The following is a 57,671-nucleotide window of genomic DNA, read 5'->3' as shown; positions in this document are numbered from 1 at the left end:
GCCGTTACGGTCGATTAAATACTTATAGAAATTCCATTTTGGCGTGGTGTTAGTTGCTTTGATGAGTTGTGCATAAAATGGATTAACATCGTCACCGCGTACTGAAGATTTCGCAAACATAGGAAACTTTACGCCGTAAGTATTAAAGCAGAAATCCGCAATTTCTTTACTCGTTCCGGGTTCTTGTTTGCCGAAATCATTCGATGGAAAGCCAAGCACAACCAACCCACGAGATTGGTATTTGGCATACAGAGCTTCTAATCCCTCGTATTGCTTAGTAAAACCGCAGTAGCTGGCAGTATTAACAACCAATGCAACTTTCCCTTTGAACTGGCACAAATTTTGTGGCGCATCGTCTTGCAAGCGATTGAAGCTATGTTGCAAAATCTCTGGACAGCTATCTGTTTGTGCCTGAGCGAGGCCAGACATACTAAAAAATAATGCACCGATGAGGACTAGCTTGGATGTGATAGACATAGAGGCTCCTAAAATGTAATTTTGGTATTCTTAATTGGGGTATGTGTTTGCGTCACAGCATGGTAAATCACGTGTACCAATCTCAATTTGATGGAGCATCTTAACGCAATTTTTTTTGTTCTGCTGACAGCGGTAGTTCGCCGTAAAAAGTGGCGCTTCGTTGCCAAGAGTTGCTAATAGTTGCGGAGAGTTGCCGAGAATGGTGCAGCCAGTTACAGTGTGAACAATTTTTATTGATCCAATTTCGTGTTTCTTAAAGAAGCACCTCTAAAATGGTTTTGACCTAACCAACAAGAATTAAATCACTATGCCAAGTTTTGAAAATAAAATATGCGAGGTTTCGCAGTTAGTCAGTAGAGTGCAGCAATTGCCTCATCCGGTGGTCATGACAAATGGGGTTTTTGATTTATTGCATCGTGGCCATGTCACTTATTTGGCGCAAGCAAGAGCGATGGGCGCATCGTTGATTGTGGCAGTGAACACTGATGCCTCGGTAAAGCGTTTGGGCAAAGGTGATGATCGGCCTATCAACACTTGCGAAGATAGAATGGCGGTACTGGCAGCGCTCGCGTCGGTTGATTTAGTGGTCGCTTTTGATGGTGATACGGCACTTGAAGCGGTCACACTTGTGCATCCCGACATTTATGTGAAGGGTGGCGACTACGATATGCATTCAATCCCTGAAGGTAAGGCAGTGATAGCTTATGGTGGTCAAGTGGCGGCAATTCAATTTGAACATGACAGATCGACGACCAAGACTTTGCAAAAGATGCGGAGTCAAACTTAAGCTCGAGCGTTTTTTCACTCGACTTCTAGGAAAGTTAATTCCAAGAAGTCTACTTTTTCCCGTAGGTTTCAATTAGGCCAGCTATTGCGTCAAGCGCCACGACTTTGTCGACCGCTCCCAGTTTTACTGCCTCTTTCGGCATACCATAGACGATACAGGTCTTCTCATCTTGCGCGATTGTTTCAGCACCTGCATCGTGCATATCTCGCATACCTAATGCGCCATCGTCACCCATGCCAGTCATGATAATCCCCAGTGCATTTTTGCCTGCACATTTAGCGACGGAGCGAAACAAGACATCGACCGAAGGACGGTGACGGTTCACTGGTGGCGCATCGATAATTTCAACATGATACTGTGCACCGCTGCGTTTGACTTGCATGTGACGACCACCTGGCGCGACCAGCGCGCGACCTGGGATAACACGATCCCCATTTTTGGCTTCCAACACTTCCATTGCGCATAGTTTATTGAGACGATCGGCAAATGCTTCGGTAAATTTCTCTGGCATATGCTGAACGATCACGATGCCAGGTGCGGTTCTTGATAATTTTCTTAATACTGTTTCCAGTGCTTGCGTGCCACCAGTCGAAGTACCAATCGCCACCAATTTATCCGTTGTAACCGCCATTGCGCTAGTTAAGCTTGCGTTTAGTGCTGGCATCACTTCGTCAATTTTGATTTTTGCTGGTGGGATAGATGCGGTGTTGGTGGATGCTAAATTGAGATTGCGAAAAGGGCGTAGATTCGCTCCAGCAGCAGCTTTAACCGCTTGCACGATGTCTCCAGCATCCATTTCTAAAAAGTTTTTTAGACCTGCTTTTGGCTTCGTGACAATCGCTACTGCTCCCGCTGCAAGCGCTTGTACCGATGTTGCTGCGCCCTTCTCAGTGAGTGTCGAGCAAATGATCACTGGTGTTGGACGTACCGTCATAATTTGTTTGAGAAAGGTAATGCCATCCATTCTTGGCATCTCCACATCAAGTACAACGACGTCGGGCCAATTGGAGTTCATTTTATCCATCGCAAAGATAGGATCGGGAGCTGAAGCAATTACCTCGATACTGCCATCTTTTGTGAGTAGGGCAGATAAAACTTGTCGCACAACGGCTGAATCATCGACCAGCATCACTTTAATTTTGGGTTTCATTATTCCATTGTCTTATCAACATGTTTGACCCAGACGTCTCCTGACCACAAGTCAAAAATAATATTTCTATGTCCGACACCGCCAAGGTGCTCGGACTTAATCTTAAAACCGTATTCTTGCAATAATTGGCGACCAATTTTCACATTTTGTTCAGATACGGAAAATACCCGCTGATCTTGTGCTGGAAATTGATCTCCACCGCCAAAAATCTTTACTTCATAGTCGTGTACAGATGTTTTCGATGCTTTGATTTGTTGTAGAAACAAGCGCATGACATCTTCTGCATATTTGCCATCGAGTCCGATATTGTGAGGATTGCGTTTATTTTTGGGGAGCATGTAGTGACACATACCGCCGATTCGTTTAATGGGGTGCCACATGGTAATCGATACACATGAGCCCAAAATGGTGCGGATTCTGGTTTCGTGATCACCGAAATAAAATTCTCCAGGCTGCAAAAATATGTCGATATAAAAGCTCGGTTCATTCATACAGTATAGATAAGTGTCAATAACAGGCAAAAACTGTTTAGCCTTAGAACGTCTTCTGATAGATTGAAGGAGCAATTAACTTAAGTGGAGAATCCAAACCATTGAGGGATTCAGAATGACTGACAATAAAATAACCTCCAGTCCGTAGTTTCGTAGTAATTTTTTCGACTAAGCGTTTTTTTGTATCTTTATCAAAATAGATCATGACATTACGCAAAAATATTACATCAAACATCCCTAGTTCGGGTAGAGGTTCGATTAAATTGGCGATGCTAAAACGAACACGTTGACGAATGCTTGAATCAAGCAAAAAGAAATCTTCAAATTCGTCACGTCCCTTCAAACAGTATTTCTTTAGTAATGTTTTTGGAATTTTGTCGGCGGCTAACATCGGGTAAAGTCCGCGTTGTGCCTTCTCCAGCATGCGCGTTGAGATATCGGTTCCTATCACTTCCCAATCATCACCTTGAAAGTATTCAGCTAGTGTCATGGCGATCGTGTATGCCTCTTCGCCGCTGGAACTTGCGGCGCTCCAAATTCGTATTTGTTTTTGTCGCTGATATTGTGGAAAAGCGATGTTTTTTAGAAAATCAAAGTGTTTGGGCTCACGAAAAAAATATGTTTCATTGGTAGTTAGTAAATCAATCGCAACTGTAGTCTCATCTTCATAACCCGGGCGTCCCAATAAGGCAAAATACTCGCTATAGGATAGTAAATTTCGTTTACGCAAACGCTTATCCAAGCGCCCCATCACTAATGCTTGTTTTCCGTCATTTAAAGCAATGCCAGTACGTTCATATAAGAAGCGAGAGATCCATTCAAACTCGTTCTTTTTTAGAGCAACTGGCGCCGCATAATGAATCGACTTATTGTTCATGCTCCGTCTCTGCAGCATTCTGTGATGAGGTGTCTATTGAGTTCCCGAGCGCTAGCATTTCATCTACCGAGAGCACTTGATCTAAATTGAGAACGATGATGAAGCGTCCGTCTTTTTTTGCCATGCCGCTGATAAAGTCGGGGCGAATTTTTGCGCCAAAAGACGGTGGTGGTTCGATATCTCCGCTGGCAATTTCAATCACCTCATTGACCGCATCAACCACAATCCCGATACTTTGAGTTTCCGATTGATCACTCTGTACCATCTCGATAATGATAATGCTAGTGCGGCGCGAGATGCTGGTTGTGCCGCGATTAAATCGGGCGGTTAAATCCACTACTGGCACGACGCGCCCACGTAGATTAATGACGCCGCGGATAAAGTTCGGCATCATCGGGACTTCTGTTAAATCACCGTACTGAATAATTTCTTTAATGTTTAGAATGCCGAGCGCGAAGACTTCGCCTCCTAACACGAAGGTAAGAAATTGCCCCGATTCTGAGGATGGTTTATCTGCGACATTTGCGAGAGCGCCGTTGTTCACTTTGCTGATTGCATTCATAGCGATCTCCTAAAACCTTTCAAACTTCGCTTCGTCCACGCTGGAACTACCGAAGTGAGGGCGTGCCCGCTTAGGTGTAGAGCGAACAACACTACGTTCGTTGTTGGAGACTGGTCCTGCAGATTTTTGCGCTTGTCCAACGTGGAAGAAACTCACCAAATCAATTAATTGCTCCGCTTGACTAGTCATCTCTTCCGCGGTTGCCGCTAACTCTTCACTGGACGAAGCATTTTGTTGCGTGATCTGGTTCATCTGATTCATTGCAGTATTAATTTGACCGACGCCCGCAGATTGTTCCTGCGAGGCAGCTGCAATTTCCTGCACCAGATCGGAAGTGCGTCCAATACCTGGGACAATTTCATCAATCAAATCGCCAGCACGTTCCGCCGTTTTGACACTACCACTGGCTAAATCACCAATTTCTTTTGCGGCAATTTGGCTGCGTTCTGCCAATTTTCGTACTTCAGCAGCAACTACGGCAAAGCCCTTGCCGTGCTCACCAGCACGCGCTGCTTCAATTGCAGCATTCAGCGCAAGCATATTGGTTTGGTAAGCAATATCATCGATGATACCGATCTTTGAGGCGATTTCTTTCATCGCTGAGACAGTTTGTTTAACTGCATCTCCTCCTTCAATGGCTTCTTTCGATGCCTTACCTGCGATGCCATCAGTTACTTTCGCATTTTCGGCGTTTTGGTTAATACCTGCCGCCATTTGCTCTATGCTTGCACTAGTTTCTTCGACGCTGGCTGCTTGCTCGCTGGCTGCTTGTGATAAGGCTTGAGAAGTAGCGCTAACTTGTTCAGATGCATTTGATAATGCATCGGTCGCATTGCGTACTTCGCCGACGATGGTGGCTAGTTTTTCACAAGCCATATTCGCATCTTCCTTAACTTGGTTGAACATACCGGGGGCATCGCGCGTGATACGTTGACCGAGTTCACCACTGGCGAGACCACCAAAAATGCGGGCGATGTCTTCGATCGTTTGTGTTAGTTTTTCACTTGCAGAGTTTGCATTTCTCTTAACATCGTCAAACATGCCTGAATAATCACGATCAATGCGTTGTGATAAATCGCCTTCGGCAAATGCCTCTAACACGCGGCTGACATCGTCGAAAATAACCGACGTGGTTTCCATTAAGGAGTTAACTCCAGAACACAGCGATAAAATGGGGCCAGATTTTCCATCTAATGGGATGCGTTGGCTCAGATCACCATCCTTAGCAGCAGAAGTGACTTGCTGTGCTTGTTCAACCGCTTCTTTCAACATGTTTGCTGCATTAATTTGATCGGTCACGTCGGTCGCAATTTTGACGATCTTAAATATGCGCCCCATTTCATCTTTAACTGGCGCATAAACTGCTTGTATCCAGACTTCTTTACGTGATTTGGTAATCCGTTTGAAGATATTTTTCTGCGGCTTGCCTGCATTGAGATCTAACCAAAATTGGGTATATTCTGGCAAATTCGCTTGTGCAGAGTCCATAAAAGTCCGATGGTGTCTACCTTTGATTTCTTCTAACTGATATTCCATCAAAGACAGAAAATTTTTGTTTGCCTGAAGTACGTTACCGCCAAGATCAAATTCGATATAGCCATAAGATTCGTCAATCGCATCAAATACGCCTTTGGCATTTTGACGTTCGAGTTCTTGTGCCGTGATGTCATAGCGTACGCCAAGATATTTTGTCGGCTTACCGTTTTCACCTAAAAACGGTGCGATCACCGCATCGACATAGTAGGGCGTGCCATCTTTAGCGCGATTTTTAATCACACCGCGAAATGTGCCACCACGACCAATTGTCGACCAAACTTGTTTGAAAGTTTCTTTCGGCATGTCGGGATGACGTGTGGTGTTATGTGGTCTTCCGATGAGTTCGGAGCGACTATATTTAGATACTTCCGTGAATTTTTCGTTGACGGTAAGGATATCGCCTTTGAGGTCGGCAAATGACACGATACTGGTGAGATCCATAATATCGGATCGTACTTTTAACTCTTGCGCCATTTCGGCCATTTGTTTTCGTAACGCAGCGAGCTCCGCTGCCTGTGCTTCTAATTGCGTGCCACTAACCAGCTTTGAAATCCAAGATGTCTTGACTTGACTCATTTCATTTCCCCTTATTGGTTTGAGCGTTTCTCACGAAATTCGATTTGGGTGTACTACTAATATTCGGAAAATCTAATTAGCGAAGACCAGTGTCAATGGATGTAAAGTGAAGAAGATGCCTTACAAGAATTGGCTGGTCTGTTTACTATCTGTTGCTATTGTTTGGCATTGCAAGCAAGCGTTTTTGTTCCATTCTTGAGTAGTGCTGCGTCATACTAGCCACACTGAGAATCAGTGCGACTTCACCACTACCTAAGATGGTTGAGCCGCCTATTCCTTGCAAATGTCCAAACAGTTTGCCTAAGGGCTTAATCACAGTTTGAAACTCACCCATCAGACGATCCACTACGAGGCCGGTTTTATTGGTGCCAGAGCTGATCACCACTACATTTTGACGACGTGGCTCGGCACCATCAATTTCAAACATTTTGCGTAAGCGAATAAATGGCAAAACTTCACCACGCAAATCCATGTAATCTTGGTCTTCGCATTCTTTCGGTAATTCCACACATTCGACCACTTGATCGAGAGGAATAACAAAAGAGGACTTACCGACGCCCACCAAAAAGCCGTCAATAATTGCTAAGGTTAAGGGCATGCGGATGCGCATGGTTGCCCCAATTCCAGCTTCGCTGTCGATCTCAATACTGCCGCGTAAGGAGGTCACGTTGCGTTTGACGACGTCCATGCCGACACCACGGCCTGAGAGGTTAGAAACCTGATCCGCAGTGGAAAATCCAGGTTCAAAAATCAGTGCATAAATTTCTTTATCGCTTAATCCAGTACCGTCAGCGATCAAGCCTTTTTCGATCGCTTTTGCCAGAATTTTGTCGCGATTTAAACCGCCGCCATCATCGCTTACTTCAATCACGATACTGCCAGATTCATGATACGCGTTGAGTCGTAAAGTACCTTGCGCGGGTTTGCCGCGTGCAACCCTGATGGCAGCCGATTCGATTCCATGATCCATCGAATTGCGCACCAAATGCATTAGTGGATCACCGATCTTATCAACGACTGATTTATCGACTTCGGTATCACCACCAGAAATCTCTAATATGATGTCTTTCCCGAGCTCAATACTGACGTCGCGAACAACCCGTTGAAAACGACTAAATGTAGTGCCAATCGGCACCATACGTAATTGCAAGGCACTATCACGCACCTCTTCGACCAAGCGCATGACTTCATTTGTTGCCTCAGATAAGGCGATGTCATTTGCTTTGCTTGCGCGTAAATTTGCGCCAGCGCCAGCGATGACTAGCTCACCGACTAAATCAATCAGTTTGTCTAGACGTTCTGCATCGACACGAATATTTTGTTTTTCTTTTGCTTTGGTATCTTTAACTTTTTGTTGCTTGTGCAATGCCGCATTTAAGATCGGCTCTTGTAGCATTTCTTGTTTGACGAGAATTTCACCAATCGGCGCTTCGGGAGTGTCGCTACGCGTCAGCTTTTGACGTTTCTTTTGCAAGCTCAAACACTCGTCCAATTCATGTTTTGTTAGAACACCGCTCTTGATCAAAATTTCGCCGAGCAATTCATCATCGTCAGGAAGATTGTTAATAACGTCGATATATTCGTCGATTTTGCTGCGTGGTGGGACTATGCGAATAACACTATCATCGCGCACAAATTCAAAAACATTTTCAATCGCTTCTTTTGAAGCATTGCTTTTTAGTACAATTTCAAAGCCAAGGTAACAACTCTCAGCATCCATTTGTTCAAGATGTGGAATATTGTCGGTGATAGTAATCAGATTGATGACATCGCCTAAGGTACTGAGATAGCGGATAAAGGATAGCGGGTCCATGCCGTTACGCAGGCAGTCTTGTCCAAAACGTAGCGATAGATACCAATTACCGGAATCGACCACACCTCCACCAGAAGTGTGTGGATGGCGGTCGTCTTGATGTGTAATGACTTCCGAGCTCGAGTCCGGTGGCGTGCCATTAATAAATTGTCGCAACTGTTCGTGTAGTATTTTTCCCGTATCGCGTTGTTCGTCAGTTTCTTCCATCTGTCCAGCAGCGATACCATCAATCAAATTACTGATGTGATCACGACATGGCAATAGTACGGCGATTAGGGCGGAGGAGACGGCCAGTTCTTCGTCGCGTAGCATGTCGAGTAAGCTCTCAACTACGTGGGTGAAATGAACTATGTGATCTAATCCGAATAGTCCAGCCGAGCCTTTGATGGTATGCGCTGCGCGAAAAATCGCACCAATCGCATCTTGCGGATTATCGTCGTGCTCTAAACCTAATAAGCCATCTTCCATGTCTTGGAGCAATTCGCGGCTTTCTACGACAAAGGTATCAAGCGCCGCCTTCATTTCATCTTCAAAACTCATACGGAATCTCCTGCTATTTAGCTAGGTAAGAATGACTTGATCACCAAAACTTGCGGTTAAGTTACACATTTCAAGAATCTCTAATACCGCTTTGCTGTGCATGGTGTAGTGCAACTTCTTGTTACGTCGCAGCGCTTCTTGCTTCATTAAAATCAGAATCTGCAATCCTGCGCTATCTAGTTCGGAAACCTGCGACAAATTCAGTTCTAATTCATCGTCAGATTCAAGAAAATTTTGCAGTTGCAATTTTTCAGTGGCGGCAGTGTAGATCGTTAGCTCGCCAGAAATGGCATGAGAATTCACAGGACACCTTTTACGGTAAGATCAACTTGGAAACTGCCGCCAGCATTTGCGCTGGTTGAAATGGTTTGACCACCCAAGCCTTAGCACCAGCCGCTTGTCCTTGGAGTTTCTTACCTTCTTGAGATTCTGTGGTGAGCATTATGATGGGAGTGAACTTATACATAGGAAGTTTTTTCACTTCCTGAACAAAAGTGATGCCATCCATATTTGGCATATTGACGTCAGAAATGATTAAATGCACTTTCTGACCTTTGAGTTTACTTAAGGCGTCTTTGCCGTCGATACCTTCAATCACTTCGTAACCAGCGCCGCGCAATGCTAAGCCAACCACTTGTCTGACGGATGCGGAATCATCAACGACCATCACTGTTTTTGCCATGTTATCCCTCGATTATTAATTGTTTGCAGAATTAGCTAGTGAACTTGTAACGACATCGGTACCGAAAATTGTTTTATGTGCTGAAGGCAGACAATTGCAGTGTTGATGCTGTTAAGCACAGACGCGATAATGCCTTGCAGATGTGTGATGTAAGTGTTGGAACAATCTCGGTCATCGCATTAGATCCTCAGGGCAACTATCACAAAGAGGAAATCAACTATCCTAGTTTAAGCAATCTTTGACGCTGGATTTGTCTTGCTAAATCATAGAATAAAGCAAGCCGTTAAAACTGCTACATTCTTTACCAAATTTGATTAAGTAAAATGCTTTTTGTTGCTTTGTAGATATAGCTTAGCATGCTTCAATATGAACTTGTAGCCTTTGTCATCACTTATCTAGCTGTTTTTTTCTGGCAAAGTTTTAAATATCTTTAAATCCTTGTTTGACATGTATTTTTATGCGTATAAAAACGCTCAAAAACACATGACTTGAGGCGACGCAAATGCTTGTTTGGCACTGGTAAGAGAGTGCAATTGAGGTGGGGCGAATGATTCGTTTGCGTTGCGGTGCTTGACTAATGTGGATGTGATTGCCAGAGACTTTACATGTAAAGTTTCTGGCAATATGGATTGATGTGAATCAAATCAAGCTGTTGTATTCACGCTATAAGAAATGAAGATGCCTGATTTTTGTATCAAGTGCCGCCAATAAATCCATTTTGGCGCCAAGCCTCGTACACAACAATGGCGACGGTGTTTGATAAATTGAGACTGCGATTATCTGGGCGCATCGGCAATCTGATTCTTTGTGTCGTCGGAAAAGACTCGCGCAGTTCTTTGGCTAATCCGCGCGTTTCTGCGCCAAATACAAAATAATCACCTGCTTGAAAAGCGAGCGTGGAAAAAGTCGATGATCCATGGGTGGTCATGGCAAACATACGATCGCTTGCTGGATGTTCGCTCGCAATAAACGCATCCCAGTTTTTATGGACTTTCATTTGCGCGTATTCGTGATAATCCAAACCAGCACGTTTCAATTTGCTGTCTTCTAATGGAAAACCAAGCGGTTCAATTAAATGCAGTTGTACTCCTGCATTTGCACACAAGCGAATAATATTCCCCGTATTTGGTGGAATTTCTGGTTCGACTAATACGACATTAAACAAAACATTTCCTTTAATTTATACGATATCTAATACGACAAAACTGTGCGCACATGTCTCCGTATAGCACATATATGAGATCGATTTATGCGACCGGAATCTCCGATCTAAATCTGCGACAAAATTATATTGCGCATGATAGCGCAAACTAGTGCTAAAAGAGCCGGCTTGTTCTTTCCCGATTTGAACTTATCGCTCAGTCGCGATTGGTTCGAGCAAAAACATAATTTGAAACCCGTGCCGCGCCATAGCGTTTGAGCAATTTTGCTATCTCGTTCAAGGTCGTTCCGGTCGTCATCACATCATCAATTAGTCCAAAGTGCTGTCCTTCAATCAAATGCATTAGTCGCGGATTGATGGCAAAAGCGTGTTGAACATTTTGATAGCGCTCATCCGGGTGTAAGCGACTTTGCTGTTGGGTGTCTTTAATTCGCCAAAGAAGTTGTGCTTGAAGTGGAATCGCTAACTGTTTGCTAAGAGGGCGTGCAATTTCTAAGGCTTGATTAAAGCCGCGCGTGCGTAATCTTTGTGGACTGAGCGGTACAGGGCAAATGATGGCGGCGAGATTATTTTGTGAATTGAGCTGATGTTTGATTCTGTCCTGGAGTTGCTGCGCGATGATGCTGGCGTAAGATAAATTGCCTGCAAATTTTAAGCCGAGAACGATGCTGTCTATCGGCGCGTGATAATCCGTGCAGGTAATAGTTGTGTCAAAGTGGGGTGGACTTTTAAGGCAGCGGCCACAGATTTTCGCTTTTTGATCGACTATTGGTATTGCGCAGATACTGCAGCGATGTTGTTGGTCGTTGATGAAGTCTTCTTGACACGCAGAGCATATCCCAATTTTTGATGCATTTTTGCAAAGTGCACAGTATGTTGGCAAAAAATAATGGAGATAGTTTTGCATCGATAGTCCTTACTTATCTCAGTCAGATTTTGTTTGAGCGGTTAAACTGCTGGAATTGATCAATTACTATAGTCCCATCATCAAGTTGCGTGTTAACTTGTTATGCTATTTTAAAAATTATGCTTAGTGCCCCTATCGATCTATCCGAAGTTCGCCGTTTGTTTTCAAAGCCAAAGTTGCTTCAAGATTCTGTCTTTTTGCTCAGAGAAGTCGCACAAAGAATGCATGAAAAGCTTGATTTAATAAAAATTGAGCCCAAACGTGTGCTAGACGCTGGTTGTGGTGAAGGGATGGATTTGCCAATGCTGAGCCAACGCTTTCAGCAGGCGCAGTCGATTCTCGGTGTTGATGCTTCTTGGCAGATGCTGAGTGAATCAGAATTCGCAAATAGTGATGCCGCGGGTGGTTTTAAAAAAATGTTTGGCCGTTTGTTTTCTAGCAAACAAGGTCAATATGCCCAGCCTCTACTTGCCAGTAGCGATTTTGCAAACTTGGCTTTGCAGAGCGCTAGTATCGATGTTTTGTGGTCGAACCTAGCGATCCATTGGCATCCACAACCGGACTTGGTGCTAAAGGAATGGTTTCGTGTTTTAGCGCGTAACGGAATCGTCATTTTTTCTAGCTTTGGTCCTGATACTTTTGTCGAATTGAAGCAAGCCTTTGCCGAGGTCGATGACTATCCACATACGCTTCCATTCGTCGACATGCATGATTTCGGTGACATGTTGGTTGCAGCAGGATTTGCTACCCCTGTGATGGATGTCGAACGTATTACATTGCGCTATCAAGATGTGCAAAAAATGTTAAGCGATGTGCGTGCTCTTGGCGGGAATCCCTTGTCGAATCGTCGTCGGGGTCTAATGAGTCAATCAGCGATGGCATCGCTGCGTTCTGCGTTGGAAAAAAAGCGCGGAAGTGATGGCCGCATACCACTGACAATCGAAGTGGTGTTTGGTCACGCCTTTAAACCTGTTCCCACTAAGCTGGCTAGTGGCGAATCGATTATTCGCTTTGATGCCTTAAAAAAGTAAAAGTATTTCAGCAAGTTTTATTGCCAATGAAAAAGATTGGCCTACGAGATTTCCTAGTAAAAATCAAGATTGTCAATATGATTTTGCGCAGCTGAACCATGATTTCTTCTTGATATAGCTCAGCTTTACGCTTTATACTCTCGCAGTTGTGGAAGTTGTCAGTATTTTCCTTTGGCAATTTCTGTTGAAAATTCTAATAGGTTTTTGGGGAAATCATGAAACATGCTATGCGATTAAAGTCGAGAACGCTTGGCGCCTCCTTGGTGCTCGGTGCTTCGCTTTTGGCTGCTGGGATGCCAGCTTGGGCCGTTAAAGATAGCCCAGGTGGTCCTGCCGTCAAGCAGTTGAATCTGGCAACACCCGTGACACAAATCGCGGAGCAGATCTATTCCATCCATAACCTCATGCTCTACATCTGCTTGGCAATTTTTGTCGCAGTGTTTGGTGTGATGTTTTATTCCATTCTGAAACATCGTAAGTCTTTGGGTCACAAGCCAGCGACTTTCCATGAAAGTACGACTGTTGAAATTTTGTGGACTATCGTGCCATTTTTCATTGTTATCGGGATGGCATTGCCAGCAACAAAAACAGTGGTGGCAATGAAAGATACGTCGAATGCAGATTTGACGATCAAAGCAACCGGTATGCAATGGAAATGGGGTTACGACTACCTCAAAGGTGAAGGCGAAGGGATTTCTTTCTTGTCTACCTTGGCTACTCCACGCACGCAAGTCGGTGCTCCAGGTTTAGCTCCTACAGAGGCTCGTGGCGTTAATTATTTGTTGGAAGTCGATAACGAAGTCGTTGTTCCAGTGAATAAGAAGATTCGTATTATCACGACCGCAAACGATGTGATTCACGGCTGGACAATTCCTGCTTTCGGCGTTAAGCAAGATGCGATTCCAGGTTTCGTTCGTGACACTTGGTTTAAAGCAGAAAAAATTGGCGTGTATCGCGGTCAATGCGTTGAATTGTGCGGTAAAGAACACGCTTTCATGCCTATCGTCGTGCGCGTTGTATCTGATGCAGATTACACCGCTTGGGTTGATGCTAAGAAAAAAGAAATGGCTGCGAAAGCAGATGATCCAAGCAAAGTTTGGACTGTAGATGAATTGAAACAACGCGGTGAAAGCGTTTACACAGCAAACTGTGTGGCTTGCCATCAAGCGAATGGTAAAGGTGTTCCAGGTGCATTCGCCGCTTTGGATGGTTCTGCGATGGTAAATGGTCCAAAAGCTGATCAAATCAACATCTTGTTGAATGGTAAGGCTGGTATGCCTGCATGGAAAGCTACATTGTCTGATACAGAAATTGCCGCGGTAATTACTTATACCCGTAATAGCTGGTCGAATAAGGCAGCAGAAAATATCGTCCAGCCAGCCGAAGTTTTGGCTGCGCGTAAGTAATTGAACAGGAGATAGAGATGAGTAATACAGTAGCTGATCACGCACACGATCACTCTCATGGTCACAACGACCACGCCCATGATCATCATGATCACCCACATGGCTGGCGTCGTTATTTATTTGCGACGAATCATAAAGACATCGGTAACTTGTACTTGTGGTTTGCGTTCTCAATGTTAATGTTGGGCGGCGTTATGGCGCTTGGCATTCGTAGTGAGTTGTTCCAACCAGGTTTGCAATTAATGCAACCAGAGTTTTTCAATCAGTTGACCACGATGCATGGTTTGATCATGGTTTTCGGTGCGATTATGCCGGCGTTCGTTGGTTTTGCTAACTGGATGATTCCTTTGCAAATCGGTGCATCTGATATGGCATTTGCCCGTATGAATAACTTCTCATTCTGGTTAATGCCTCCTGCAGCATTGTTGTTGGCTGGTTCTTTCTTTGTTCCAGGTGGCGCGACCGCTGCTGGCTGGACTTTGTATGCACCATTGTCGACACAAATGGGTCCTGGTATGGACTTAGCGATTTTCGCTGTGCACATCATGGGTGCTTCTTCCATCATGGGCTCCATCAATATCATCACAACGATCTTGAACATGCGCGCTCCTGGCATGACTTTGATGAAGATGCCAATGTTCTGCTGGACATGGTTGATCACTGCGTATTTGTTGATTGCAGTTATGCCAGTGTTGGCAGGCGCAATTACCATGACTTTGACAGATCGTCATTTCGGTACTTCATTCTTTAATGCTGCTGGTGGTGGTGATCCAGTCATGTACCAACACATTTTCTGGTTCTTCGGACACCCAGAGGTGTACATCATGATTTTGCCAGCGTTTGGTATCGTTTCTCAAATCATTCCAGCATTTGCACGTAAGCCTTTGTTTGGTTATGCGTCAATGGTGTATGCAACTGCATCTATCGCGATTTTGTCTTTCATCGTTTGGGCGCATCACATGTTCACAACTGGTATGCCGGTCACGGCACAGTTGTTCTTCATGTACGCAACGATGTTGATCTCGATCCCAACAGGCGTGAAGGTGTTTAACTGGATTGCGACAATGTGGAAAGGTTCGATGACTTTCGAAACGCCTATGTTGTTTGCGGTTGGTTTCATTTTCGTATTTACGATGGGTGGCTTTACTGGTTTGATTTTGGCGGTTACTCCAATTGATATTCAGTTGCAAGATACATACTATGTTGTGGCGCATTTCCACTATGTTTTGGTAGCAGGTTCTTTGTTTGCTTTATTCGCTGGTTACTACTACTGGGGACCAAAGTGGACAGGTTTCATGTACAACGAAACACGTGGCAAGATCCATTTCTGGATGTCTTTGATTACCTTCAACATCACCTTCTTCCCAATGCATTTCTTGGGTCTCGCAGGTATGCCTCGTCGTTATGCTGACTATCCAGCGCAATTTGCAGATTTCAATTTGATCGCTTCTGTTGGTGCCTTTGGTTTTGGTTTGATGCAGGTTTACTTCATTTTGTTCGTGGTGATTCCATCGATCAAAGGTGGTAAGCCAGCTGACGCAAAACCATGGGAAGGTGCAGAAGGTTTGGAATGGACAGTGCCAAGTCCAGCGCCTTTCCATACCTTTGAAGAACCACCAGTCGTTAAGTAAATAATGGAATACAGCCCCAACTTAGATTGGGGCTGTTTGAAAAATGAAAAACCAAAATAAAAGTAATCTGAAAACTGCTTTGATACTTGTATCGGTGGTTTTAGTGTTTTTTATTGGCGTGTTCGCAAAACAGACTTTCTTGCGTTAAGACTACATCGGAATTTGCATGTCTGAAGATTTGAAGCAAAGCGTTTCGAAAGAAATGAACGAAGATCAGGTTGTGACCAAGAAATTGAATTTCTTGATGTTGAAGAAATTAGTGGTCATTGCAATCGTGATGTTTGGTTTTGGCTATGCTCTGATTCCGATTTATAAGCAGATTTGTGAGATCACTGGCATCAATATTTTGACGCCAAAAGATATTTCTGCTGATGCGGTTGTCAATTCACAAGTCGATAAAAGTCGCTTAATCACCATTGAATTTGATGCAAATACACAAGGACCTTGGCGCTTTCGTCCAACGGTTTCTAGTTTGCAAGTGCATCCAGGTGAAATGGCACAAGTCGTTTACGAAGTTGTGAATAAGCAGTCTTATAAGATGGATGCGCAAGCAATCCCAAGTTATGCACCGCAACAAGCAGCAAACTTCTTCAAGAAAATGGAGTGTTTTTGCTTTCAGCAGCAAACTCTAGAAGCAAATGAAGCGCGTCAAATGCCAGTATCATTTTTTATTGATCCTGCGTTGCCGAAAGAAGTAAAGACGATTACTTTGTCTTATACGTTTTTTGAAGTTGGTTTAAAGCCTGCTGCTGACAAGACAGGATCATAATATTTGGTCTAGTCGATCTGAAATAGATCAAATAAAGGTGTGCAAACATGGATGACTTGAAGCAAGCAACAAAACGTAAGGCATCATTTTTAGCAACAATGAAAGCGGTGTTGTGGTCTTTTTTTGGGATACGTAAAAAGAGCGCTTATGAACAGGATGCAGCACAGTTAAATCCCGTTCATGTGATTATTGCAGGATTGATAGGCGCGGCTATTTTTATCACGATCTTGGTTTTTATCGTGAAGCAAGTCGTCGCAAAATAAAGAAATTAGTTAATATTAGTCAATAATTCAGTTTAGAAAATTGTATCGGGAGATGGAAATGAGTTCTCACAACGCTAACGCACCTTACTACTTCGTGCCTGGGCTTTCACAGTGGCCAGTCTTGGGTGCTACTACTTTGTTGTTAACGATGATAGGCGCATCTGCATGGGTGAATGGTGTGACTTGGGGTGCCTATTTGAATATGACAGGCATCTTTTTGACCTTGGTCGTACTCTATAAATGGTTTGGCGATGCAATTGCTGAATCTGAAGGCGGAAAATACAGCGCGCGTATTGACGTATCTTTCCGTTGGAGTATGAGTTGGTTTATCTTTTCTGAAGTGATGTTCTTCGGTGCATTCTTCGGTGCTTTGTTTTATGCACGTAGTATCACGATGCCATGGTTAGCCGATTTGGATCACAAAGTATTGTGGCCAGATTTCTCTGCACAATGGGGTGGTGTTGGTCCAGCTGGAACTGTAGAAGCATTTAAGACTATGGGACCATTTCCAATCCCAACGATTAATACGGCTTTGTTGTTAGCATCTGGCGTGACTTTGACGATTTCTCATCACGCGATTCGTGAAGGCGTGCGCGCAAAAGCAGCATTCTGGTTGTTCGCAACAATTTTGTTGGGCGCTGTTTTCATGGGCTTCCAAGTTTATGAATACATGCATGCTTACAATGATTTGAATTTGAAATTGACATCAGGTATTTACGGTTCGACTTTCTTCATGTTGACTGGTTTCCATGGTTTCCATGTCACGATGGGTGCGATTATGTTGTCTGTCGTCCTGTATCGTTTGATGAAAGGCCACTTTACTGCCGAGAATCATTTCGCGTTTGAAGGCGCAGCTTGGTACTGGCACTTTGTTGACGTTGTTTGGCTGGGCTTGTACGTTGTTGTGTACTGGTTGTAAGCGCCAGAAGTTAGCTATTTAGTTGAAGAAAAAGCCGCACTCAGTGCGGCTTTTTCTCATTTATTGGCATCCTTGATGTCACTTAGTGGTAAATCAACGTATCCCTGTTGGTTGTATTAAGCCGTAGTGATTGGCGATTAAAATCAAGATGAATAAGCTAACAGAGAAGCCAACCCGAAAAGCTAAAGCTCTGACAGTTCGATTACTCTTTCCCTTATCTTTCATGAGATAAACTAAAGCAGAGGCTAAGCTAAATAGAATGAGTACAAAGGCGAGTGCAACCAGAATTTTCATGTTAATCACTTTTTTCGCAAAAGAGCTATTGTAATGCTTAAGTCGAAGTTGATTCGTATATTACCCCTGCTTGCAACGGCAATCGTGTGTGCTATCGGTATTTCATTGGGAAATTGGCAAACACGAAGAGCAGAAGAAAAAGACGCAATTGCTACACTGATTCAAGCGCAGTTACAGCAAGCTCCGAAAGTGCTTGTGCAGGCAGCAGATTTTGATCAGTTAAAGGCATTTCAAAAAGTGAAATTGCGCGGTCAATTCGTAAGAGATTGGCCACTCTATTTGGACAATCGTCCTCTGTACGGCGTCGCTGGATTCTATGTGCTCATGCCGTTTAAGATCGAGGGTAGCGATCGCTACGTTTTGGTGGCACGCGGTTGGCTTCAACGCAATCCAGTAGAACGGACTAAAATACCGCCTTTGCTAACGGATAATGGCCTTGTCGAAATTGAAGGCGTCGTGCGAGACCAACTAGATCGTACCATGCAGCTCGGTAAATCTGAAACTTTAAAGCCAGCAAGTATAGTTCAGCACGTACCTTTGGATGAGCTCAGCAAATTAACAGGCTTTTCCATTTTTGATAAAGTGTTAGAACAGACTTCGAATGCGAGCGACAGTTTGGTGCGTGATTGGCCTAAGCCTTCGGCTGGTGCAGACAAACATCGTGCTTATGCATTTCAATGGTATGGCTTAGCCTTGATGGCGGCTATCTTTTTTGTTGTTACAGGAATTCGTCGTGGAAAAAATAGAAAATAAAAAAACTGCAGGGCGTTGGAAATTGTTGGCGGTGTTGGCAGTATGCGCCTCACCTTTGATCGCCTCTTATTTTACTTATTACGTCATTAAACCAGGTCCAAAAAATAACTACGGCACCTTAATTGATCCGCGTCAGTATCCTATGCCGTCTTTGAACCTGATTGATCAAGATGGCAAAGTGACGGAGCTAAGTAGCTTAAAAGGTAAGTGGTTAATGCTGCAAATTGACGAGGCGAGTTGTGCCGAAGCCTGTCAACGTAAATTACTCGAAATGCGCCAATTGCGATTAGCGCAAGGGAAGGGAATGGATCGCATTGAACGAGTGTGGTTAATTACCGATTCGCAGGCTGTGCCGGAACAATTAAAGCCTGGTATTGCTGGCACACATATGTTGCGAGGGGATAAAAACAAATTGGAGAAATGGCTACCAACAGAGAATGGCACGAGCTTGCAAGATCATATCTATTTGGTTGATCCATTGGGCAATCTGATGATGCGTTATCCCAAAGATGCAGATCCCAACAAGATCAAAAAAGACTTGATCAAATTATTGAAAGCCTCGGCGATAGGTTGAACTAAACATGCTGATTCAACTTGCTATTATCGGAATATTGTTCGCGGTGATTCCGCTGGCGGTGGTACTGTTTTCTAAAGAGCAGAATAAATACAAGAAGCTGATCGCAGTCACCTTGTTTTTGACCTTTGATCTCATTATTTTTGGTGCTTTTACGCGTTTAACTGACTCTGGCTTAGGTTGCCCAGATTGGCCCGGGTGTTACGGAGAGGCCAATCCTTTCCAAGCACATAGTGAGATTAAAGCGGCTGAAACCCTGTTGCCCACCGGACCAGTCACAGTTGCGAAAGCATGGGTAGAGATGATACATCGCTATCTTGCGATGAGTGTTGGATTCTTGATTATGCTGCAAATGGGGATTGCTTGGTGGAAGCGTAAGACGCGTCCTTTTTCACCATGGTTGGCGACCAGCTTATTTGTTTTAGTCGGCATTCAAGGCGCGTTTGGTGCGTGGACAGTCACCATGAAGTTGCAGCCGATTATCGTGACGATTCATTTGATTCTTGCCTTAATCATTTTGTCACTGTTGGTCTGGGCATGGCAGCGCGAATCACCGCGATCTACTACTAAATACTCTTTTAAATTCCGCAATTTATTACCGCTAGCCTTTATTGTTTTATTGATGCAAGTAGCACTTGGCGGCTGGGTGAGCACCAATTACGCGGCTTTAGCCTGCCATGACTATCCCTTGTGCAATGGTGAAGTTGTGCCGCAACTTGATTTTGAACATGCCTACGTATTGTGGCGAGAATTAGGACGCACTGGAAGTGGTGACTTTCTGCCATTTTCTGCATTGATTACGATTCATTGGGTACATCGAACCTTTGCCTGGGTGGTGTTTGCTTTGTTAGCTTATGTCGCCTATCTCGGAAGAAAGCATGCCGATACCAAAACCTTATCAAACGGTGTTTTGGCGGTTTTGCTGATGCAATTGATAACAGGTGTAGCGACAATTTACTTTTCTTGGCCTTTGGCTATCGCTGTTTTGCATAATGCGGGTGCGGCGCTGCTTGTGCTGCTGTTGAGCATGTTAAACTATCGGGTTCGCTCCAGTGTTGCTAACGAATCCTAATTGCCTCCAATGACAACTCAAAGTACCTTGTTAAATCGTTTTTCTCAATACGTGGCACTAACTAAGCCACGGGTAACGCAGTTGGCCGTTTTTTGTGCGGTAATTGGCATGTTCTTGGCGACACCTAGCTTGCCAGACTGGCGCATCGTGCTTGCCGCCACAATTGGGATTTGGTTATTGGCAGGTGCCGCTTTTGCGGTGAATTGCTTGGTTGAACGCGAGATCGATGCACGTATGGCACGTACTGCGCGTCGTCCAAGTGCGCAAGGCGAGATGGGCACCAAACAGATCTTGGCATTTTCGTTTTTGATTGGCGGTACGGGCATGTGGATATTGTATGTCTTGGTTAATCCACTGACGATGTGGCTCACTTTCGTTACCTTTGTTGGTTACGCCGTAATTTATACAATTATCTTGAAGCCAGCCACACCGCAAAACATTGTCATCGGTGGCTTATCTGGGGCGATGCCGCCAGCCTTAGGATGGGCAGCGATCGCGAATGAAGTGCCGATGCAAGCGTGGTTGTTAGTGCTGATCATTTTCGTATGGACCCCGCCGCATTTTTGGGCACTGGCGATGTATCGTCGCGATGATTATGCAAAATCTGGCTTGCCTATGTTGCCAATCACGCATGGACCTGAGTTCACACGTTTTCATATTTGGCTCTATACCATCGCCTTATTCGCGACTACTTTGTTGCCGTATGCAGTCAAGATGAGTGGCATGATTTATTTGATTAGCGCAGTGATTTTGGGGATAGGATTTTTATGGTACGCGTGGCGTATCTATCGTCACTATGATGATGTGTTGGCACGTAAAACCTTTACCTTTTCCATCGTCTATCTTTCATTATTATTTGCTGCATTGTTGGTCGATCATTACATTAAATTCTGATATGAAAACTCTTTCTACACGTTCTGTTTGGCGTCGAATTGCTTTTTGTGGTTTGGCGATCGCCACTGGTTTGATACTGAGCGCATGCAGCAAGCCGGAAGAAAAGTTTTTGAATACGGATTTAACTGGGCTTTCATACGCCAAAGATTTCGCCTTAATTGATCAAAATGGACAACCGCGTACCTTGGCTGATTTCAAAGGTAAAGCAGTTGTTTTATTCTTTGGTTATACCCAGTGTCCAGACGTTTGTCCGACAACGATGTTCGAAATGACTAAGGTGATGACGCAACTGGGACCATTGGCTGAACGCGTGCAAGTTTTGTTTGTCACTGTAGATCCTGAGCGAGACACGCAAGATTTGTTGGCAGCTTATGTTCCTAATTTTGATAAGCGTTTTTTAGGACTTTATGGCAATGCGGAAGCAACCGCTAACGTCGCAAAAGAATTTAAAGTCTTCTATCAAAAGAGCCCAGGCAAAACGCCAGAAAGTTACACGATGGATCATACTGCAGCGAGTTATGTATTTGATCCACAAGGTCGGATTCGTTTGTATATTCAATATGGACAAAAGCCTGAAGCGATTGTGCATGATTTGAAGCTTCTCTTGAAATAAAACAGTTGGTATTGAAGAAGCGGAAAAAACAAAAGGCACTCAATTGAGTGCCTTTTGTTTTATTAGATTTAGCTAAGAATTTAACTGAGCATAACAGAGCAAACTGAGCTGCTTGCACCAGACGACTGCTTAAGTGTAATCGCTGAGGGCAGTTTTCATCTTCTTTAAGGCCGCGGTTTCGATTTGGCGAATGCGTTCAGCAGATACACCATATTCGTCCGCTAATTCATGCAGAGTCGCGCCTGAGCCATCATCATTTTGCAACCAACGAGATTCGATGATGCGACGTGAACGTGGATCAAGTTTCGCTAATGCAGTCTCTAAGCCTTCACCTTGTAAGCGATCATATTGTTGTGCTTCGATCACATTGCTTGGCTCACCAGCGTCGGTTTTTAAATACGCGATTGGCGCGAATTTTTCGTCTTCATCATCGCTAGAGCCATCGAGTGCAACATCGCGACCTGATAGACGCATTTCCATCTCAATGACGTCTTCACGTTTGACATCGAGTTTGCTCGCTAAATGATCGATCTGAGAAGGCGTCATAGAATCCAAGCCTTCTTTATTTGAACGCAGATTGAAGAACAATTTACGCTGCGCTTTTGTTGTTGCTACTTTCACTAAGCGCCAGTTCTTCAAAATGTATTCATGCATTTCGGCCTTAATCCAATGCATCGCGTAAGACACCAAACGCACGCCTTGATCTGGATCGAAGCGTTTAACCGCTTTCATTAGGCCAATATTGCCTTCTTGGATTAAGTCCGCATGTGGCAAACCATAACCTAAATAGCCACGCGCAATGGAGACGACCAAACGTAAATGCGACATAACTAACTGTTGCGCAGCATTTAAGTCGTTATGTAATTTTAATTTAGTAGCAAGATTGGTTTCTTCTTCTTGCGTCAACATAGGTAAACGATTGACCGCAGAGATATAGGCATCAATATTGCCCAATGTACCGGTAAACCCCAGTGCTAAAGCGGTGCTATCCGAAGAACGCAAAATGCCTTGTGCTGATGTTTGTGTCATGTTTCCTCCTGATATCAAATCAGATTGTATCTTTAGAGCCGTACCAAAAATTTTTCTGGCACCTTCAAGTTCTAATATTAGCACTCAATTGGGATGAGTGCTAATAATCTGTTTGTTTTCTCAAATTTCAAGGGTTTTGCTGCAAAAAGATTAATTTCGGTGGAAATTACAGCGGCAAATTGAAGGCTAAGACTGAAATTTCATCAATAAGTTGCATTGCTGCATCATCGGCAGAATGCTTTAAGCCGCAATTTTCGACAATTGACGACGCACTGAGAGATAGGCTCCACACAAACCAAGTAGTTTGCTGATCAAAATTAAGCCTAAACTTGGCAGAATACCGAGTGGGCTTAAATGAAATTCTGATGCATATAGTTTAGCAAATTCAGCAATCGCTTGATTTAAGGGTTGCAATGAAAGTGCGACCAAGCCCAAAGCCAAACAACCAGCGAGCACACCCAACATTGCGCCGGTGTAGTAATACGGTTTATGAATAAAACCATTAGTCGCCCCTAACATGCGGCTGACGCTGATTTCCGCTTGATGTGAGATGACTTGTAGGCGTGTTGCATTAAAAATCACGACGATAACGACTACCGCCAAAGTACCCGCTAAAAATAGCAAAGCCATTTGCAAGACCTGCAAAAGTGCCGCTAGGCGCTTGACCCAAGCTGAATCAACTTGTACCACATCGACATGATCGAGACCTTGTAAGGCGCTAGTCAATTGCTCAACTTTAGCGCTATCTGCACTGGATAAAGACAGGACAAACGCATCCGGCAGTGGATTACCGCCCAAGGTGGCCAGAACTTCGGCAAGATTATTTGTACCTTCCATTGCGGCTAAAGCTTTGTCTTTCGGCACAAAGCGTAACTTTGCCGTGATTTGTAAATCTTTTAAAGTTTTTTTGATCGGCGCTTGCAATGCTGCGGCATCAGCACTTGCTAATTCTGGTTTCAGAAAAATGCTGACTTCGGGCTCGATTGATAGCTGCGATGCCACTGGCCGAATATTTTCTAACACAGTTAAGCCAGCAATCGGTAGAGACAAGGCAATGGCGATCACTAATACGTTGAATAAGAAATTACCCGGCGCGGCGCGTAAATGCGTAAGTGCGCTGTGCATGGCATAGGCATGTTGACGGAACCAATTGGTCATAGTGAATATGTATCCTTGAAGTCTGACTTAAGCGGCAACAACCGACTCAACTGCGGAAGTCCAAGAGTCGGTAACTTCGCCCTTGCTTAAATAAATGACGCGATTCGCTTGCTCTAAAAACTGTTCATCGTGGCTGGAGATAATACAAGTTACACCTGAGCGTTGAAATGCCTTTAAGGCATTGATGACGATGATGGCATTATCACGATCTAAGTACGCTGTTGGCTCATCGGCCAAAATGATTTTGGGACGGTTGACGATCGCGCGCGCAATCGCGACGCGTTGTTGCTCACCGCCAGACAAAGCGAGAGGAGAAGCATGTGCTTTATCGAGAATATTCAGACGATCTAAAGCCGCGCGTGCACGTGTTTCCGCCTCTGTCGTTGACTCACCGACTACAATCATCGGTAGCATCACATTGGCTAAAACACTGCGATCTAATAGCAAACCTTGACCCTGTAAAATCAGTCCTAATTTACGACGTAGATAAGGCAGGCTACTAGCTTTTAATTGCCCCAAATTTTGACCATTCATCAACACCGTGCCGCTGCTAGGTTTTTCTAAACCAGCGATCATGCGCAATAGCGTTGATTTGCCAGCGCCGGATGGTCCCGCCAAGAAAACTAGTTCGCCATCACCGATAGTTAAAGATACGTCTCTTAAGGCATAGATGTCGTTGCCAAAGGCTTTACTGACATGTTGGAATTCAATCATCGTGAACTTTCCTTCATCGTATTTTTGGCGATGTTACTGCAATAGCGCGTCAACAAACTCTTGTGCGTTGAAGGCTTGTAAATCTTCAATTTGTTCGCCGACGCCAATAAAGTACACAGGAATAGGGCGGGTTTTAGCGATCGCAGCTAACACGCCGCCTTTGGCAGTGCCATCGAGCTTGGTGATGATTAGTCCAGTCAATTGCAAGGCATCGTCAAAGGCTTTGACTTGAGTTAGCGCATTTTGCCCGGTATTGCCGTCAATTACCAAGACGACTTCTTGTGGTGCGCCATCCATTCCTTTGCCAATCACACGTTTGATTTTTTTGAGTTCTTCCATTAAGTGTAATTGGGTTGGTAGTCGACCAGCCGTATCAACCATGGCGACGTTGGTGCCGCGTGCCTTCGCAGAAGCCACTGCGTCGAATGCAACTGCTGCTGGATCGCCAGACTCTTGCGCAATCACCGTAATATTATTGCGTTCACCCCAAACCATTAATTGTTCGCGAGCGGCGGCGCGGAAAGTATCACCCGCCGCCAAGACCACCGATTGATTATGCGCATGCATGTGTTTGGCGAGTTTGCCGATGGTTGTGGTTTTCCCCGCGCCATTCACACCAGCGATCATCATGACCAAAGGCTGATAACGACCGAGTTCAAAAGGCTTCTGCAAAGGTTTGAGTAGGTCGAGTAACAAAACTTTCAGCGCGGCTTTGACTTGCTCAGCTTCAGTTAATTTCTCTTCTTTGACTTTGCGCTTTAAATTGTCGAGTAGATGCATGGTTGCTTCAACACCTGCATCCGCAGTGAGTAAAGCAGCTTCTAATTCGTCATACAGATCATCGTCAATCTTAGCGCCAACAAATAGCGTGGTTAAACTGGATGAAGTTTTGGCTAAACCTTGTTTTAGGCGGGCAATCCAAGACAGTTTGGCTGGCGTGCTTTCTGATTTGTCTCCTGCTTTTGTTTCAACTGGAATTTCGACTGGAACTTCAACTTGAGCTGTCGCAGCAGCGGACTCGATCTGGCTGCTCTGATGTGCGGTATTTGTGGTTTCTGAGGCTGCTGGAGTTGCAACGACTTCAGGTGTTTTTTTTCTAAAAAAGCTAAACATTGATGAACTTGTACTCAAAAATAGTGTTGAGAGATTTCGCAAAGACTGGAGTGCCGGCTAAGACAATTCGGCGAAGTCGGATGTCGATCATCGGAGAAATGCAAAGCGCGTGCGAAAAACCTTTAGAATGCTGCCATTCTAACAGAGCCTAACCGCGATTTTTCGCCCCCCGCTATGAATCACATCAAGAAACGCCACAATCCAAGCGCATCATCAAGCAAGCCAGCCAAGCATGCCAAAGCAAGTCATCAAGTCCGCATCATTGGTGGCGAGTGGAAACGTACGCCTTTGACTGTGGTTGATGGCGAGGGTTTGCGACCGACACCTGATCGCGTGCGAGAAACGCTGTTTAATTGGTTAAATCATGTGTGGAATGGTCAATGGCAGCAGCTATCGTGCTTAGATGTTTTTGCAGGTAGTGGTGCGTTGGGATTTGAGGCTGCTAGTCGCGGCGCAAAAAAAGTCACCATGTTTGAAGCCTTTCCTGCTGCATTTGCCCAACTACAGCAGGTCAAGGAAAAACTCAAGGCGGATCAAACTCATTTGCAGCGCGGTGATGCATTGGTATTGTTAAGAAGTTTGATTGCGAAGACCGATAAGTTTGACGTGATTTTTCTTGATCCTCCATTCAACTTGGGCTTCTTGGAAAAAGTGTTGCCGCTATGCGTAGATTTGTTGGAGCCAAATGGCGTTTTGTATGTGGAATCGGAGCAAGCCTTCGCAAGCTTGGCTACAACGCAGACGATGAGGTGGCAAGTGCTGAGAGAAGATAAAGCGGGGAGTGTGTACTTTCATTTGTTGCAACGCAACACGGATTCCGGTGAAGCCGCTTAAAATCTGGGATAATGCCCGTCTAAAATAATCGCTAAGTCGCGTTTTACCAAGTGAACTTAGTAAAAATAATATCGCAAACATTACCACACCAAGGGAATCGTTATGGTCACAGCCGTTTATCCAGGAACATTTGATCCGCTGACCCGCGGACATGAAGACTTAGTGCGTCGTGCCTCTGGCTTGTTCGACACACTGATCGTCGGTGTGGCAGATAGTAAAAATAAAAAACCTTTCTTTTCTTTAGAAGAGCGTTTGAGTATTGCCAATGAAGTGCTAGGGCATTATCCGAATGTACGGGTTGAGAGCTTTTCCGGCTTATTGAAAGATTTTGTTCGCAAGAACGACGCTCGAGTGATCGTGCGAGGCTTGCGTGCGGTGTCTGATTTTGAATATGAGTTTCAAATGGCGGGCATGAATCGCTATTTATTACCTGATGTCGAAACGATGTTTTTAACACCATCTGACCAATATCAATTTATTTCTGGCACCATCGTGCGTGAGATAGCGCAATTTGGCGGTGACGTTTCAAAGTTTGTGTTTCCTTCGGTCGACGCTTGGCTGAAGAAAAAAATCGCTGAACAAGGTAAATAAAAAGACCTCGTTCAGCGATTTATTTAGTAAATCGTTTTATGTGTAGTTTTTCAGCAATAAAGTAATCAAGTAACGAAGATCAATATGGCACTATTAATTACCGACGATTGCATCAATTGTGATGTATGTGAACCTGAATGCCCGAACGAAGCGATTTACATGGGGCCAGAGATTTACGAAATTGATCCGAATAAATGCACGGAGTGTGTTGGTCATTACGATGAGCCACAATGCCAGCAAGTGTGCCCAGTTAGCTGTATTCCATTTAATCCAGCGTGGCGCGAGACTAAAGAGCAATTGATGGCGAAGTACGAAGCCTTGCAAGCAGCGGCTAAAAAACACTAATCTTCTACCGATTCTCGAACACAATTTCTTCCTTGTTCTTTCGCTTCATATAGCGCGCGATCTGCTCGTAGCAAGAGGGATTGCGCTGCATTCTCGATCTCTCCTAAATTATGATCTTCAGATAGGCTGGCGATGCCGATTGATAATGTGACTTCGCACAGTCCGGTCATGCTCAGAAGGAAACTCTTGTCGGCGATACTTCTACGTATGCGCTCGGCAACATGACGCGCATTCTCGCGGTTGGTGTTGATCAACAGAACGACAAATTCTTCGCCGCCAAAACGACCGATGGTGTCACTCAGTCGCAGTTCTGCTTTAATGCGTTTCGCGGCTTCTTTAAGGACTTCATCACCACCTTGATGTCCATGAATGTCGTTGATCTTTTTAAAGTGATCGATGTCCAAATACATGCATGCGATGCCGTAATGTTGACGACGTGCGCGTGCAATCTCTTCTAACATACGTTGTTCCACACAACGCCGATTGCTAACATTGGTTAATGCATCAGTGAGACCGATTTGCGTTAGACGTTCGCTGTTGATCACATTTTCTAAGCAAATCGCAATAATCGAGCCGAGGCGTTCGATAAAATCTGTACCCATGTCAGCTGTAAATCGTTCGCTATCTTTGCTGCCTAAATTTAAACAGCCTAATAATTTGGTTTGTCGAATCAAGGGAATAATCGCGACGCTTTTCGGCATTTCGAAGCAGGGCGCAAATAAACTGTGGTGTTGTTCCGCATCGTAGGCGCTTACGACGGATTTGCGTAAAGGCTTACCGCCGAGTTGCAGGTCGCTCTCAGAATTAGCGAACAACAGAAAAGGGAATTCGTTACGATCAATTTTTAGATCAGCCAACATCTCTTGCAAATTATGTTGGGTATTGACTAGGCATAATGTGACCTGATCAAGTTCGCATATCGACGCCAATGTGACGAAGATGTGTTGAATCAACTCACGAAAACTATGCGCGCCGATCAGTTGCAGATCGAGTGTTTGATGACGATTTAAGATGTCTTGGTTGTGACGCGCTTCGTTAATGAAGTCTTGTAGCTGAGCACGCATGAGCATCATTTCTCGATGCGTAGGATCGCTGGCATGGCTGGTGCTAGGAGTAAGTGACTTGTCCATAAATTTCTCGCGTACAGATGTATCAATCAAGGCGTTCTACATCAATGCTATAACTGTATCATGTGCTTGGATATGCTGGAATCAACTTACACTTTTTAACATGCGACCAGCATAGATACGATTTCGTGGCATGGAATATGTCGCCCTAATACTACATCGTTGCCGCAAGGCATAAGTGAAGTTGCTTGCTACCAATTGGGCTTAGCTGAATGTACTTTATAAATTTCTTTTGCGAATTTTTTTCTACGCTTCAATAATATTTCCCCTCTTAACTCGTGTGTCTCAATCTATGAAATTCTCGTTACGAACTCTGTTGATTTTGTTGTGTTGCTCGTTCTCATTTGCATCGATCTCATTTGCGCAGGAACAAGGCGAGGCGCCTCCGCCACAAGAGAAGTCTGATGATGGCGTAACGCAAACGGTAGAGGTAACGAATGCAAAAAATCCCGATTGGAAATCTTATCGTGTCATGCTAAAGGGCGTTGACGCGTTCGAGAAATTTCATGCGCGCGCGCCGCAAGCAATACATAAATTTATTTTGAAACCGCGTCGCGCTGAAGTTGAATTGCGTGGAGTGAGTTTGCGTTTATCGACAGATACATTCTCTCGCCCCATTCCAATTGCCGAGGATGGTAGCTTTAGTTTGCCCATCGATATGCAGGCAAAAGAGCAAAACGCTGAGTTAATGATTAATCGAAAAAAAGATATGTTCCGCTGGTGGCCTTTGGTACGTAGTCCAACAATGTTGGTGAATCAACGCCGTCTTGGCGATTTACGTTTGGAGTGCGAAATGTTTTGGGCAATTTATTATGACGACTTGCCTTTTATAGCGAGAAATTTCGTACGTGCTTTAGGTGGCCCTTGCAATACCAAGAAAGTGAGCTTTAGTTTTCCCGCTGAATTTATGGGCTTGAAGGAAGCAACGCTCATCGAAGGTGATCGTCGTCAATCGCTTCCTGTCGATTTATTAAAGTCGAGTTACTCATTAAGCTTGTTCAATAATGCTTATTCTGATGATGCAGTGATTGAGTTGGTTTATGAAAATAGCAAAGCTGAAACGAGTGAATCGCGCAAACGCAATTTTAATGGTCTAAGCGTCGCGGTGGGGTTGTAGAAGTTGGATCACCTAATCGCACATTGAGAGTAGCGAGCATAAAAAAATCCCACGCTCCGAGTAGTTTGGTACGTGGGATTTTTTATTTGCTCAACGCTGCTTGCGTTGAGCTTGATGGGGAAAAATATGGTTTAGACGTTGAACAAGAAATTCAAAACATCGCCATCTTTGACAACATATTCTTTACCTTCCGCGCGCATCTTGCCTGCTTCTTTGGCACCTGCTTCGCCTTTGTGTGCGATGTAATCTTCAAATGCGATGGTTTGCGCACGAATGAAACCGCGCTCAAAATCAGTATGAATAACACCAGCTGCTTGTGGTGCTGTATCGCCAATATGAATAGTCCAAGCGCGTACTTCTTTTACGCCTGCGGTGAAATAGGTTTGCAGACCTAACAGTTTAAACGCAGCGCGAATCAAGCGATCTAATCCTGGCTCTTCCATTCCCATGTCTGCTAGGAAAGCGGCTTTGTCTTCATCTTCTAAATCTGCAATTTCAGATTCGATCGCGGCACAAATTGCGACGATAGGCGCATTTTGTTTAGCTGCGAATTCGGTCAATTGATCTAACAAAGGATTGTTAGTAAAACCGTCATCCGACACGTTGGCTACATACATCGCTGGTTTGGCTGTGATCAGGCACATTGGCTTGATCAATGCCATTTCTTCTTTGTCTAAGCCCATCGCGCGAATTGGTACCGCGTCATTTAAGCCGGGCATAATTTTCTCAAGCAAGGTAACGAGCTTGAGTGCATCTTTGTCACCAGAGCGTGCTTTTTTATTTTCGCGATGAATCGCTTTTTCCACTGAGCCCATGTCAGCTAAGCATAACTCGGTTTGAATAACCTCGATATCGTCGAGCGGACTTACTTTGCCGGCAACGTGAATTACGTTGTCGTCTTCAAAGCAGCGAACTACGTTCACAATCGCATCGGTTTCGCGGATGTGTGCAAGAAATTGATTGCCTAAGCCTTCGCCCTTGGAGGCGCCTGCAACCAAGCCGGCGATATCGACAAACTCTACAATCGCATTTTGTACACGTTCTGGTTTTACGATTTCAGACAATTGTTTGAGGCGCGGATCAGGTACTTCGACGACGCCAACATTTGGTTCGATCGTGCAGAAAGGATAGTTTTCGGCTGGGATACCTGCTTTTGTTAAGGCATTAAAAAGCGTAGATTTGCCGACATTGGGTAGGCCGACGATGCCGCATTGAAGACTCATAATGAACTTTGCTTAAAAATATTCACGCAAAATTGGGATTGCGCAAATGGAAAGATTATTGGATTTAATCCGACATTTTACACTATGTGCTTTTAAGCGCGACTAGTTTGCACCATTGTATGCGTCGTTGCGCTATGGGTTAGTACGCAAATGATAAGCGATACGTGAGGTGGATAAACGATGTAGAAAGATACCTAACATAATTGCAGCCACTGTTAATCCGAGCACTAAGCCAATCCAGAAACCGCTGGCTTCCATCGGTTTTGCCGGATGCCAAGGCATCCAATCTGGTGCTAATCCTAAAACTAATCCAATCGGCATTGCGAAGCCATAAAACGCCATGATGTGAATAAACATCGGGATGCGCGTGACTTTGTAGCCGCGCAGTGCGCAAGAGATGGTAATTTGCGCTGCATCTGAAAGTTGGAAAATTGCAGCAAGCAATAAGAGATTTGCGGTGACTTCTTGAATCATCGGATCTGAAGTATAAGCCGCGACAACTTCATAACGTAACAGCGTCATCATACCTGCTGAAATGACGGCAAAAACTAAAGAAACACCAACTCCTGTCCACGATACAAAGCGCGCGTGTACGACATCGCCTTCACCTAAAGTTTGGCTAACGCGTGTTGTGAGCGCAATGCCTAAACTCATCGGCACCATAAATACTAGAGATGAAAAATTCAAAGCAATTTGATTCGCTGAAATCGCTACAACGCCAAAGCGTGCCACCAATAGACCGACGGCGGAGAATGCCGAGACTTCGGCGAAGTAAGTAACGCCAATTGGTAAGCCTATGCGCAACATAGAGCGAATTTCTACCCAGTTTGGTTTTTCTCTATGCGTGAAAGGAAAGGTTCGTCTGTAGATCGGCGAATGGTGTATCCACCAAAGCATGGCTCCCAACATTAGCCACATCGCAATCCCGGTTGCCATTGCAGAACCCGTGGAACCTAGCTGCGGTAGCCCAAATTTACCGTAGATGAATAGGTAGTTGACGATCACATTAAATATCAAGCCAAGGATTGCAATCATCATAATTGGCTTGGTTTCGTTCAGACTTGTGGTGTAGCTATACAGCGCTCGGTACATGGCGAAGGCGGGCATGCCTATGCTGATCACGCGCACAAATTCGGTGGCTTTTTTCTGAACAAAGGGATCAAGTTGCAAGTAATCAAATACATGCGTTGATAAATTGAGAATCAGGCAGGCAATCATGCCAACACCAAATGCCATCCACATGGATTGGCGCATGATGTGGGGGATTTTATCAAATGCGCCTGCGCCTACTTCATGCGCAACCACGGCGTTAATTGAAATCATCACGCCCATAACGGTCACTAAGATAATAGACCAGAGCGATGCGCCGAGCGCTACTGCGGCTAGGTCTTCTGCGCTCAGATGCCCAGTCATGGCGACATCGGCAACAGACATACCAACTGTTGCAAGTTGACCAATGAGTACAGGCCATGCAATTTGCCAAAGCTTCGCAAGCTCGGTACGTATTTTGGTTTTCATGGGTGGGAAATAAGATTCTTCTAGTTCGAAACATCTTACCTGATGTGCCAATTCTGTTGGTTGTCGGACATTGAAAAATTTTGATAAAAAAACTTGACTTCTGATTAGAGTGAAATTAAAGTGATATCACTTTGATTTCATGTGAATCGTTTTTGTAATTTCATCAGATCACTTTATCTAACGGAGAAAATGATGGCTCAAGAGAAGCAGTTATCAGCTAAAAAGATTATTCAAGAGCGCCAATTGCAATCAAAAAATGGTTATGCAATGCTAGGTTTGGGCGTGTTTTTGCAAGTTGCTGGCGTTGCGCTATTGCTTAATTCGAGTGAGCACACGCTCGTGAGTGTGATTGCAAAGTTGGTATTGAATGTAATTGGCGCGATGATTTTTGCGGGCTTGTATATGCTGCAACCGAATGAGGCGGTGCTACTTTCTTTGTTTGGTGATTACAAAGGAACCGACCGTAGTGAAGGTTTGCGTTGGGCAAATTTTTTATACACCAAACGCAAGTTAAGCTTGCGTGCTCGCACTTTGAATACACCGCCGCTTAAAGTGAATGACAAGCGAGGTAACCCCGTGGAGATTGGTGCCGCAATTGTTTGGCGCGTTGAGGAAACAGCTTTAGCAATTTTTAACGTGGATGACTTTGAGCGCTTTGTACAGGTGCAGGCAGAGGCGGCGATTCGCCATCTTGCGGCACAATATGCTTATGATGATGGTGAGGACTTGGCGACTGGTGAAACTACCTTGCGTGCAGGGATGGATGTGGTTGCCAACGCAATGCGACAAGAATTGCATAACCGATTTGTCGCTGCGGGGATTGATGTAGAAGATGCCAAGCTTACGCACTTAGCTTATGCCCAGGAAATTGCGCAAGTCATGCTGCGTCGTCAACAAGCAGAGGCGATTATTAGTGCGCGCAAGAAAATTGTACAAGGTGCTGTCAGCATGGTGGAAGAGGCACTGCAAGGATTGTCGGAGCGTCAAATTGTTGAATTAGATGACGAGCGCAAAGCGGCGATGGTGAGTAATTTATTAGTGGTTTTGTGTTCAGATAAAGAAACGCAGCCGGTGATTAATGCAGGTACTTTGTACAATTAAATTCGATTTTGAGTAAGATTTGAGAAAGAGGAGTGCATGATGCAAGCTGTGATGATCATCGTTTTTATTGCTGTATGTGTTGGCATCGCTGCCAAGAAAAAGTCTGTTGCAAAGACAGCAGTAGTCGAATCTGCAAACAATGAAGAGTAAACAAATGCCTCAATACGTATCGCGACAATACTTGCTGCTGTTATGGTTGATACTGCCAATCAGTACGGTCGCGGTCGCATTGTTTGGTGTTGATGCGCCGCCTGAACAAAGAGCGGCGCAGATGATTCAGCTCGTGGTCTTCATGAGCTTGATCAACTTGATTGCTTTGCTTATTTTCGGTCATTTCACTGTGCAGCTTGACGAACAAACTTTGCGTTGGCATTTTGGGCTGTTGAAATGGCCAAGCTGGTGCTTGCTAATCTCGCAGATTCAACGCGTTGAGCTTTGCCGTACACGTTGGTACGAGGGAAAGGGAATACGTCTGACCAGAGAAGGCATGTTGTATAACGCGGCTGGCGATGGCGCAGTACGAATCTACAAGAAAGATGGCAGCAAAATTCGTCTAGGTTCTGCTGAGCCTGAAGTGCTTTATGCAAAATTGCAGGCACGCCTCACTCAACTACAGTAAATCGCCATGGCTAGTCCCGGTAAAAAATCATTTCCGCTTCGCATCGATCCTGTGCTCTGGGCCGAGATTGAACGCATGGCAGCGCAAGAATTGCGTAGTGCAAATGCGCAAGTCGAGTACTTATTGCGCCAGGCTCTGCAGCAAAGAGGCAGAAAGCTCGATACCTCGACGAGCGCTGAGCCCGATAATCAAGGCGATTTGTAACTCCCCCACCGCGCGCAAGAGATCGCTCTCTTATCGAAATTTCGCAAATAGCCCCATCGCGAAAATTAATTTCGTCTTGCGCAACTTCATACCCTGACGGTTTTTAATTTCTATTCTGCTACCCAATCCTGTTGATCGCGCTTTTGCTTTTTGAAGTTCGGCGATTCACTGCTCAAATTTGCAATTTTATTTTCATAATTTCAAGTGATAACACTTAAAACTAGATGAAAATGTTGTGGTAACTAAAATAGTTATAGATAGTTTCCTCATAAATCTTGTATTATTTCAAGTTGCTTCATTTTTGATTGTGAAAAATAAATTTCATAATTGGCAGTTTCACCTTCGCCTCGTACGCTAGGGTGATTACAAAATAGTAGTAGAATTTCAACAAACACAAGAGAGAAACTATGAAACTCAAACAGATGACTAAGGCCTTAATGGCAGTTGGCGTCGTACATGCGATGGTCAGCATTGCGCCAGCTTTTGCTCAAGATACTGCTCCAAAAATTCAAAAAATTGAAATTACTGGTTCAAGTATCAAACGTACAAATATTGAGACATCTGCATCCGTGCAAGTGTTAACACGTGAAGACATCGAGCGTTCTGGAGCAACGACTGCGCTGGGCGTTTTGACTGATTCTGTTGCTGTTGGTACAAGCTTGAATGCAGCATCTAGTTCTTCTGGTAGCTTCGCGACTGGTGCATCCGCAGTTGGTATGCGTGGTTTGGGTAAAGTAGCGACCTTGGTACTGGTTAATGGTCGCCGTATCGCTCCTTACGGTTTGTCTGATGGCGCACAAGATAACTTCACCGATTTGAACGCAATTGCTGCGGATTCAATTGACCGTGTTGAAATTTTGAAAGATGGCGCATCTGCTATCTATGGTTCAGACGCAATCGCAGGTGTTATTAATATTATTTTGCGTAAAAATTTCCAAGGCGCACAAATCAAAGCTGGTTATACAGGTACAGAAAATCTTTCTGACCGTCGTACACGCAACGTATCAGCAATCTATGGATACGGTGATGTTGCGAAAGATGGCTTCAATACTTATTTGACGATTGAAGGCAATAAGCGTGACGGTTACACCACTGAAGAAATGCGTAACTTGTACCCAGATTGGCATCGTTTAACACCAGGTCGTTCGACTTGGGATGCAAGAAGTTCTTTTTCACCAACTGGTAACTACTTCTTAAGCAGCACCAACATTGTTGCTGCACCTGGTTGCCCAGCGGGTGATATCGATCCAGTTGACAAGCAATGTAAGATGGATATCTTGCAGTATGGTGGTCAAACTACTAATAGCGAACGCTATGCTTTAGCAAGTAACACACGTTTCAAAATTGGCTCGGAAATCGACGCGAACTTTGAAGTTACTTACTCTAAGTCTTTCGACTCATACATTTTGTCTCCATTCAATGTGAGCAATGGTTCAGCTACTTCTTCAAGCAGCATCTGGTACAACGTGTATGGTGGCAAGATGGTTGGTCCATTCAGCTATCCTAAACTCCCAGTTGGTCATCCAAATAACCCATATTCAACGCCAGTCGAATATCGCGCACGTATGATGGATACTGGCGATGGTTTTAACTTCAATAAAACTAACTCTGATCAATACCGTGTCATGTTGGCGTTGGACGGCACTTTGGGTAACTACGATTGGAAATCTGCATTCGGCCATATGGAATCGACTGCTGATAAGGTAACACGTGCGGTTAGCGCTAAAGGTTACACCGATGCGATCATCAACAAGACCTATGTTTTTGGCAAAAAGAATGATCGTGCCTTGTTAGAGTCCATGTTCCCAATTCGTACGACAAATGGTAAGTCTGCGATCACGTTTATGGATGCGACTTTGACTGGTGAATTGATGCAATTGCCAGCTGGTCCATTGTCATTTGCGGTTGGTGCAGATGTGCGTCATGAAGCTTATGAAATGAAGAGCTCTGACAACGTATTGAATGGTGAATTGGTCGGTATTTTCGGCTTGCAAGTGAAAGACTCACGTAACCAATACTCTATCTTCTCAGAAGCGACTATTCCTGTTGTGAAAAACTTCGAAGTAAGTGCAGCTTTGCGTGCGGATAAACAAGGTGATTTCGATGCTCACGTTTCTCCAAAACTCGGCTTGCGTTACACAGTAACTGATGCATTGTTAGTACGTGCAACAGCATCTGGTGGTTTCCGTGCACCTAACATCGTTGAATCTGGTAATGGTTTGGGTCGTAGCTCAGTATCCAACGGCAACAATGATTTGCGTCGTTGCCCAATCGCGACCACTCTGAACAATCTGATCCAAAACAATCCTGCTGCAACGACTGCGGATAAAGCTTTGGGTAACAGCTATCGTAACGGCGATTGTTCAGCAAGCTTGCCAAGTTTCGTTTCTTCAAATCCTGATTTGAAACCTGAAACTTCACGTTCATACACGATGGGTCTGGTATTTGCACCATCTAGACAATGGTCATTTGGTATCGACTACTACAATATCGAACGTAAAGATGAAATCGGCACACGTTCTGTTGTTGATATCTTGAAAGGCGAAGCAAGTTTGCCAGCAGGTCAATTGTTGCGCGTTGATAATTCTGCGACGGATAACGAGTTCTTGGCATTGGTGAAAAAATACGCACCAACCAATAGCGTTACTTTCCAAAATATCGGCAAATTGGGTATGGTTTACAACCCATACGTGAACACGGGTAAAACACGTGCTTCTGGTTTCGATTTCGACGCTAGAACAACAATCAAGTTGGATAACATCGGTACTTTGCGTTTGAATCTTGATGGTAACTACGAGTTGAAATACCAAACTTTCAGTGTTGCTGACAACACATGGAATAAAAACGTAGTTGGTACTTACGATCGTGGTGGTCAATTGGGTGCAAAAGTGACTGCAGCATTGAAAACTGGTAACTGGGATAATGCCGTTATCGTTAACTATGCAAGTGGATACAGCTCAAACAGCTTGTCTTCACCAACTTACTGCGTAACGCAAAAAGTAGCTCCAGAAAATATGGCGACTTGTGAGCGTATCGATGCGAGTACGTTCGTGAACTACAGCTTGTCATACACTGGCATCAAAAATACAAAACTCAACTTCTTCGTTGGTAATGTATTTGCGGCAGAAAACCCAACTGACTGGCGCGGTGGTTGGACACCAAGCTTCCGTACTTTCTATGTGAACGGTACTTATAAGTTCTAAGAAACGGATGGCTGCATTTGAGCGGAATGCAAGTTCTGCTCAAGTAAAAATGCCCGTTGCATGACAAGTGCAACGGGCATTTTGTTTTGTGTTTTTTATTTAGATTATTTTGAGACGGTATGTAATTTCGTCATCGCGTCCGCAAACTCGCCTTTGATCAGCATGGGGATAATTTCCAAACCACGTGCAATTGATGCATCAATCAAAGGTTGTTCCTCTTTACGTGGTCTATGCAAAACAAAATCAGCAACACCTTGCTGTAAATTCAAAGTACGTGGATGACCAATGCCGATCCGCATGCGCCAATAGTCTTGTGTACCGAGTGCTGCGGTGATGTCTTTTAGACCGTTGTGCCCGCCCGAGGAGCCGCCTTTTTTTAGTTTGGCTAAACCTGGTGCGATATCGAGTTCGTCATGCACGACTAAAACTTGTTCTGGCGTGATTTTATAAAAACGACAGAGTGCGCCAACCGATTGTCCTGAGCGATTCATAAAAGTCTGTGGCTCTAATAGCCAAACTTCTTCACCCGCGATGCGAGTCCTGGCGACCAAGGCATTGAAATTTTTATCGCGTTGCAAGCTACCGCCCGCAAGTTGATCGACTAGCCAAAAACCTGCGTTGTGGCGGGTTTGTTCATATTCAGGGCCGGGATTGCCTAGGCCTACGATTAGTTTGATGCTCATAATAATTTGAATGAATTTTGATATTCCAACTCCCTTCTCCCGTAAGCGGGAGAAGGGGCGGGGATGAGGGTGTTCGGATCACAGCAAACGATGATTTCTGTCTATATGCCGATTTTTTGATAGATGCTTTGAACAAGCATTCGACCTATCTGAACTCCCCTCACCCCAACCCTCTCCCGTACACGGGAGAGGGCGCCTTATGCATTGCTAGGGATTTTACTTCTTCTTCAACAGCGGCAACAAATAATGCCCAGTCACGCTATGCTCATTCGCCGCGACATCTTCTGGCGTACCACTCGCAATAATCCGTCCACCGCCAGCGCCGCCTTCTGGTCCCATATCAACAATCCAATCCGCGGTTTTAATCACATCGAGATTGTGTTCAATAATGACCACGGTATTGCCCTGATCACGTAAGCGATGTATGACTTTTAACAGCAGAGCGATATCGTGGAAATGCAAACCTGTGGTTGGTTCATCCAAGATGTATAAAGTACGCCCTGTGTCGCGCTTCGATAACTCTAGTGACAATTTCACCCGCTGTGCTTCACCGCCAGAGAGCGTCGTTGCACTTTGTCCGAGACGGATATAACCCAAACCGACATCCAACAGGGTTTGCAATTTACGAGCGATCAAGGGAACAGGTTTGAAGAATTCATGCGCGTCTTCCACCGTCATTTCTAAAATCTCGTGGATGTTTTTACCCTTGTATTGGACTTCCAAAGTTTCGCGGTTGTAGCGTTTGCCGTGACAGACATCGCAAGGCACATACACATCAGGTAAGAAGTGCATTTCGACTTTGATCACGCCATCGCCTTGGCAAGCCTCGCAGCGCCCGCCTTTGACGTTGAACGAGAAACGTCCGGCGCTGTAGCCGCGTTCTTTGGCAACAGGTACGGTCGCAAACAGATCGCGTATCGGTGTGAATAGACCTGTATAAGTCGCAGGATTCGAGCGTGGTGTACGACCGATAGGCGCTTGGTCAACCGAGATGACTTTATCGAAGTGCTCAAGACCGCTGATACTTTCAAATGCAGCGGGTTCCGTTTGCGAACCATACAGATGACGTGATGCCGCCAAATACAAGGTGTCGTTGACTAAGGTTGATTTGCCGGAGCCAGACACACCCGTTACACAAGTGAGCAAGCCGACTGGCAATTTCATCGTGACTTTTTTCAGATTATTGCCTGTGGCGCCAGCGATCACGAATTGCTTTTCGGGATTAAACGCAGTGCGTTTCTTTGGTACTTCAATCGCTAAGTCGCCCGACAAATATTGTGCCGTTAAAGAACGCTTGCTTTGCATGATATCGTCGAGCGAACCTTGGGCGATCACTTCACCGCCATGCACACCCGCACCAATTCCCATGTCGACAATAAAGTCAGCACAACGAATCGCGTCTTCATCGTGTTCTACAACGAGCACGCTATTGCCAATATCGCGCAAGTGTTTGAGCGTGCCGATCAATCGATCATTATCACGTTGATGTAGACCAATGGATGGTTCATCCAACACATACATCACACCGGTTAAGCCCGAGCCAATTTGTGAGGCAAGGCGAATCCTTTGCGCTTCGCCACCTGACAAAGTATCTGCGCTGCGATCGAGCGATAAATAATCGAGACCGACGTTATTTAAGAAAGTGAGACGAGAACTGATTTCTTTGATGATGCGATCGGCGATGTCACGCTTGGCACCCGTTAATTTTAACTTGCCAAAGAATTCCATACCTTCACGTAAAGGCATCGCACTGATTTCATAAATCGCGCGCTCTTGTTTGCCCGTGCCAACTTTTACAAAGCGTGCTTCCACGCGCAAACGTGCGCCGTGGCATGACGGGCATTCTTTTTCATTGATGAACTTCGCCAATTCTTCTTTGACCGCCATCGAATCCGTTTCGCGATAGCGTCTTTGCAGATTGGTCACGACGCCTTCAAATGGATGTTCTTTAATGACGGTACGACCTTTTTCATTCACATAAGTAAAAGGAATGCTTTGTTTGCCAGAGCCATACAAGACCACTTGTTGCGCTGCTTCCGGCAATTGTTCAAACGGCAGATCCAGATCAAAATCATAGAATGCCGCCAGATTTGACAGCATCTGGAAATAAAATTGATTACGCCTATCCCAGCCTTTAACCGCGCCACTCGCTAAGGACAAATTCGGAAAAGCGACGATGCGCTTAGGGTCAAAGAATTCGATGTGACCAAGACCATCACATTCAGGGCAAGCGCCCATAGGATTATTGAACGAGAACAAGCGAGGTTCTAGTTCTTGCAAACTATAGCCGCAAGTCGGGCAGGCAAATTTATTCGAGAATAATTGCTCGTGTCCGCTATCCATATCTACCACCAGCGCACGACCTTCAGCGATACGCAAGCAAGTTTCAAACGATTCGGCTAAACGCTGTTTGATTTCGGCTTTGACCTTGACGCGATCCACCACCACGTCAATCGTATGTTTTTCGGTCTTCTTGAGTTTAGGTAAATCATCGACATCGTAGATCTTCGCAGCATGCGTGCCACTTTGTACGCGGAAGCGTACAAATCCTTGTGCCTGCATTTGCTCAAATAAATCGACGTGTTCGCCTTTGCGATTCGACACCACCGGCGCCAAGATCATCAGCTTGCTGTCCTCTGGCATTGCCAACACTGCATCGACCATTTGCGATACGGATTGCGCTGCTAAAGGGTTTTCAGGATGATCGGGGCAGTAGGGTGTACCAACGCGCGCATACAGCAAACGCAGGTAATCATGAATCTCTGTCACCGTGCCGACCGTCGAACGCGGATTATGTGAAGTCGCTTTTTGCTCAATCGAAATCGCAGGGGATAAACCTTCGATTAAATCGACATCGGGTTTTTCCATTAATTGCAAAAACTGGCGTGCGTAAGCCGACAAAGATTCCACATAACGGCGCTGGCCTTCCGCATATAAAGTATCGAAAGCCAGTGAGGATTTGCCAGAGCCCGATAAGCCTGTGATCACGACCAGCTTATTACGTGGCAAATCGAGATTGATATTTTTCAGATTATGCGTACGCGCACCACGAACCCGAATCGCATCCTTTTTGGGGAGCGGCATGTCCACCTGATCGAATTCGATTTCTGCCGGTGCGGACTTAAGGGACTTCTTAGTTTTGCTAATGGTCATGAAACATTTCCTGCGTATGATGGTCGATCAATAAGGGTTCAAAATGCTATAAAAAGTAGAAACTTTCTTTAAATTGTTGTGCGTACCATTGCCAGATCAATTTTTGTGACGAAATTTAAGCCAAATCAATGTGTGAAATGCAATTAAGCCGCGCAAGCTTGCCGCATTTTGAAATGAAAAGCGAGCAACCTGATACTATAACGGGTTTTCAAAAATAAGCGCGAGTGTCGCTGTAAATTGTCATCAGAATCATGGTTCCGGCTGACCCGTACTCGTCATTTTGCTTTTTGCAATGCTGTTAATCGTCTTATGAATAGCGCAACACCTATGAGCACAGAATCGCTCTCATCAACTATCGCTTCCAGCAAAATGTCCGCGTCCGAAATCCGCGCGGGCGCGTCCTTGGCATCGATTTTCGCTTTACGCATGTTTGGCTTATTTTTGATTTTGCCGATCTTCGCAATTCATGCCAAAACTTTGCCGGATGGCGATAACACCGCATTGGTCGGCATGGCGATGGGTGTGTATGGACTAACCCAAGCTTGCTTGCAGATTCTGTTTGGCATCGCGTCGGATAAGTATGGACGCAAGCCCGTGATTATCGCTGGTTTGATTTTATTTGCACTTGGCGCAGTGATTGCAGCGATGTCGAACACTGTGATGGGCATTTTGATTGGACGCGCAGTGCAGGGCGCAGGCGCAATTTCCGCAGCGATCACGGCATTGTTGGCCGACACTACACGAGAAGAGCATCGCACCAAGGCAATGGCGATGGTGGGTGGATCAATCGGGATTAGTTTTGCTTTGTCACTGGTGTTTGCTCCAGTGCTATATCAAAGTATCGGTATGTCAGGCATTTTCATCATGACCGCGATCATGGCAATTGCTGCTATCGCTGTGGTGATGTGGATTACACCGGATGCACCTACTTTACCAAGCGCCAAAGTGCCTTTGCTTGATGTGCTAAAAAATCCTGAGCTCATGCGTTTGAATTTAGGTGTGTTTGTATTGCACCTCAGTCAGGTAGCGATGTTTGTGGTCGTGCCATCCGCCTTAGTGCAAACCGTGCATTTGCCGCTAGACAAGCATTGGGAAGTCTATTTGCCTGTTGTATTTGGTTCTTTCTTCGTAATGCTATTCGCGATTATGCGAGGGGAGCGTAGTGGCAAAATGAAACAAGTTTTTATCGCCGCCATTGCTTTGCTAATGCTGGTGCAATTGGGTTTTTGGAGCTTCCTTGACCACGCGTGGATGTTGATTGCGATGTTGTTCGCTTTCTTTCTGGCCTTCAATATTTTGGAAGCGAGTCAGCCATCCTTGGTTTCTCGTCTCGCGCCACCTTCAGCTAAGGGCGCGGCGCTCGGCGTGTATAACACTTTGCAAGCATTGGGCTTGGCCTGTGGTGGTTTTGTAGGTGGATGGATGAAGCAGCACATCAGCGCTAGTTCCGTCTTCATATTTACTGCAGTTTTATCCTTGATCTGGCTTATAATCGCAAGCCGGATGCCGGAATTGCCCAAGCGCGCCAGCAAACCGAATTCTGCCAATGCGAACGACGCAGCGTCTGCCGCTTAGTTAGCAAAGTCGGAAAAGCAGTAAGCAAAATTGTCCTCCTAAAAGGAAAGCATTTTTGATCTATTGAAACACGCGAGTTACGTTGATAAATTAGCGATAAAGGTAGCAATTCAACTATAGAGTGGCAGCGCAAGGCATCAAAACGTAGCAATACACTAGTATTGCAAGGCTTTGTAACACAGCGACGACCTCTAAAATTAGATTGATATGTTATCGCATTGAGAGTAGGAGACATAAATATGGCATCACTAAATAAAGTTCTGATTATTGGCAATCTGGGACGTGATCCAGAAACCCGCTACATGCCAAGTGGCGATGCGATGACTACCATTGCAGTAGCAACCACAGAATCGTGGAAAGACAAACAAACCGGTGAAAAGAAAGAAGCGACCGAATGGCATCGCGTGACTTTCTTTGGCAAATTGGCCGAGATCGCAGGTCAATACCTGAAAAAAGGTTCACAGGTTTACATCGAAGGCAGCTTGCGTACTCGCAAATACACCGATAAAGACGGCGTAGAAAAATACGCAACCGACATTCGTGCCGACGAAATGAAAATGCTAGGCAGTCGCCAAGGCATGGGCGGCGGTGGCGGCGCACCGATGGATGATGATGGTTACGGCGGCGCTCCAGCCCCACGTCAACAGCAACAATACAGCGCGCCCGTGCAGCAACCACGTCAAGCTCCAGCGCAACGTCCTGCACCGAACTTCTCCGATATGGATGATGATATTCCGTTCTGAAGCGTACCTTAGAATAGATAAGCATTAAGTACCAAATCTAAAATACCCCAATTCAACCCTGTGTTGAATTGGGGTGTTTTTTTATGGAACGTAAAAGAAGTTGCTTCGATTTAACTTGCACATTTTCAGTTTGCCGCAAGAGTAATTCAAGTGATAAATCCCCTCACCTTCAAGGGGAGGGCTAGGGTGGGGATGGGTTTTGTGGACGAAATCTAGCAAGTAATCGGTATAAACAGAGCCAACTAAGTGGAATTCGGGTTTGCAGAGAGTTAAAACGAATTGGCTTTTCTTTTATGTTCGATTATCTTTGCGACTTGTTAAATTAAATCACGTTAGGCATGTCAAATGAGGCGGATGGCAGCACTCATTCGGTTGATCAAGGAAAACTATCCATACGACAAATTTTTTGAGTCAGTGGGCGAAACATTGCGTCTATCAAAACAGGCCCGCGCGTCTTATCGAGCCTATGACAAGGCGTTCGATTGTATGGATCAAGCGTCTTGGGAAAGACTGTCAAAGAAAGCTGTCGCGCACTTCCGGGATCATCGGAAAGGTCAACTCAAACAGGGATTTTTCAACCAACTAAACGAAGCCTTTGCCTATCAGTTCCTCCTCCGCCAGGGTTATACGCATGTCTCGGTCTTGCCGGAGGACGGCAAAACGACGCCAGACTTGTCATACCGTCACGGTAACGAGACAAGATACTGCGAAGTAAAGAGTATCGGTATTTCAGAGGCGCAGATCAATCGCCGGGAGGCTGAGGAGGGCTTTGACGGATCCATTTACTATGAGCTCAGCGTAGGATTTTTGCGCAAGCTCGACGCTGACTTGACGATGGCCTACAAGCAGATAACCAGCAAGGGATCTGATGGCATAGCCTTCATCGTCGTTATGAGCTTTGATGACTTCACGCTAAGTCACTATGAACGCTATCGAGTGCAAATCGCGCAGCAACTCTCCCAAACCGAGGTTCCAGAGGTTTACGTAAAGGTAGGCTTGTTGGGAGCTAGAATAATTCACAAGCGAGCGCGAAATATTGGTATCTCATCTAAGACTCAATGAGGCACGCGAATGTCTGACCGTCGGTTTAACGCCGATGCCAATATAGGCTAATTTCATGGCCAATGTTGGCCCCCTCCGCCCTTCGGCGCGGGTTAACCAAGGTGTCAACGCTGTATTTTTGCTCCATCAACGACAAAAAAACTCCCGAATACTGTAGAGAGACGTAATGTCTACAACTTGCTCGGATTCATCATAAATTCCTTGTGGGGAAATATCACAAAATTCAAACGAGTTAAGCCCAATTGCACCAACCGTGTCACTGAGCTAACCCTCGTCTGACGCTACCAAAACCTCATCAACCCTCAATCCCCAATCTTCAACAAATTATCACTAGGCGTCCGATCAATCCGCAAACGTCGTGGATCGATCTGCACATACTGCGGACGAACTTTACTGCGCAGTTGGATAGTATTGCGCGCCTGCTTGAGTGACTGCTTATTCAACAGAATTTGATCGCTCTCTTTCTTGATTGGAAATTCTGTGAACAAGGCGATTTCTATGTCGTCGTTGATGGTCTCTTGCTCTTCTGCCCCCGTCGTTTCATTGAGCACATATTTCAGCGCACTTAAATCGACTGTGGTTTCAAATTCGCCGTTCGCTAGTTGTACTGTTTTGGCATCGTGTACGGTGAAATCATGGAACACGATGCGTTTGAACAAGTCGTCGATGATCTTGATTTGTGCCGCGTCTGCTTGTTGGTAGAACAGATTGAGCAAGTCTAAGGAAGTTGGTTTACGGTGATAAGCAAAATTCTGGAGTAAATTGCGTAAGGCCAGATTGATTTTGTCTTCGCCAATTAAATGCATCAGCGCGTACATACTATGTTGCCCTTTGTTGTAATAGATATGCGGTTCCATGCCTACGCTGAACAATGGTCGTTCGGTGTTTTGGCTATACGGACGTTGGCGTAAATATCGATCTATTGCTTGATGTATCGCTTCTAAATTACTTGCTTCGCCTTGGTATTTTTTGCTCATGACGAGTTCTATGTATTTGCATAATACTTCGGTCAACATGGGGTAGCCGCCCACGTAATTTGGATCAATGGCGAATCCGAAAAAATGATGTGCGAATTCGTGTGAGACACCATTTAATAAAGGGTTATTTTTTATGCCGCGATTATCTAAATTAAAGAAACGATTTTCCACCCCCAAATACATACCGGGTTGCGCGCTGCCGAATGATTGCGCTTTGGCGAAGTAAGGGAGTTCGACTACGCTATATTCTTTGTCGGTATACGGCTGTATATGCGTCGCAAAATAATCCATGGTTTGCGTCAAAGCTTCTAGCATTAAGGCATCATCTTTATCGTGCTTAGGGCTGCGATATAGTTGGATGTTCACATCCTTGTGTTGTGCTTTTGTGATGTGAAAGTCGGCTGCAACGATGGCTAATTGCAATCCTACTTTTTGATGACTCTTGTAGTGAAAATAGCGGCGTCCTTCATCTTGCCATTCTCTTTGTAACTGACCAACCGTGACGACGGTTTGTTGGCTTGCGATGGGCATTGATAGCGTCGCTTCATAGGTCACATTATCGTCTTTGCTCAGTTGATCTTGCGCCGTCGGTGCCGCCAACTTGACCGCTGCCAAGCCATGTTTGAGTCGTTCTTGTTCATCACTAATCATATAGCGTTGATCAAAGCCAAATTGCGGCAACACGTCCTCTAGCTCGATATAGCTACCTCCTTGAGTGACCCAATGTTCGCCATCTAATTTGGTAAATGCATTATGGGTGATATCCAAAGTAAATGTGAGTTGTCTACTCTCCTGCGCGTGCATGGGTTGGTCTAAGACGAACCAATAAGTTTGATAAGCCGCATCATAAGAAGTTTGTTTTGCGCCTTGCAATTTGACACTGTGTTGAAGGTGGGCTTGCCTCAACACATTCACCATAATCTTATGAATGGTCTGTGATGTTTGATTGCGAATTTGTAACTGGCCTGTGGCCTGGTACGAGCGCTGTTCGGGTTGAATATGCAATTCAACTTTCACGCTCTCTATACTTGGTTGCGGCAAGTCTTTGTATTGTTCGTAGCTCTTTTCGTAATGCGCCATCCACTCCAATTTATCTTTGGCGCTCATGTAACTATTAAAAACATTGGTTTGGTAGAACACATAGCTACCTGTACCGATAAAGCTGATGAGGACGCATAACAACAAGCCGCGACTTGTTGAAGTCCACTTGCGACTACCACCATTGCTTATCATATTGCTGAAGATGCTGTAGTCACCACGTCGCCAATACAGCACGGAAAGCAGCGCGAATAAGCCGCCTAGCGATAGCCAATAAGCACTAATCCAATGAAAGGCTTCATGGTGATAAATCGTGTCCGCCATTTCTGAATAATAGAATTTAGGAACATACGCGAATACCAGCAAAGGATGTTTGATGCTAAAGGTTTTCCAGATGATGTTTAAACAAAATACGCCCATGCCCAATAGCAAACCAATTGCTTTATTTTTTGCGAACCCTTGCAAGAATAAGCAAAACAAAGCCACCAACAAAATGGGAATGCCCGCGTAGTAGTACAGCAGAACATACTGCGAAAGATTGATTTCATGCATGCCACGCTGTAAACCGAGGATCAGTTGAAACGCAATCGCGGTCAACACACTGAGTGTGATGAAGCTAAACAAAATCGCCACCACATTACACAGTTTCGCCAGATAAAAAATGAGATTGTTGGTCGGGCTAGCATCGATGATGGCGTGAAAATTCACAGCTCTATCATTCCAATAGAGTTCAACCGCGTACACAATTGCGATCAATTGTCCAAAGATGACTAAAGGCTCAATTAGTGATTCTAAAATCATTCCTGTGGTCGCATAGTAAGACCGACCACCATTGATAGGCCCGGTCAAGATTTCGCTTAACAGATGTACCGCAGTGAAGACGATGGTGATCAGTGCCAACACCAAGAACACGCGACTTTTCGCTAAACTCAAGTATTCCAGTTTGAGTTTGGAAAACCAAATGTCGATATGAAAATCTGCTAAGTTGTGATTCGGATTTACCGCTTGATAAGCTTGAATCGGCTCAGCAAGCGTTGTTTCTGCAGCCTGCTTTTTCTTTGAATTTTCTTCGAATAATTTAAAAGAAAACTTTTGATAAGTGTAAGCAAACATCGCCGCACTGACAGCAAGCCACAGTAGACGATTGCTTAACAGGCTACCTGCCAGCGTTGGTTCTAGTTGATTTCTTTGCGTGCTAGTCCAGTAAGCAGATTGCTCAAAAAATGCGATTAGTCCATAAGGCTCAAGCAAAGCAGAGAAGCCGTAGTTGCCTGCGGTAAGCGGAGAAGAATTGGCGAGAATAGGCGAGTTCCCTAATACGGAGCCGATGATGTACAACACATAAACCGTGATTGCCGCAACATACATCGCTAAAGTGTTTTTAGTAAATATCGCAGTCGAAAATATAATGGAAACACAGAGCAAGACATTCGGCACGATGAAAATCGCGAAGCTAGATAAGTAGTAGAACGGATTGAAATTGCCCGCTTGTTTCGGATCGAGAAATAGGGAGGTCGTCATCATTGCCAACAGCATGATCAGCATCACCAACAAGCTCGCTAACATTAAGCCTAAATAGCGACTGACCAGATACACAAACTTATCCAGTGGTGTGGTGTAAATGAAGGATTCAAATTTATGCTGGCTATCTCTTAGCAATACCGGCGTCGCCAATACGCACACCAGAAAAATAATATTCGGAGAGATGAAAAGTAATGTTTGCGTGATCGCATAGGAAGAATTGGCAAAGCTGCGCTGCGTTGTGATGAGTGCAGCTAGCGCAGAAAACAGCAAGACGCCTAGCCATAGACCAGCTTGTTTGAGATAAATTTTGAATTCGAACTTGAGTAAATTAGCGAGCATGTTACCGAACATTTTTTGCTCCTTGCTCAAATTTTTTCAAGGTCGCAAAGTACACATCCTCAAGGTTGGCGGACACGAGCTCGAAACCAATTTCTGGCTGGAATTCGCTTTGCACGAGTATCTGTGTTTGACCGACGACTAATCTCTCTGAGATAACATTGTATTTGTTTTTGTATTGTTCAGTCTGATTGCGCGGCAGCAGCTTGCTCCAAATCGTGCCGTCAATTTCTTGTATCAAATGGGCGGGTTTGCCTTGCAGACGGACTTCTCCATTAATCAGAATCGCCATGTTAGGACAAAGTTGACTCACATCTTCAACGATGTGGGTAGACAGAATGACGATTACGTTCTCGCTGATCTCGCATAATAAATTATGAAAGCGATTACGCTCTTGTGGATCGAGCCCAGCGGTGGGCTCATCGACAATGATCAAACGTGGCGAGCCAAGTAGCGCTTGTGCAATGCCAAAGCGTTGACGCATGCCACCAGAGTAAGAACTCACATCTTTTTTCCGGACATCGTACAAATTTGTTTGGTGTAACAGTTGTTCGATTTGCGCCTTGCGTGCTTTGTGGTCAACCACGCCTTTGAGTAGCGCGATGTGATCGAGCAAGTCATAGCAAGATACTTTGGGATAAACCCCGAATTCTTGCGGTAAATAGCCGAGACAACTACGTAAGACATTCGGGTTCTGAATCACGTCTTTATTGTCAAAGCTGATTTGCCCATGACTTGCTTGTTGTAGCGTGGCGATGGTACGCATTAAAGTGGATTTGCCAGCGCCGTTCGGACCTAATAAACCAAATAAACCAGGTTCGATATCGAGCGAGATTGCCTTCAAGGCTTGCACGCCATTGTCATAGGTTTTTGAGAGATTACGTAGTGTGAGCATAATTAGAAATTCCTGCTGGTGGCACAAAAAGTATTGATCAATTTCATCATACTGCTAGTAAAATAAAAATAAATAGCGCAATGACGAACGACGCTTAAACCATGTCGAACAACCAATTCACCACTGTAGATCCTTGAAAACGCTCATCAAAATTAGTATTGCGAGTGGCATTTATGCCGCTCTTTTGTATGCAATCTATCGTCTCAATAATGCCGATTTGTTGATGGTGTTTGTGACGCTATCATTGATGATTCCCATCGTTTATTTGATCGTCGATAAATACAAGCAAGCGCAAGTTATCGATCATTTACAGCAAGAAACCCTGAAGGCTGAATTGAATTTATTGAAGAGTCAAATTAATCCGCATTTCTTTTTCAATACATTGAATAACTTGTATGGCTTGGCGATTGCCAAATCGGATCTTGCACCAGAAGTGATCCATAAGTTGGCGCAAATGATGCGCTTTACGATTTATGATGGACGCAAAGATAGCGTGAGCGTGAAAGAAGAAATTGCCTATCTCGAAAATTTTATCGAGCTCAATCAAATTCGTCAGCAGCATAGAATTGCGATTCGTTTTGATCAACAGATAGAAAACCCTGAACAACGGATACCGCCCCTATTGTTTATTAATTTATTGGAGAATGCGTTTAAGCATGGTGTGGAGACCTTGAGCCTTGATCCTTTCATTGAATTTAGCTTACGCACGAATGCGAAGTCGATTTCATTTACGATAGAAAATAATTTTGATGCGCAGGTGCTTGAGAAAAATAAACGACAACGTGGGCAAGGTGGCTTAGGTACTGAGAATGTAAAGCGCCGGCTTGCTTTGTTATTTCCAAATAAGCATGAGTATCGTACCGAGATTAGCGGTGACCATTACCGAGCCGAAGTGAATATTGACTTAAGTTAGCAACTTCAGTTAGCGAATTAAAAATAGCGACTACAAAAGAACGACTATGGCTTTAAATTATCTGATTATCGATGATGAACCTATTGTGCATACATTGATTCGGCAATTTGCCGATTCGTTGGGAAGCTTGCACTTTGTCGGTAGCGCATTTCGTGCCAAGGATGCGCAAACTTTACTGGATATGCAAAAAGTCGATTTGATTTTTTTGGATGTTCAAATGCCTGCGCAGAGCGGTTTTGAATTTTTACAAAGTCTGGTCGATCCGCCACACGTCATCGTGATTTCTGCGCATAAGGATTACGCTTTAGAAAGCTATGAATATGCGATCACCGATTATCTGTTGAAGCCATTTAATTTACAGCGTTTTTCCCATGCGATTGAAAAGGTAGAAAAAGATATCGCCAAGAAAGCCGCGCTGCTGCAAGCGCAGTCGGGCGTCTCATCGTCTATGGCAAAACATATTTTCATCAAGGACGACAAAAAGCAGCATCAGGTCGCACTCGATGCGCTTATTTATATTAAAGCGAATGGCAACTTCACTTCGGTCTATCATGCCGATGGGCATATCCTTAGTCAGATGAAAATCTCGGATTTCGAAAAGATCTTGCCGAAGGATAAATTTAGTCGCGTACATCGTTCTTATATCATCGCTCATCATGCGATTAGCTTAATTAGTGCAAATGAAATAGAACTAGGTGCCACGCTCATTCCGGTTGGTCGCGTATACAAAGAACATGTTTCTCGAATTTTAAAATTGGATAAAAATGCTGATTGAGATGGTTGTTGGTATTTTGTGAGACAGCATTTTTTTAAATTTTTATGTTTAAACGACTTCGCTCACTATGTCATTTCTGTATTTTTCAAAAACCAAAATTACGCTTGATTTGAGCCTCAGCATTGACATATAGTTGATCGAACTAATGTATGAGGTAGCGCACATCTAGATCGATATGACCAATCCAACAATTCCCGTATTTTTACAAGGTGCTGACGATGCTGAATCGCGCGCGACAAGCGAGGCCTGTGCTGGTTGCCGAAGTGATAGTCAGTTTGAGATAGAGATTGAATTTGCCTACCAGCCTATCGTCGATTTTGCCTCGCGAGCTATTTTTGCCCACGAGGCTTTGGTACGTGGACCCAATGGCGAATCCGCTGCGAGTATTTTGGCGCAGGTGAACGATGGTAACCGTTACCAGTTTGATCAATTGTGTCGAGTAAAAGCAGTGCAGGGGGCGGCGCGCTTGGGTATGCAAGAATTTTTGTCGATCAATTTCTTACCTAATGCTGTATACAAACCAGAAGTGTGTATTCGAACCACTTTCGAGGCTGCGCGTGAACATAACTTCCCGATTGAGAAAATCATTTTTGAAGTAACCGAAGGCGAGCGTGTACAAGATCGACCACATTTGGTGAATATCTTTAGACAGTATCGCAATTTCGGTTTTAGAACCGCGATCGACGACTTTGGTGCTGGTTATGCGGGCTTAAATTTGCTGTCAGAATATCAGCCCGAGATCATTAAGATTGATATGGATTTGGTGCGTGGTATTGATACCGATAAAGCACGTCAAGCGATTGTAAGAGGGATCGCTACAATTTGCCGAGAATTGGATATTCAGATTTTGGCAGAAGGCATAGAAACACGCGCCGAGCGTGATTTTCTATTTTCGATTGGCATCAAGTTGATGCAGGGCTACTGGTTTAGTAAGCCTGTTTTTAAAGGCTTGGGAGAGATCCCCGCATCTGCGTGGGAATAAGCTGGTTGTCGGTCTAATATAGGGCGAATCAGCGTAGATTGTCGCTAGAATTTCTTACTTCAATCTACGCTGATTCTATATCCACAATAACTATCTGTTTATACTCTTTGCGCTCTTAATTCGTCGCAAGATAGTCACAAAGTTAGTAAGTCAAATTCAATTGATAGACCGCAGTGGTACCACTGACTTCATTGCCAACAATGAGCAAGGGTTTGCTGTTCGGTGACTTGTCTGCGGCGATCAAAGTTAAACCTTCTGGACCGCGATCACCTGTCAGTGCATTGCGCGTATTGAGGTAGGTTACATAACTAGGTGCGCTTGGATTGCTGACGTCATACACGATCACACCGCCAACACGTTCCATACCGATAAAGGCATAAGTCTTATTGCCAAAAGTACCGACTACCACGCCTTCAGGTTCAGGGCCTTTGCTGGCGCTGCGTCCATCAAGTGTATTGTTGTCATGGCTGGCATTGAAGGCGACATTGTTAAGCGCTTTGGTACGTTGCTCCAGTTCATCGCCAGAATCGTAAACACGCACGATGTCGCTAGACCAGATCGAGAATGAGCGTGCGCCAAACGCGTATAAATCGGTACAGAGTCCGGCTGCATTTTTACCTGCGCTGCCACCATTTGGCGTCGTGGTGATACGCAAGCGTCCGAGGTTGGAATCAAATAACAAGTTAGCTGCATCGCTGCCGAATAGTGCGGGATCTAAACCCAATTTGCAATGCGTGGCTACTCGCGTTTCTTCATTAAATCCGGGCCAATCAGCGCGTGCATCACCTTCATTCGCGGTAATCAAGTAAGTGCTGCCATTGATGGTGTAGCGCGCAATCGCGTCAGGTAAATACATGCCTTTTACTGGTTGCGGAACAATTTTAATTGCAGGCGTTCCGCTATTGGTGTTGGTACCGCCATCTTCATCACTCGCATCTAAACCAGCGCCAGAGACATTATGATTTTTAAATCCCAATGGCTTGATTGCGGTGACTTTTGCCGTGGCGATATCGACGATCGCAATCGCATTATTTTCTTGCAGTGTCACATACGCTGTTTTGTTATCCGCACTGATGGCGATGTATTCAGGTTCTAAATCTTGCGCCGCATTCGCGCCAGGACCGTAGATGCGTACGCCACTGCTGCGAAGCTCGGCTTCTTTGCCAATATAGGCTTTGAAGTCTGCTGTGCTGACAGTTGAAGTTCCGCTGCGATTGACCGTGATCACGCTGACCGAACCTTCTGGATCAACCGAGTCGGCTAGGCCATAGCTATTCGGTTCTCCTTCATTGGCGACCAATAAGCTTTTTCCATCGGAGGTGAAAGTCAGCATGTCGGGCAAAGCACCGACTGTGACGGAGTGCAACAGTTTCAAATCCGCTGCGTTGTAAAAGGCGACTACACCAGGTGAAGTTTTTTGTTTTGCTTCGATTGCGAGTGCGACTAAGCCATCATGAACCGCCACACTGTTGACGCCGCCGCCAAGGCTGCTGACGTTGATGGTGCTAATTAATTTCGGTGCAGTTGGGTTAGTTAAGTCGAGCACATCAACAGAACCATTGGCACCATTCACAACAAAGAGTCGCTTGCTGGCAGAATCAAACGCAGTGATCTCCGCAGCACCAAGTGCGACACCATCGTAGCTGCCGATTTTCTCTAATGTCATGCTGACTGGCGTTGGAGCAACCGGAGTGGTGGTCTCTTTGATGTCATCGTTACTGCCGCCACAGCCGCTTAAGATAGAGATAGGAATGATGAGAGATGCCATTAAATGGCGTCGGCCAGATTTCAACATGAAGATCCTTCGTAAATTAAAAATGAAATGAAAATGCGGGCAAGTACTTTAATTAAGTATGCAAAAAAGTACCTTCGATAGGTGCGTCATTGCCGAACCCAAATTGCTACTGATTGTTTCAAGTTTTGATGACGAGGATGTGACACGTACGACGATTGGTGATCGTGTTGTTTTGCTGCATGCTTAGTTGACTTGCAAAATAGCTAGATGGAACGCTAACGGTCGAAACTATTCAAGCGCTAATCACCTGTAAAACGTTGCGCGAATTTACATGTAATCAGGATTTTTCGAATTTATTCGTCTCTACATTAAAGACGGTATCGGGGATGCGTAGGTGTGGTGCGATGGTATCAGGCGGATCTTCTGGTGCGATGCTGTTCATCCACAAATCCATTTTGCTATTTGCCATTATGCCGCTATTGGCTTGTAGTTTGTCCTGATGATGTTGTTGCGCTCTTCTTTCTAAGCGGCGCAACTCTTCTTGGGCTGATACGGATTGATGATGCGAAGCGCGTGCCGATACACTCTGTGTTTTAAGCACGCGCTCTTGTCTTTGTTTTTCACTTACTGCCTTCGCTTCTTTCTCTTGTCGCGCTTTGATACGTTCTTGTGCGGCTTTGATTTCTGGTGTTTGCTTGAGTGAAGATTTTTTATCGGCATTCTTATCGATGCCTAAAAGTCTTTTGAAGAAGTTCATCATTCATCCCTAAGTTTATTTTTCTTATGCATAGAAACTCGTGTGTTGAGTTCAAGTGCATTATTTCAGTTTGGGCTAAAGCAGAAATTGTGCCTAAGTGCTGCGCTTGTTTAATAAACTAGGGATTTTTGTGATTATCTTTTGCAATATCTGAAGTGCTGAATTTGTTTGGATAGATAGTTTGTGATGAACTTATTTTATGTCTTGCTAGAAGTACGATAAGTCTGCAAATGAATACTGGTCTCGGTATTTTGTATGGCTTTAATCAAACGTATTCTTTCCAACACGGATGATAGTTCAGACAAATTAGCTGCGCGAAGGCTGGCTAATAAATCCCAGCGACCATTTGTGTCGTGAATTTCTTCTATGCCCGGTTCGCCTAGTAAGGAAGCGATAACCGCGCGGGTTTCATTCCCTTCGACGGCGATGCTAATCCATGCATGAATTTCGTTTTGTTGAGCATCGGGACGGAGGCGTACCGTATAGCCGACGATGATGCCATCGTCTTCGAGCTTGGTAATGCGATTTGTAATCGTACCGCGTGATACTTTGAGCTTGTGTGCGAGGGTGGCGATGCTCATCCGCGCATCGGTGCGTAACAAGCTGATGAGTTGTTGATCTAGTGCGTCCATTTTATTCATTTCGTCAAATAATGCTGTCATTTTGGCAGAAATTTGATGAATTTGGTACATTTCTGCTGATTCTGTTTAACAGCGACATCCCGTAAGATGCTTCTATCAAAATTTTTAAGAACTTACGCAAAGTTGTTGCAGCGAGATTCACCGAAAATAATTGTCCTTATTTTTAACGGTGAAGTGCTTAGTTTTCTCTCGGCTGGTTGTAGAAATTTTACGCAAGTTCTCATTAGTAAACCAAATAAACGGAGACCGACATGAGTAACCCAAACCACACTACACAATCCCAACAAGTCGTGACGCCACGTCGCGCCGTGACGCAATATTTAAGCGCTGAACGCGTGGCAGAAATCATTCAAAAGCGCGGCATCGGCGCTTGTATTACCGGCGTAGCCTCTTACATCAACCAAGATTTTTTACGTTGGAATTCTTTCGACAAATGTGCGCGTGTCGCGAACCATTCAGACGTTGGCGTCATCGAGTTAATGCCAATTGCTGACGACAAATCGTATGCATTTAAATATGTAAATGGGCACCCAAGTAATTACCGTTTTAATTTACCAACGGTGATGGCATTTGGTGTTTTGGCGGATGTCGAAACAGGCGTGCCTGAATTGGTCAGCGAATTGACTTTGACAACCGCTATCCGCACAGCCGCTATGTCTGCGGTAGCAGCTCGCGCATTAGCAAGAGACAATTGCAAAACGATGGCGATCATTGGTAATGGTGCACAGAGCGATTTTCAAGCATTAGCTTTCCACCATTTGCTTGGTGTCGAAATGTTCCATTTGTTTGATATTGATACTGCCGCGACGGATAAATTAGAAGCGAATTTGCGCAAAATGGGTTTGCAAACAAAACGTTTTGCTAGCACTAAAGAAGCGGTGAAAGGCGTGGATATTATTACCACGGTGACCGCAGATAAAACCAATGCGACGATCATCACTCCCGATATGGTCGAGCCAGGCATGCATATTAATGGCGTTGGCGGTGATTGCCCAGGTAAGACAGAATTACACGCAGATGTATTGCGCATGGGACCAGTTTTCTGCGAATTTGAGCCGCAATCGCGTATTGAAGGCGATATGCAGCAAATGCCAGCGGATTTTCCTGTCACTGAATTGTGGACAGTTTTGTCGGGCAAAGTGGTGGGTCGTAGCAGTGCGGATCAAGTGACTATTTTTGACTCCGTTGGTTTTGCATTAGAAGACTATTCGGCATTGCGTTTTATGCGCGATGTCGCCGTGGAGATGGGCATGAGTGAAACTTTATCCTTAATTCCAGCGATGGAAAATCCTAAGAACTTGTTCGGTTTCATTGGCGATAATGCCAATTCTGTTCAAACAAGCAATCCTGTCGCACGTACAAGCCCAGCATTTGTGTCATAAGAAGAAGTGATTTAGTTACTTCAAAAAAGCAATAAAAGGCCTAGATTTGAAAAAAATCAGGCCTTTTTTGTATGGAAATGTGGATTTCGATAAAAATAATCGCGAATTTTTTAAAAAATCTCGAAACTTGTAAGTATTTGTGTCAACCGGACTGAAGTCGATCACGTTTTTTGCCTAACAGCAGCTTTGTCGAATCCAACAAGACAAAGACATTTAGGGAGTTGTCAAAATGATCTACGAAATTTTAGTTCGCCCATCCTACAATAAATTGATGACATCGGATCATCTGATTTGGGTGGAAAGCAATATGCCTACACGTTTCTTTGAGCAATGGTTGCGTGACCATGCTTTATTGGATGGCAGTGGCCGCTCCCCTATCGTTCGTTGGGGTATCGTGCAAACGCAACGTCCTGCGCATTTTCAATTGGCAACCCAAGAAACAGCCTTGACTGATCGTATCGCTGAGTTAATGAGTGGCGCGACGCATTTGGCAGATATTCCTGCTGTGCGCGTTCCAGTTGCTGCGAAAGCACCTGTATTTTTAGCTGCTTGATTCGCTCGATACGAGTGTGCTTGTGTCTAGCTTGCTTTTAGGCGAGCGTGTGGCGAGGATTGTTGCGTTCAACAAACTTCGTCATTCTCGATAGACCAAGCTCGCTAGCCCTTGCAGCTTCCCCTAAAAACAAAAAACTGCCAACAAGTAAACTGAACCCCAAAAGTTGGACACCAACTTTTGGGGTTTTTTAATGGCTAAACATACAGAAGAGTTTAAATACCGTGTAGTGCAAGAGTATTTAAGTGGCGCACTGGGGTATCTTGCATTAA

Annotated in this window: 55 protein-coding genes (1 of these 55 running past the window's edge); 29 read left to right on the top strand and 26 right to left on the bottom strand. The window is 44.7% G+C overall.

Going from position 1 to position 57,671, the window contains the following annotated elements; genetic code table 11:
• On the bottom strand, window positions 1-429 hold the 5' portion of the coding sequence (locus KDM92_RS16770) for a glutathione peroxidase (protein ID WP_230408404.1). Its footprint begins 84 nt before the window's first position; only the first 429 of its 513 coding nucleotides appear in the window; its start codon is at window positions 427-429; the stop codon falls past the left edge of the window.
• A 355-nt stretch (window positions 430-784) separates the two neighbouring features.
• Between KDM92_RS16770 and rfaE2 the strand changes: the two genes are divergently transcribed.
• Window positions 785-1,264 (top strand): D-glycero-beta-D-manno-heptose 1-phosphate adenylyltransferase, encoded by a 480-nt coding sequence (gene rfaE2 / locus KDM92_RS16765; protein WP_212685558.1) that lies wholly within the window; start codon window positions 785-787, stop codon window positions 1,262-1,264.
• Between the two features lie 49 nt (window positions 1,265-1,313).
• On the opposite strand, the gene KDM92_RS16760 is transcribed toward rfaE2, so the two are convergent.
• The 10 genes from KDM92_RS16760 to KDM92_RS16715 all read right to left on the bottom strand — a co-directional run bounded on the left by KDM92_RS16760 (window position 1,314) and on the right by KDM92_RS16715 (window position 11,560).
• A complete protein-coding gene (locus KDM92_RS16760) occupies window positions 1,314-2,414 on the bottom strand; it encodes a protein-glutamate methylesterase/protein-glutamine glutaminase (protein ID WP_212685557.1) in 1,101 nt (366 codons plus the stop codon).
• The gene (locus tag KDM92_RS16755; RefSeq protein WP_230408401.1) at window positions 2,414-2,794 is read right to left on the bottom strand and encodes a chemotaxis protein CheD; all 381 of its coding nucleotides are present in this window, start codon (window positions 2,792-2,794) and stop codon (window positions 2,414-2,416) included. Before KDM92_RS16755 ends, KDM92_RS16760 begins: the two co-directional genes overlap by 1 nt.
• Window positions 2,795-2,948: 154 nt before the next feature.
• Window positions 2,949-3,782, bottom strand: a complete 834-nt coding sequence (locus KDM92_RS16750; protein ID WP_212685555.1) for a CheR family methyltransferase — start codon at window positions 3,780-3,782, stop codon at window positions 2,949-2,951.
• On the bottom strand, window positions 3,772-4,344 hold the full coding sequence (locus KDM92_RS16745; RefSeq protein ID WP_212685554.1) for a chemotaxis protein CheW: 573 nt from the start codon (window positions 4,342-4,344) through the stop codon (window positions 3,772-3,774). Before KDM92_RS16745 ends, KDM92_RS16750 begins: the two co-directional genes overlap by 11 nt.
• 9 nt (window positions 4,345-4,353) lie before the next feature.
• On the bottom strand, window positions 4,354-6,456 hold the full coding sequence (locus tag KDM92_RS16740) for a methyl-accepting chemotaxis protein (RefSeq protein ID WP_212685553.1): 2,103 nt from the start codon (window positions 6,454-6,456) through the stop codon (window positions 4,354-4,356).
• Between the two features lie 145 nt (window positions 6,457-6,601).
• Window positions 6,602-8,809 (bottom strand): chemotaxis protein CheA, encoded by a 2,208-nt coding sequence (locus tag KDM92_RS16735; protein ID WP_212685552.1) that lies wholly within the window; start codon window positions 8,807-8,809, stop codon window positions 6,602-6,604.
• Window positions 8,810-8,830: 21 nt separating this feature from the next.
• Entirely contained in the window at window positions 8,831-9,112 is a 282-nt protein-coding gene (locus tag KDM92_RS16730) for an STAS domain-containing protein (RefSeq protein ID WP_189346308.1), read from the bottom strand.
• A gap of 10 nt (window positions 9,113-9,122) precedes the next feature.
• Window positions 9,123-9,491: a response regulator gene (locus tag KDM92_RS16725; protein ID WP_212685551.1), complete on the bottom strand. Its 369-nt coding sequence runs from the start codon at window positions 9,489-9,491 to the stop codon at window positions 9,123-9,125.
• A gap of 694 nt (window positions 9,492-10,185) precedes the next feature.
• Window positions 10,186-10,656 carry a tRNA (uridine(34)/cytosine(34)/5-carboxymethylaminomethyluridine(34)-2'-O)-methyltransferase TrmL gene (trmL, locus tag KDM92_RS16720; RefSeq protein WP_189346306.1) on the bottom strand — a complete coding sequence of 157 codons (471 nt, stop codon included), beginning with the start codon at window positions 10,654-10,656 and terminating at the stop codon, window positions 10,186-10,188.
• Window positions 10,657-10,849: 193 nt separating this feature from the next.
• Entirely contained in the window at window positions 10,850-11,560 is a 711-nt protein-coding gene (locus KDM92_RS16715; RefSeq protein WP_212685550.1) for a ComF family protein, read from the bottom strand.
• A gap of 119 nt (window positions 11,561-11,679) precedes the next feature.
• On the opposite strand from KDM92_RS16715, the gene KDM92_RS16710 reads away from it, so the two are divergent.
• The 7 genes from KDM92_RS16710 (at window position 11,680) to KDM92_RS16680 (ending at window position 17,579) form a co-directional block, all read left to right on the top strand.
• Window positions 11,680-12,591, top strand: coding sequence for a methyltransferase domain-containing protein (locus KDM92_RS16710; protein ID WP_212685549.1), 912 nt, complete (start codon window positions 11,680-11,682; stop codon window positions 12,589-12,591).
• Between the two features lie 215 nt (window positions 12,592-12,806).
• The gene (coxB, locus tag KDM92_RS16705; RefSeq protein ID WP_189346303.1) at window positions 12,807-13,997 is read left to right on the top strand and encodes a cytochrome c oxidase subunit II; all 1,191 of its coding nucleotides are present in this window, start codon (window positions 12,807-12,809) and stop codon (window positions 13,995-13,997) included.
• A gap of 17 nt (window positions 13,998-14,014) precedes the next feature.
• A complete protein-coding gene (gene ctaD, locus KDM92_RS16700; RefSeq protein WP_189346302.1) occupies window positions 14,015-15,628 on the top strand; it encodes a cytochrome c oxidase subunit I in 1,614 nt (537 codons plus the stop codon).
• A gap of 43 nt (window positions 15,629-15,671) precedes the next feature.
• Complete coding sequence (locus KDM92_RS16695) at window positions 15,672-15,776, top strand: cytochrome oxidase small assembly protein (RefSeq protein WP_212685548.1); 105 nt, start codon at window positions 15,672-15,674, stop codon at window positions 15,774-15,776.
• A 54-nt stretch (window positions 15,777-15,830) separates the two neighbouring features.
• The gene (locus KDM92_RS16690; protein ID WP_212685580.1) at window positions 15,831-16,397 is read left to right on the top strand and encodes a cytochrome c oxidase assembly protein; all 567 of its coding nucleotides are present in this window, start codon (window positions 15,831-15,833) and stop codon (window positions 16,395-16,397) included.
• Window positions 16,398-16,444: 47 nt separating this feature from the next.
• Window positions 16,445-16,660, top strand: a complete 216-nt coding sequence (locus tag KDM92_RS16685; RefSeq protein ID WP_189346300.1) for a DUF2970 domain-containing protein — start codon at window positions 16,445-16,447, stop codon at window positions 16,658-16,660.
• Between the two features lie 58 nt (window positions 16,661-16,718).
• Window positions 16,719-17,579, top strand: a complete 861-nt coding sequence (locus KDM92_RS16680) for a cytochrome c oxidase subunit 3 (protein ID WP_212685547.1) — start codon at window positions 16,719-16,721, stop codon at window positions 17,577-17,579.
• 93 nt (window positions 17,580-17,672) lie between these two features.
• Here KDM92_RS16680 and KDM92_RS16675 read toward each other — a convergent pair whose 3' ends face one another.
• Window positions 17,673-17,873: a twin transmembrane helix small protein gene (locus tag KDM92_RS16675; RefSeq protein ID WP_212685546.1), complete on the bottom strand. Its 201-nt coding sequence runs from the start codon at window positions 17,871-17,873 to the stop codon at window positions 17,673-17,675.
• A 33-nt stretch (window positions 17,874-17,906) separates the two neighbouring features.
• On the opposite strand from KDM92_RS16675, the gene KDM92_RS16670 reads away from it, so the two are divergent.
• The 5 genes from KDM92_RS16670 to KDM92_RS16650 are packed head-to-tail and all read left to right on the top strand — an operon-like array spanning window position 17,907 to window position 21,779.
• Window positions 17,907-18,626, top strand: coding sequence for an SURF1 family protein (locus KDM92_RS16670; RefSeq protein WP_212685545.1), 720 nt, complete (start codon window positions 17,907-17,909; stop codon window positions 18,624-18,626).
• Complete coding sequence (locus tag KDM92_RS16665) at window positions 18,616-19,200, top strand: SCO family protein (RefSeq protein WP_189346378.1); 585 nt, start codon at window positions 18,616-18,618, stop codon at window positions 19,198-19,200. Before KDM92_RS16670 ends, KDM92_RS16665 begins: the two co-directional genes overlap by 11 nt.
• 7 nt (window positions 19,201-19,207) lie before the next feature.
• A complete protein-coding gene (locus KDM92_RS16660; RefSeq protein WP_212685543.1) occupies window positions 19,208-20,272 on the top strand; it encodes a COX15/CtaA family protein in 1,065 nt (354 codons plus the stop codon).
• 9 nt (window positions 20,273-20,281) lie between these two features.
• Window positions 20,282-21,166, top strand: a complete 885-nt coding sequence (gene cyoE / locus KDM92_RS16655; protein WP_212685542.1) for a heme o synthase — start codon at window positions 20,282-20,284, stop codon at window positions 21,164-21,166.
• A gap of 1 nt (window position 21,167) precedes the next feature.
• The gene (locus tag KDM92_RS16650; protein ID WP_212685541.1) at window positions 21,168-21,779 is read left to right on the top strand and encodes an SCO family protein; all 612 of its coding nucleotides are present in this window, start codon (window positions 21,168-21,170) and stop codon (window positions 21,777-21,779) included.
• A gap of 129 nt (window positions 21,780-21,908) precedes the next feature.
• Here the strand turns inward: KDM92_RS16650 and rpoH are convergent, their stop codons facing one another.
• The 4 genes from rpoH to ftsY form a co-directional block, all read right to left on the bottom strand.
• The gene (gene rpoH, locus KDM92_RS16645) at window positions 21,909-22,808 is read right to left on the bottom strand and encodes an RNA polymerase sigma factor RpoH (protein WP_189346293.1); all 900 of its coding nucleotides are present in this window, start codon (window positions 22,806-22,808) and stop codon (window positions 21,909-21,911) included.
• 240 nt (window positions 22,809-23,048) lie between these two features.
• Window positions 23,049-23,966 (bottom strand): cell division protein FtsX, encoded by a 918-nt coding sequence (locus tag KDM92_RS16640; protein WP_212685540.1) that lies wholly within the window; start codon window positions 23,964-23,966, stop codon window positions 23,049-23,051.
• Between the two features lie 27 nt (window positions 23,967-23,993).
• Window positions 23,994-24,680: a cell division ATP-binding protein FtsE gene (locus tag KDM92_RS16635; RefSeq protein WP_189346291.1), complete on the bottom strand. Its 687-nt coding sequence runs from the start codon at window positions 24,678-24,680 to the stop codon at window positions 23,994-23,996.
• 33 nt (window positions 24,681-24,713) lie between these two features.
• Window positions 24,714-25,793, bottom strand: coding sequence for a signal recognition particle-docking protein FtsY (ftsY, locus tag KDM92_RS16630; protein ID WP_212685539.1), 1,080 nt, complete (start codon window positions 25,791-25,793; stop codon window positions 24,714-24,716).
• 174 nt (window positions 25,794-25,967) lie between these two features.
• Between ftsY and rsmD the strand changes: the two genes are divergently transcribed.
• The 3 genes from rsmD to KDM92_RS16615 all read left to right on the top strand — a co-directional run bounded on the left by rsmD (window position 25,968) and on the right by KDM92_RS16615 (window position 27,563).
• A complete protein-coding gene (gene rsmD / locus KDM92_RS16625) occupies window positions 25,968-26,627 on the top strand; it encodes a 16S rRNA (guanine(966)-N(2))-methyltransferase RsmD (RefSeq protein ID WP_212685538.1) in 660 nt (219 codons plus the stop codon).
• 102 nt (window positions 26,628-26,729) lie between these two features.
• The gene (coaD, locus tag KDM92_RS16620) at window positions 26,730-27,218 is read left to right on the top strand and encodes a pantetheine-phosphate adenylyltransferase (RefSeq protein ID WP_212685537.1); all 489 of its coding nucleotides are present in this window, start codon (window positions 26,730-26,732) and stop codon (window positions 27,216-27,218) included.
• A gap of 84 nt (window positions 27,219-27,302) precedes the next feature.
• Window positions 27,303-27,563, top strand: coding sequence for a YfhL family 4Fe-4S dicluster ferredoxin (locus KDM92_RS16615; RefSeq protein ID WP_189346287.1), 261 nt, complete (start codon window positions 27,303-27,305; stop codon window positions 27,561-27,563).
• Here the strand turns inward: KDM92_RS16615 and KDM92_RS16610 are convergent.
• Window positions 27,560-28,693 carry a GGDEF domain-containing protein gene (locus KDM92_RS16610; protein WP_230408400.1) on the bottom strand — a complete coding sequence of 378 codons (1,134 nt, stop codon included), beginning with the start codon at window positions 28,691-28,693 and terminating at the stop codon, window positions 27,560-27,562. The genes KDM92_RS16615 and KDM92_RS16610 overlap by 4 nt on opposite strands.
• Before the next feature lie 289 nt (window positions 28,694-28,982).
• Between KDM92_RS16610 and KDM92_RS16605 the strand changes: the two genes are divergently transcribed.
• Entirely contained in the window at window positions 28,983-29,807 is an 825-nt protein-coding gene (locus KDM92_RS16605; protein WP_212685536.1) for a hypothetical protein, read from the top strand.
• 131 nt (window positions 29,808-29,938) lie between these two features.
• Here KDM92_RS16605 and ychF read toward each other — a convergent pair whose 3' ends face one another.
• On the bottom strand, window positions 29,939-31,030 hold the full coding sequence (gene ychF, locus KDM92_RS16600) for a redox-regulated ATPase YchF (protein ID WP_212685535.1): 1,092 nt from the start codon (window positions 31,028-31,030) through the stop codon (window positions 29,939-29,941).
• 132 nt (window positions 31,031-31,162) lie between these two features.
• Entirely contained in the window at window positions 31,163-32,548 is a 1,386-nt protein-coding gene (locus KDM92_RS16595) for an MATE family efflux transporter (RefSeq protein WP_212685534.1), read from the bottom strand.
• Between the two features lie 192 nt (window positions 32,549-32,740).
• Between KDM92_RS16595 and KDM92_RS16590 the strand changes: the two genes are divergently transcribed.
• The 4 genes from KDM92_RS16590 to KDM92_RS16575 all read left to right on the top strand — a co-directional run bounded on the left by KDM92_RS16590 (window position 32,741) and on the right by KDM92_RS16575 (window position 37,675).
• Window positions 32,741-33,649, top strand: a complete 909-nt coding sequence (locus KDM92_RS16590) for an SPFH domain-containing protein (protein ID WP_230408399.1) — start codon at window positions 32,741-32,743, stop codon at window positions 33,647-33,649.
• Between the two features lie 154 nt (window positions 33,650-33,803).
• Window positions 33,804-34,268, top strand: coding sequence for a hypothetical protein (locus KDM92_RS16585; protein ID WP_212685533.1), 465 nt, complete (start codon window positions 33,804-33,806; stop codon window positions 34,266-34,268).
• 6 nt (window positions 34,269-34,274) lie between these two features.
• On the top strand, window positions 34,275-34,472 hold the full coding sequence (locus KDM92_RS16580) for a type II toxin-antitoxin system antitoxin (RefSeq protein ID WP_212685532.1): 198 nt from the start codon (window positions 34,275-34,277) through the stop codon (window positions 34,470-34,472).
• Between the two features lie 407 nt (window positions 34,473-34,879).
• The gene (locus KDM92_RS16575) at window positions 34,880-37,675 is read left to right on the top strand and encodes a TonB-dependent receptor plug domain-containing protein (RefSeq protein ID WP_230408398.1); all 2,796 of its coding nucleotides are present in this window, start codon (window positions 34,880-34,882) and stop codon (window positions 37,673-37,675) included.
• A 104-nt stretch (window positions 37,676-37,779) separates the two neighbouring features.
• On the opposite strand, the gene pth is transcribed toward KDM92_RS16575, so the two are convergent.
• Window positions 37,780-38,358, bottom strand: coding sequence for an aminoacyl-tRNA hydrolase (pth, locus tag KDM92_RS16570; protein ID WP_212685531.1), 579 nt, complete (start codon window positions 38,356-38,358; stop codon window positions 37,780-37,782).
• Window positions 38,359-38,574: 216 nt separating this feature from the next.
• Entirely contained in the window at window positions 38,575-41,442 is a 2,868-nt protein-coding gene (gene uvrA / locus KDM92_RS16565) for an excinuclease ABC subunit UvrA (RefSeq protein WP_212685576.1), read from the bottom strand.
• A gap of 396 nt (window positions 41,443-41,838) precedes the next feature.
• Here uvrA and KDM92_RS16560 point away from each other — a divergent pair, with 396 nt between their 5' ends.
• From KDM92_RS16560 to KDM92_RS16550, 3 genes are all read left to right on the top strand, one after another.
• A complete protein-coding gene (locus KDM92_RS16560; protein ID WP_230408397.1) occupies window positions 41,839-43,086 on the top strand; it encodes an MFS transporter in 1,248 nt (415 codons plus the stop codon).
• A gap of 239 nt (window positions 43,087-43,325) precedes the next feature.
• Window positions 43,326-43,829, top strand: coding sequence for a single-stranded DNA-binding protein (gene ssb / locus KDM92_RS16555; protein ID WP_189346280.1), 504 nt, complete (start codon window positions 43,326-43,328; stop codon window positions 43,827-43,829).
• A gap of 354 nt (window positions 43,830-44,183) precedes the next feature.
• A complete protein-coding gene (locus KDM92_RS16550) occupies window positions 44,184-44,891 on the top strand; it encodes a hypothetical protein (protein WP_212685530.1) in 708 nt (235 codons plus the stop codon).
• A 302-nt stretch (window positions 44,892-45,193) separates the two neighbouring features.
• Here the strand turns inward: KDM92_RS16550 and KDM92_RS16545 are convergent, their stop codons facing one another.
• On the bottom strand, window positions 45,194-48,781 hold the full coding sequence (locus tag KDM92_RS16545) for a M1 family aminopeptidase (protein ID WP_212685529.1): 3,588 nt from the start codon (window positions 48,779-48,781) through the stop codon (window positions 45,194-45,196).
• Window positions 48,771-49,661, bottom strand: a complete 891-nt coding sequence (locus KDM92_RS16540) for an ABC transporter ATP-binding protein (RefSeq protein ID WP_212685528.1) — start codon at window positions 49,659-49,661, stop codon at window positions 48,771-48,773. Before KDM92_RS16540 ends, KDM92_RS16545 begins: the two co-directional genes overlap by 11 nt.
• Before the next feature lie 133 nt (window positions 49,662-49,794).
• Here KDM92_RS16540 and KDM92_RS16535 point away from each other — a divergent pair, with 133 nt between their 5' ends.
• The 3 genes from KDM92_RS16535 to KDM92_RS16525 all read left to right on the top strand — a co-directional run bounded on the left by KDM92_RS16535 (window position 49,795) and on the right by KDM92_RS16525 (window position 52,331).
• Window positions 49,795-50,574, top strand: coding sequence for a sensor histidine kinase (locus KDM92_RS16535; protein WP_212685527.1), 780 nt, complete (start codon window positions 49,795-49,797; stop codon window positions 50,572-50,574).
• A 46-nt stretch (window positions 50,575-50,620) separates the two neighbouring features.
• Entirely contained in the window at window positions 50,621-51,349 is a 729-nt protein-coding gene (locus tag KDM92_RS16530) for a LytR/AlgR family response regulator transcription factor (protein ID WP_212685526.1), read from the top strand.
• Window positions 51,350-51,524: 175 nt separating this feature from the next.
• Window positions 51,525-52,331, top strand: coding sequence for an EAL domain-containing protein (locus KDM92_RS16525; protein WP_212685525.1), 807 nt, complete (start codon window positions 51,525-51,527; stop codon window positions 52,329-52,331).
• A gap of 142 nt (window positions 52,332-52,473) precedes the next feature.
• Here KDM92_RS16525 and KDM92_RS16520 read toward each other — a convergent pair whose 3' ends face one another.
• The 3 genes from KDM92_RS16520 to KDM92_RS16510 form a co-directional block, all read right to left on the bottom strand.
• Window positions 52,474-54,126, bottom strand: a complete 1,653-nt coding sequence (locus KDM92_RS16520; protein WP_230408396.1) for a choice-of-anchor I family protein — start codon at window positions 54,124-54,126, stop codon at window positions 52,474-52,476.
• 277 nt (window positions 54,127-54,403) lie between these two features.
• A complete protein-coding gene (locus KDM92_RS16515) occupies window positions 54,404-54,823 on the bottom strand; it encodes a hypothetical protein (RefSeq protein WP_212685524.1) in 420 nt (139 codons plus the stop codon).
• Between the two features lie 197 nt (window positions 54,824-55,020).
• Entirely contained in the window at window positions 55,021-55,455 is a 435-nt protein-coding gene (locus KDM92_RS16510; protein WP_189346371.1) for an Lrp/AsnC family transcriptional regulator, read from the bottom strand.
• 260 nt (window positions 55,456-55,715) lie between these two features.
• Here KDM92_RS16510 and KDM92_RS16505 point away from each other — a divergent pair, with 260 nt between their 5' ends.
• Window positions 55,716-56,846, top strand: a complete 1,131-nt coding sequence (locus tag KDM92_RS16505) for an ornithine cyclodeaminase (protein ID WP_212685523.1) — start codon at window positions 55,716-55,718, stop codon at window positions 56,844-56,846.
• 229 nt (window positions 56,847-57,075) lie between these two features.
• Window positions 57,076-57,399 (top strand): hypothetical protein, encoded by a 324-nt coding sequence (locus KDM92_RS16500; RefSeq protein WP_189346270.1) that lies wholly within the window; start codon window positions 57,076-57,078, stop codon window positions 57,397-57,399.
• The last annotated feature ends 272 nt before the right edge of the window (window positions 57,400-57,671 follow it).

The organism is Affinundibacterium baiyunense (genome assembly GCF_018139645.1).
GTDB classification, from domain to species: Bacteria; Pseudomonadota; Gammaproteobacteria; order Burkholderiales; family Burkholderiaceae_D; genus Undibacterium; species Undibacterium baiyunense.
This window is presented reverse-complemented; position numbering and strand designations above follow the sequence as displayed.

Coding starts and splice junctions, on each gene's coding strand:
- rfaE2 (WP_212685558.1), top strand. CDS start 785: ATGCCAAGTTTTGAAAATAAAATATGCGAGGTTTCGCAGTTAGTCAGT.
- KDM92_RS16760 (WP_212685557.1), bottom strand. CDS start 2,414: ATGAAACCCAAAATTAAAGTGATGCTGGTCGATGATTCAGCCGTTGTG.
- KDM92_RS16755 (WP_230408401.1), bottom strand. CDS start 2,794: ATGTGGCACCCCATTAAACGAATCGGCGGTATGTGTCACTACATGCTC.
- KDM92_RS16750 (WP_212685555.1), bottom strand. CDS start 3,782: ATGAACAATAAGTCGATTCATTATGCGGCGCCAGTTGCTCTAAAAAAG.
- KDM92_RS16745 (WP_212685554.1), bottom strand. CDS start 4,344: ATGAATGCAATCAGCAAAGTGAACAACGGCGCTCTCGCAAATGTCGCA.
- KDM92_RS16740 (WP_212685553.1), bottom strand. CDS start 6,456: ATGAGTCAAGTCAAGACATCTTGGATTTCAAAGCTGGTTAGTGGCACG.
- KDM92_RS16735 (WP_212685552.1), bottom strand. CDS start 8,809: ATGAGTTTTGAAGATGAAATGAAGGCGGCGCTTGATACCTTTGTCGTA.
- KDM92_RS16725 (WP_212685551.1), bottom strand. CDS start 9,491: ATGGCAAAAACAGTGATGGTCGTTGATGATTCCGCATCCGTCAGACAA.
- KDM92_RS16715 (WP_212685550.1), bottom strand. CDS start 11,560: ATGCAAAACTATCTCCATTATTTTTTGCCAACATACTGTGCACTTTGC.
- KDM92_RS16710 (WP_212685549.1), top strand. CDS start 11,680: ATGCTTAGTGCCCCTATCGATCTATCCGAAGTTCGCCGTTTGTTTTCA.
- coxB (WP_189346303.1), top strand. CDS start 12,807: ATGAAACATGCTATGCGATTAAAGTCGAGAACGCTTGGCGCCTCCTTG.
- ctaD (WP_189346302.1), top strand. CDS start 14,015: ATGAGTAATACAGTAGCTGATCACGCACACGATCACTCTCATGGTCAC.
- KDM92_RS16695 (WP_212685548.1), top strand. CDS start 15,672: ATGAAAAACCAAAATAAAAGTAATCTGAAAACTGCTTTGATACTTGTA.
- KDM92_RS16690 (WP_212685580.1), top strand. CDS start 15,831: ATGAACGAAGATCAGGTTGTGACCAAGAAATTGAATTTCTTGATGTTG.
- KDM92_RS16685 (WP_189346300.1), top strand. CDS start 16,445: ATGGATGACTTGAAGCAAGCAACAAAACGTAAGGCATCATTTTTAGCA.
- KDM92_RS16680 (WP_212685547.1), top strand. CDS start 16,719: ATGAGTTCTCACAACGCTAACGCACCTTACTACTTCGTGCCTGGGCTT.
- KDM92_RS16675 (WP_212685546.1), bottom strand. CDS start 17,873: ATGAAAATTCTGGTTGCACTCGCCTTTGTACTCATTCTATTTAGCTTA.
- KDM92_RS16670 (WP_212685545.1), top strand. CDS start 17,907: ATGCTTAAGTCGAAGTTGATTCGTATATTACCCCTGCTTGCAACGGCA.
- KDM92_RS16660 (WP_212685543.1), top strand. CDS start 19,208: ATGCTGATTCAACTTGCTATTATCGGAATATTGTTCGCGGTGATTCCG.
- cyoE (WP_212685542.1), top strand. CDS start 20,282: ATGACAACTCAAAGTACCTTGTTAAATCGTTTTTCTCAATACGTGGCA.
- KDM92_RS16650 (WP_212685541.1), top strand. CDS start 21,168: ATGAAAACTCTTTCTACACGTTCTGTTTGGCGTCGAATTGCTTTTTGT.
- rpoH (WP_189346293.1), bottom strand. CDS start 22,808: ATGACACAAACATCAGCACAAGGCATTTTGCGTTCTTCGGATAGCACC.
- KDM92_RS16640 (WP_212685540.1), bottom strand. CDS start 23,966: ATGACCAATTGGTTCCGTCAACATGCCTATGCCATGCACAGCGCACTT.
- KDM92_RS16635 (WP_189346291.1), bottom strand. CDS start 24,680: ATGATTGAATTCCAACATGTCAGTAAAGCCTTTGGCAACGACATCTAT.
- ftsY (WP_212685539.1), bottom strand. CDS start 25,793: ATGTTTAGCTTTTTTAGAAAAAAAACACCTGAAGTCGTTGCAACTCCA.
- rsmD (WP_212685538.1), top strand. CDS start 25,968: ATGAATCACATCAAGAAACGCCACAATCCAAGCGCATCATCAAGCAAG.
- coaD (WP_212685537.1), top strand. CDS start 26,730: ATGGTCACAGCCGTTTATCCAGGAACATTTGATCCGCTGACCCGCGGA.
- KDM92_RS16615 (WP_189346287.1), top strand. CDS start 27,303: ATGGCACTATTAATTACCGACGATTGCATCAATTGTGATGTATGTGAA.
- KDM92_RS16610 (WP_230408400.1), bottom strand. CDS start 28,693: ATGGACAAGTCACTTACTCCTAGCACCAGCCATGCCAGCGATCCTACG.
- KDM92_RS16605 (WP_212685536.1), top strand. CDS start 28,983: ATGAAATTCTCGTTACGAACTCTGTTGATTTTGTTGTGTTGCTCGTTC.
- ychF (WP_212685535.1), bottom strand. CDS start 31,030: ATGAGTCTTCAATGCGGCATCGTCGGCCTACCCAATGTCGGCAAATCT.
- KDM92_RS16595 (WP_212685534.1), bottom strand. CDS start 32,548: ATGAAAACCAAAATACGTACCGAGCTTGCGAAGCTTTGGCAAATTGCA.
- KDM92_RS16590 (WP_230408399.1), top strand. CDS start 32,741: ATGGCTCAAGAGAAGCAGTTATCAGCTAAAAAGATTATTCAAGAGCGC.
- KDM92_RS16585 (WP_212685533.1), top strand. CDS start 33,804: ATGCCTCAATACGTATCGCGACAATACTTGCTGCTGTTATGGTTGATA.
- KDM92_RS16580 (WP_212685532.1), top strand. CDS start 34,275: ATGGCTAGTCCCGGTAAAAAATCATTTCCGCTTCGCATCGATCCTGTG.
- KDM92_RS16575 (WP_230408398.1), top strand. CDS start 34,880: ATGAAACTCAAACAGATGACTAAGGCCTTAATGGCAGTTGGCGTCGTA.
- pth (WP_212685531.1), bottom strand. CDS start 38,358: ATGAGCATCAAACTAATCGTAGGCCTAGGCAATCCCGGCCCTGAATAT.
- uvrA (WP_212685576.1), bottom strand. CDS start 41,442: ATGCCGCTCCCCAAAAAGGATGCGATTCGGGTTCGTGGTGCGCGTACG.
- KDM92_RS16560 (WP_230408397.1), top strand. CDS start 41,839: ATGAGCACAGAATCGCTCTCATCAACTATCGCTTCCAGCAAAATGTCC.
- ssb (WP_189346280.1), top strand. CDS start 43,326: ATGGCATCACTAAATAAAGTTCTGATTATTGGCAATCTGGGACGTGAT.
- KDM92_RS16550 (WP_212685530.1), top strand. CDS start 44,184: ATGGCAGCACTCATTCGGTTGATCAAGGAAAACTATCCATACGACAAA.
- KDM92_RS16545 (WP_212685529.1), bottom strand. CDS start 48,781: ATGTTCGGTAACATGCTCGCTAATTTACTCAAGTTCGAATTCAAAATT.
- KDM92_RS16540 (WP_212685528.1), bottom strand. CDS start 49,661: ATGCTCACACTACGTAATCTCTCAAAAACCTATGACAATGGCGTGCAA.
- KDM92_RS16530 (WP_212685526.1), top strand. CDS start 50,621: ATGGCTTTAAATTATCTGATTATCGATGATGAACCTATTGTGCATACA.
- KDM92_RS16525 (WP_212685525.1), top strand. CDS start 51,525: ATGACCAATCCAACAATTCCCGTATTTTTACAAGGTGCTGACGATGCT.
- KDM92_RS16520 (WP_230408396.1), bottom strand. CDS start 54,126: ATGTTGAAATCTGGCCGACGCCATTTAATGGCATCTCTCATCATTCCT.
- KDM92_RS16515 (WP_212685524.1), bottom strand. CDS start 54,823: ATGAACTTCTTCAAAAGACTTTTAGGCATCGATAAGAATGCCGATAAA.
- KDM92_RS16510 (WP_189346371.1), bottom strand. CDS start 55,455: ATGGACGCACTAGATCAACAACTCATCAGCTTGTTACGCACCGATGCG.
- KDM92_RS16505 (WP_212685523.1), top strand. CDS start 55,716: ATGAGTAACCCAAACCACACTACACAATCCCAACAAGTCGTGACGCCA.
- KDM92_RS16500 (WP_189346270.1), top strand. CDS start 57,076: ATGATCTACGAAATTTTAGTTCGCCCATCCTACAATAAATTGATGACA.